This is a genomic window from Hyphobacterium sp. SN044, assembly GCF_021864465.1.
Lineage (GTDB): Bacteria > Pseudomonadota > Alphaproteobacteria > Caulobacterales > Maricaulaceae > Hyphobacterium.
The window spans coordinates 222,388-276,860 of sequence record NZ_JAKKUV010000001.1; the positions used below are offsets into that span (position 1 = coordinate 222,388).

Annotated in this window: 60 protein-coding genes and 1 tRNA gene (2 of these 61 only partly in view); 37 read left to right on the forward strand and 24 right to left on the reverse strand. The window is 64.3% G+C overall.

The annotated features are described in order from the left end of the window. The 7 genes from L5876_RS01140 to L5876_RS01170 all read left to right on the forward strand — a co-directional run. Positions 1-153, forward strand: partial view of a TVP38/TMEM64 family protein gene (locus L5876_RS01140; RefSeq protein ID WP_236954255.1) — the end only. The gene continues 561 nt to the left of window position 1, outside the view; 153 of the gene's 714 nt are visible here — the last part of the coding sequence; the start codon falls outside the window, past its left edge; its stop codon occupies positions 151-153. Between the two features lie 111 nt (positions 154-264). Continuing rightward, the gene (locus L5876_RS01145; protein ID WP_236954256.1) at positions 265-1,305 is read left to right on the forward strand and encodes a rod shape-determining protein; all 1,041 of its coding nucleotides are present in this window, start codon (positions 265-267) and stop codon (positions 1,303-1,305) included. A 32-nt stretch (positions 1,306-1,337) separates the two neighbouring features. Continuing rightward, positions 1,338-2,297, forward strand: a complete 960-nt coding sequence (gene mreC, locus L5876_RS01150; RefSeq protein WP_236954257.1) for a rod shape-determining protein MreC — start codon at positions 1,338-1,340, stop codon at positions 2,295-2,297. Beyond that, positions 2,294-2,806, forward strand: coding sequence for a rod shape-determining protein MreD (gene mreD, locus L5876_RS01155; RefSeq protein WP_236954258.1), 513 nt, complete (start codon positions 2,294-2,296; stop codon positions 2,804-2,806). The genes mreC and mreD overlap by 4 nt, the downstream gene beginning before the upstream one ends. 4 nt (positions 2,807-2,810) lie before the next feature. Next, positions 2,811-4,670: a penicillin-binding protein 2 gene (gene mrdA / locus L5876_RS01160; RefSeq protein ID WP_236954259.1), complete on the forward strand. Its 1,860-nt coding sequence runs from the start codon at positions 2,811-2,813 to the stop codon at positions 4,668-4,670. A 3-nt stretch (positions 4,671-4,673) separates the two neighbouring features. Further along, entirely contained in the window at positions 4,674-5,819 is a 1,146-nt protein-coding gene (gene rodA / locus L5876_RS01165) for a rod shape-determining protein RodA (RefSeq protein WP_236954260.1), read from the forward strand. A 115-nt stretch (positions 5,820-5,934) separates the two neighbouring features. Beyond that, positions 5,935-7,287, forward strand: a complete 1,353-nt coding sequence (locus L5876_RS01170; protein ID WP_236954261.1) for a sodium-dependent transporter — start codon at positions 5,935-5,937, stop codon at positions 7,285-7,287. Here the strand turns inward: L5876_RS01170 and pip are convergent. Then, the gene (gene pip, locus L5876_RS01175; protein WP_236954262.1) at positions 7,284-8,258 is read right to left on the reverse strand and encodes a prolyl aminopeptidase; all 975 of its coding nucleotides are present in this window, start codon (positions 8,256-8,258) and stop codon (positions 7,284-7,286) included. The two genes, L5876_RS01170 and pip, sit on opposite strands and share 4 nt — an antisense overlap. 155 nt (positions 8,259-8,413) lie before the next feature. Between pip and L5876_RS01180 the strand changes: the two genes are divergently transcribed. Next, positions 8,414-8,995 carry a hypothetical protein gene (locus tag L5876_RS01180; RefSeq protein WP_236954263.1) on the forward strand — a complete coding sequence of 194 codons (582 nt, stop codon included), beginning with the start codon at positions 8,414-8,416 and terminating at the stop codon, positions 8,993-8,995. A 7-nt stretch (positions 8,996-9,002) separates the two neighbouring features. Next, positions 9,003-9,608 (forward strand): class I SAM-dependent methyltransferase, encoded by a 606-nt coding sequence (locus L5876_RS01185; protein WP_236954264.1) that lies wholly within the window; start codon positions 9,003-9,005, stop codon positions 9,606-9,608. Here the strand turns inward: L5876_RS01185 and L5876_RS01190 are convergent. Genes L5876_RS01190 through L5876_RS01200 form a run of 3 tightly spaced genes read right to left on the reverse strand, consistent with a single transcriptional unit; the run spans position 9,574 to position 12,649 of the window. Continuing rightward, a complete protein-coding gene (locus L5876_RS01190) occupies positions 9,574-10,659 on the reverse strand; it encodes a hypothetical protein (protein WP_236954265.1) in 1,086 nt (361 codons plus the stop codon). The two genes, L5876_RS01185 and L5876_RS01190, sit on opposite strands and share 35 nt — an antisense overlap. Continuing rightward, a complete protein-coding gene (locus tag L5876_RS01195) occupies positions 10,656-11,375 on the reverse strand; it encodes a class I SAM-dependent methyltransferase (RefSeq protein WP_236954266.1) in 720 nt (239 codons plus the stop codon). Before L5876_RS01195 ends, L5876_RS01190 begins: the two co-directional genes overlap by 4 nt. After that, a complete protein-coding gene (locus tag L5876_RS01200; protein ID WP_236954267.1) occupies positions 11,372-12,649 on the reverse strand; it encodes a glycosyltransferase family 4 protein in 1,278 nt (425 codons plus the stop codon). The genes L5876_RS01195 and L5876_RS01200 overlap by 4 nt, the downstream gene beginning before the upstream one ends. A 140-nt stretch (positions 12,650-12,789) precedes the next feature. On the opposite strand from L5876_RS01200, the gene L5876_RS01205 reads away from it, so the two are divergent. The 5 genes from L5876_RS01205 to L5876_RS01225 are packed head-to-tail and all read left to right on the forward strand — an operon-like array spanning position 12,790 to position 17,499. Next, positions 12,790-13,995: an MFS transporter gene (locus tag L5876_RS01205; RefSeq protein ID WP_236954268.1), complete on the forward strand. Its 1,206-nt coding sequence runs from the start codon at positions 12,790-12,792 to the stop codon at positions 13,993-13,995. Next, positions 13,992-15,131 carry an ABC transporter permease gene (locus L5876_RS01210; RefSeq protein ID WP_236954269.1) on the forward strand — a complete coding sequence of 380 codons (1,140 nt, stop codon included), beginning with the start codon at positions 13,992-13,994 and terminating at the stop codon, positions 15,129-15,131. Before L5876_RS01205 ends, L5876_RS01210 begins: the two co-directional genes overlap by 4 nt. Further along, a complete protein-coding gene (locus tag L5876_RS01215; protein ID WP_236954270.1) occupies positions 15,128-15,907 on the forward strand; it encodes an ABC transporter ATP-binding protein in 780 nt (259 codons plus the stop codon). Before L5876_RS01210 ends, L5876_RS01215 begins: the two co-directional genes overlap by 4 nt. A 3-nt stretch (positions 15,908-15,910) precedes the next feature. Beyond that, positions 15,911-16,867, forward strand: a complete 957-nt coding sequence (locus L5876_RS01220) for an MlaD family protein (RefSeq protein ID WP_236954271.1) — start codon at positions 15,911-15,913, stop codon at positions 16,865-16,867. Then, positions 16,864-17,499, forward strand: a complete 636-nt coding sequence (locus tag L5876_RS01225; protein ID WP_236954272.1) for an ABC-type transport auxiliary lipoprotein family protein — start codon at positions 16,864-16,866, stop codon at positions 17,497-17,499. Before L5876_RS01220 ends, L5876_RS01225 begins: the two co-directional genes overlap by 4 nt. 6 nt (positions 17,500-17,505) lie before the next feature. Here L5876_RS01225 and L5876_RS01230 read toward each other — a convergent pair whose 3' ends face one another. Further along, positions 17,506-18,288 (reverse strand): glutaredoxin family protein, encoded by a 783-nt coding sequence (locus tag L5876_RS01230; protein WP_236954273.1) that lies wholly within the window; start codon positions 18,286-18,288, stop codon positions 17,506-17,508. Between the two features lie 51 nt (positions 18,289-18,339). Here L5876_RS01230 and L5876_RS01235 point away from each other — a divergent pair, with 51 nt between their 5' ends. After that, positions 18,340-18,750: a MerR family transcriptional regulator gene (locus L5876_RS01235; protein ID WP_236954274.1), complete on the forward strand. Its 411-nt coding sequence runs from the start codon at positions 18,340-18,342 to the stop codon at positions 18,748-18,750. A gap of 3 nt (positions 18,751-18,753) precedes the next feature. On the opposite strand, the gene L5876_RS01240 is transcribed toward L5876_RS01235, so the two are convergent. Both L5876_RS01240 and L5876_RS01245 read right to left on the reverse strand, forming a co-directional pair. Continuing rightward, positions 18,754-20,730 (reverse strand): hypothetical protein, encoded by a 1,977-nt coding sequence (locus L5876_RS01240; protein WP_236954275.1) that lies wholly within the window; start codon positions 20,728-20,730, stop codon positions 18,754-18,756. Between the two features lie 104 nt (positions 20,731-20,834). Beyond that, positions 20,835-21,080 (reverse strand): hypothetical protein, encoded by a 246-nt coding sequence (locus L5876_RS01245; RefSeq protein ID WP_236954276.1) that lies wholly within the window; start codon positions 21,078-21,080, stop codon positions 20,835-20,837. Between the two features lie 154 nt (positions 21,081-21,234). On the opposite strand from L5876_RS01245, the gene L5876_RS01250 reads away from it, so the two are divergent. Continuing rightward, the gene (locus L5876_RS01250; protein ID WP_236954277.1) at positions 21,235-22,455 is read left to right on the forward strand and encodes a DUF418 domain-containing protein; all 1,221 of its coding nucleotides are present in this window, start codon (positions 21,235-21,237) and stop codon (positions 22,453-22,455) included. A gap of 33 nt (positions 22,456-22,488) precedes the next feature. Here the strand turns inward: L5876_RS01250 and maiA are convergent, their stop codons facing one another. Both maiA and L5876_RS01260 read right to left on the reverse strand, forming a co-directional pair. Further along, the gene (gene maiA, locus L5876_RS01255; protein WP_236954278.1) at positions 22,489-23,145 is read right to left on the reverse strand and encodes a maleylacetoacetate isomerase; all 657 of its coding nucleotides are present in this window, start codon (positions 23,143-23,145) and stop codon (positions 22,489-22,491) included. Next, positions 23,142-23,831 (reverse strand): fumarylacetoacetate hydrolase family protein, encoded by a 690-nt coding sequence (locus L5876_RS01260; protein ID WP_236954279.1) that lies wholly within the window; start codon positions 23,829-23,831, stop codon positions 23,142-23,144. The genes maiA and L5876_RS01260 overlap by 4 nt, the downstream gene beginning before the upstream one ends. Before the next feature lie 155 nt (positions 23,832-23,986). Here L5876_RS01260 and hppD point away from each other — a divergent pair, with 155 nt between their 5' ends. From hppD to L5876_RS01280, 4 genes are read left to right on the forward strand one after another with little or no spacing between them, the layout of a single operon-like run. Continuing rightward, entirely contained in the window at positions 23,987-25,048 is a 1,062-nt protein-coding gene (gene hppD / locus L5876_RS01265) for a 4-hydroxyphenylpyruvate dioxygenase (protein ID WP_236954280.1), read from the forward strand. A gap of 5 nt (positions 25,049-25,053) precedes the next feature. Continuing rightward, the gene (locus L5876_RS01270; protein WP_236954281.1) at positions 25,054-25,563 is read left to right on the forward strand and encodes a MarR family winged helix-turn-helix transcriptional regulator; all 510 of its coding nucleotides are present in this window, start codon (positions 25,054-25,056) and stop codon (positions 25,561-25,563) included. Further along, on the forward strand, positions 25,560-26,045 hold the full coding sequence (locus L5876_RS01275) for a winged helix DNA-binding protein (protein WP_236954282.1): 486 nt from the start codon (positions 25,560-25,562) through the stop codon (positions 26,043-26,045). Before L5876_RS01270 ends, L5876_RS01275 begins: the two co-directional genes overlap by 4 nt. A 42-nt stretch (positions 26,046-26,087) precedes the next feature. After that, entirely contained in the window at positions 26,088-27,632 is a 1,545-nt protein-coding gene (locus L5876_RS01280; RefSeq protein WP_236954283.1) for a hypothetical protein, read from the forward strand. 43 nt (positions 27,633-27,675) lie between these two features. On the opposite strand, the gene L5876_RS01285 is transcribed toward L5876_RS01280, so the two are convergent. Then, complete coding sequence (locus L5876_RS01285) at positions 27,676-28,131, reverse strand: MaoC family dehydratase (protein ID WP_236954284.1); 456 nt, start codon at positions 28,129-28,131, stop codon at positions 27,676-27,678. 32 nt (positions 28,132-28,163) lie between these two features. Continuing rightward, positions 28,164-29,093: a branched-chain amino acid transaminase gene (locus L5876_RS01290; protein WP_236954285.1), complete on the reverse strand. Its 930-nt coding sequence runs from the start codon at positions 29,091-29,093 to the stop codon at positions 28,164-28,166. A gap of 170 nt (positions 29,094-29,263) precedes the next feature. Between L5876_RS01290 and L5876_RS01295 the strand changes: the two genes are divergently transcribed. Then, positions 29,264-29,626 carry a hypothetical protein gene (locus tag L5876_RS01295; protein ID WP_236954286.1) on the forward strand — a complete coding sequence of 121 codons (363 nt, stop codon included), beginning with the start codon at positions 29,264-29,266 and terminating at the stop codon, positions 29,624-29,626. Here the strand turns inward: L5876_RS01295 and L5876_RS01300 are convergent. The 6 genes from L5876_RS01300 to L5876_RS01325 all read right to left on the reverse strand — a co-directional run bounded on the left by L5876_RS01300 (position 29,623) and on the right by L5876_RS01325 (position 35,377). Next, positions 29,623-30,099, reverse strand: coding sequence for a choice-of-anchor V domain-containing protein (locus L5876_RS01300; protein ID WP_236954287.1), 477 nt, complete (start codon positions 30,097-30,099; stop codon positions 29,623-29,625). The genes L5876_RS01295 and L5876_RS01300 overlap by 4 nt on opposite strands. Positions 30,100-30,101: 2 nt before the next feature. After that, positions 30,102-31,136, reverse strand: coding sequence for a lyase (locus L5876_RS01305; protein ID WP_236954288.1), 1,035 nt, complete (start codon positions 31,134-31,136; stop codon positions 30,102-30,104). Positions 31,137-31,223: 87 nt separating this feature from the next. Next, positions 31,224-31,757 carry an inorganic diphosphatase gene (gene ppa / locus L5876_RS01310; RefSeq protein ID WP_236954289.1) on the reverse strand — a complete coding sequence of 178 codons (534 nt, stop codon included), beginning with the start codon at positions 31,755-31,757 and terminating at the stop codon, positions 31,224-31,226. 588 nt (positions 31,758-32,345) lie between these two features. Beyond that, entirely contained in the window at positions 32,346-33,143 is a 798-nt protein-coding gene (locus L5876_RS01315; RefSeq protein ID WP_236954290.1) for a DUF3800 domain-containing protein, read from the reverse strand. Between the two features lie 863 nt (positions 33,144-34,006). Then, positions 34,007-34,082 (reverse strand) — tRNA-Lys (locus L5876_RS01320). A 95-nt stretch (positions 34,083-34,177) separates the two neighbouring features. Further along, the gene (locus L5876_RS01325; RefSeq protein ID WP_236954291.1) at positions 34,178-35,377 is read right to left on the reverse strand and encodes a cupin domain-containing protein; all 1,200 of its coding nucleotides are present in this window, start codon (positions 35,375-35,377) and stop codon (positions 34,178-34,180) included. A gap of 104 nt (positions 35,378-35,481) precedes the next feature. On the opposite strand from L5876_RS01325, the gene L5876_RS01330 reads away from it, so the two are divergent. Further along, complete coding sequence (locus tag L5876_RS01330) at positions 35,482-35,823, forward strand: Hpt domain-containing protein (RefSeq protein WP_236954292.1); 342 nt, start codon at positions 35,482-35,484, stop codon at positions 35,821-35,823. A 143-nt stretch (positions 35,824-35,966) separates the two neighbouring features. Here L5876_RS01330 and L5876_RS01335 read toward each other — a convergent pair whose 3' ends face one another. Then, positions 35,967-36,269 carry a chorismate mutase gene (locus L5876_RS01335; RefSeq protein WP_236954293.1) on the reverse strand — a complete coding sequence of 101 codons (303 nt, stop codon included), beginning with the start codon at positions 36,267-36,269 and terminating at the stop codon, positions 35,967-35,969. Positions 36,270-36,423: 154 nt separating this feature from the next. On the opposite strand from L5876_RS01335, the gene L5876_RS01340 reads away from it, so the two are divergent. From L5876_RS01340 to L5876_RS01355, 4 genes are all read left to right on the forward strand, one after another. Then, positions 36,424-37,017 carry a glutathione S-transferase family protein gene (locus L5876_RS01340; protein ID WP_236954294.1) on the forward strand — a complete coding sequence of 198 codons (594 nt, stop codon included), beginning with the start codon at positions 36,424-36,426 and terminating at the stop codon, positions 37,015-37,017. Positions 37,018-37,048: 31 nt separating this feature from the next. After that, positions 37,049-37,507 (forward strand): NUDIX domain-containing protein, encoded by a 459-nt coding sequence (locus tag L5876_RS01345; protein WP_236954295.1) that lies wholly within the window; start codon positions 37,049-37,051, stop codon positions 37,505-37,507. Between the two features lie 119 nt (positions 37,508-37,626). After that, positions 37,627-38,295, forward strand: coding sequence for a hypothetical protein (locus L5876_RS01350; protein WP_236954296.1), 669 nt, complete (start codon positions 37,627-37,629; stop codon positions 38,293-38,295). Then, positions 38,292-40,247: a M64 family metallopeptidase gene (locus L5876_RS01355; protein ID WP_236954297.1), complete on the forward strand. Its 1,956-nt coding sequence runs from the start codon at positions 38,292-38,294 to the stop codon at positions 40,245-40,247. Before L5876_RS01350 ends, L5876_RS01355 begins: the two co-directional genes overlap by 4 nt. Positions 40,248-40,265: 18 nt before the next feature. On the opposite strand, the gene L5876_RS01360 is transcribed toward L5876_RS01355, so the two are convergent. The 3 genes from L5876_RS01360 to L5876_RS01370 all read right to left on the reverse strand — a co-directional run bounded on the left by L5876_RS01360 (position 40,266) and on the right by L5876_RS01370 (position 42,395). Beyond that, positions 40,266-41,441, reverse strand: coding sequence for a VWA domain-containing protein (locus tag L5876_RS01360; RefSeq protein ID WP_236954298.1), 1,176 nt, complete (start codon positions 41,439-41,441; stop codon positions 40,266-40,268). Between the two features lie 92 nt (positions 41,442-41,533). Then, positions 41,534-41,995: a hemerythrin domain-containing protein gene (locus tag L5876_RS01365; RefSeq protein ID WP_236954299.1), complete on the reverse strand. Its 462-nt coding sequence runs from the start codon at positions 41,993-41,995 to the stop codon at positions 41,534-41,536. 184 nt (positions 41,996-42,179) lie between these two features. After that, on the reverse strand, positions 42,180-42,395 hold the full coding sequence (locus tag L5876_RS01370) for a YdcH family protein (protein ID WP_236954300.1): 216 nt from the start codon (positions 42,393-42,395) through the stop codon (positions 42,180-42,182). Between the two features lie 140 nt (positions 42,396-42,535). Here L5876_RS01370 and L5876_RS01375 point away from each other — a divergent pair, with 140 nt between their 5' ends. Further along, on the forward strand, positions 42,536-43,453 hold the full coding sequence (locus L5876_RS01375; RefSeq protein ID WP_236954301.1) for a hydrogen peroxide-inducible genes activator: 918 nt from the start codon (positions 42,536-42,538) through the stop codon (positions 43,451-43,453). 3 nt (positions 43,454-43,456) lie between these two features. Here L5876_RS01375 and L5876_RS01380 read toward each other — a convergent pair whose 3' ends face one another. The 3 genes from L5876_RS01380 to L5876_RS01390 all read right to left on the reverse strand — a co-directional run bounded on the left by L5876_RS01380 (position 43,457) and on the right by L5876_RS01390 (position 47,064). After that, the gene (locus tag L5876_RS01380; protein WP_236954302.1) at positions 43,457-43,993 is read right to left on the reverse strand and encodes a hypothetical protein; all 537 of its coding nucleotides are present in this window, start codon (positions 43,991-43,993) and stop codon (positions 43,457-43,459) included. Position 43,994: 1 nt separating this feature from the next. Next, positions 43,995-44,864, reverse strand: a complete 870-nt coding sequence (locus tag L5876_RS01385) for a MoxR family ATPase (protein ID WP_236954303.1) — start codon at positions 44,862-44,864, stop codon at positions 43,995-43,997. Positions 44,865-45,267: 403 nt separating this feature from the next. Then, complete coding sequence (locus L5876_RS01390; RefSeq protein ID WP_236954304.1) at positions 45,268-47,064, reverse strand: tetratricopeptide repeat protein; 1,797 nt, start codon at positions 47,062-47,064, stop codon at positions 45,268-45,270. Between the two features lie 166 nt (positions 47,065-47,230). Here L5876_RS01390 and flbT point away from each other — a divergent pair, with 166 nt between their 5' ends. The 10 genes from flbT to L5876_RS01440 form a co-directional block, all read left to right on the forward strand. After that, positions 47,231-47,653, forward strand: coding sequence for a flagellar biosynthesis repressor FlbT (gene flbT, locus L5876_RS01395; protein ID WP_236954305.1), 423 nt, complete (start codon positions 47,231-47,233; stop codon positions 47,651-47,653). Beyond that, entirely contained in the window at positions 47,616-48,005 is a 390-nt protein-coding gene (gene flaF, locus L5876_RS01400) for a flagellar biosynthesis regulator FlaF (RefSeq protein ID WP_236954306.1), read from the forward strand. Before flbT ends, flaF begins: the two co-directional genes overlap by 38 nt. 22 nt (positions 48,006-48,027) lie before the next feature. After that, positions 48,028-48,300: a hypothetical protein gene (locus L5876_RS01405; protein WP_236954307.1), complete on the forward strand. Its 273-nt coding sequence runs from the start codon at positions 48,028-48,030 to the stop codon at positions 48,298-48,300. A 309-nt stretch (positions 48,301-48,609) separates the two neighbouring features. After that, positions 48,610-49,437: a flagellin gene (locus L5876_RS01410; RefSeq protein ID WP_039709816.1), complete on the forward strand. Its 828-nt coding sequence runs from the start codon at positions 48,610-48,612 to the stop codon at positions 49,435-49,437. A gap of 312 nt (positions 49,438-49,749) precedes the next feature. Then, positions 49,750-50,574 (forward strand): flagellin, encoded by an 825-nt coding sequence (locus tag L5876_RS01415; RefSeq protein WP_039709726.1) that lies wholly within the window; start codon positions 49,750-49,752, stop codon positions 50,572-50,574. A 94-nt stretch (positions 50,575-50,668) separates the two neighbouring features. Continuing rightward, positions 50,669-51,493, forward strand: coding sequence for a flagellin (locus L5876_RS01420; RefSeq protein ID WP_236954308.1), 825 nt, complete (start codon positions 50,669-50,671; stop codon positions 51,491-51,493). A gap of 95 nt (positions 51,494-51,588) precedes the next feature. Beyond that, positions 51,589-51,957: a flagellar protein FlaG gene (locus L5876_RS01425; RefSeq protein ID WP_236954309.1), complete on the forward strand. Its 369-nt coding sequence runs from the start codon at positions 51,589-51,591 to the stop codon at positions 51,955-51,957. A 204-nt stretch (positions 51,958-52,161) separates the two neighbouring features. After that, positions 52,162-52,998 carry a flagellin gene (locus L5876_RS01430; protein ID WP_236954310.1) on the forward strand — a complete coding sequence of 279 codons (837 nt, stop codon included), beginning with the start codon at positions 52,162-52,164 and terminating at the stop codon, positions 52,996-52,998. Between the two features lie 125 nt (positions 52,999-53,123). Then, a complete protein-coding gene (locus L5876_RS01435) occupies positions 53,124-53,846 on the forward strand; it encodes a hypothetical protein (protein ID WP_236954311.1) in 723 nt (240 codons plus the stop codon). Then, positions 53,843-54,473: the 5' portion of a class I SAM-dependent methyltransferase gene (locus L5876_RS01440; RefSeq protein ID WP_236954312.1), read on the forward strand. Its footprint extends 59 nt past the window's final position; the window shows 631 of its 690 coding nt (coding positions 1-631); it begins with the start codon at positions 53,843-53,845; its stop codon lies off the right edge, out of view. Before L5876_RS01435 ends, L5876_RS01440 begins: the two co-directional genes overlap by 4 nt.

A 54,473-nucleotide genomic window follows, 5' to 3' on the forward strand; every position in this document is an offset into this window, starting at 1 on the left:
GGGCTGACCGGTCAGAGCGTCATCGCGCTGGTCACCGGGCAGGGGCTTTTGCTCATCGGCGTGGTCGCCGCGCTGATTGCGGTCTGGGTCGGAATGATGCTCGCCGCACGCCGCCGTCTGCCCACACCACCCGTCGAGGATGAAAACACTTGACGCGTGGCTGCAAAGCCGCGCTTGCAATCGCGGGCGCGCCATCGCACAAGGACTACTCTGTCTAACGCAACGGCGCTCTCCCCATAGGCGCCAGGATTGTGCGCGAAGCCCATGTTCTCCAGCCTGTTCGGTCTTCTCTCAGCTGATATCGCCATCGACCTCGGAACGGCCAACACGCTGGTCTTCGTGAAGGGCCGCGGCATCGTTCTGAACGAGCCCTCCGTTGTCGCCTTCAAGATCGACAAGGGCCGCAAGCAGGTTCAGGCCGTGGGCGCGGAAGCCAAGATGATGCTCGGCAAGACGCCGGGAAATGTCGAAGCCATCCGCCCGATGCGTGACGGCGTGATCGCCGACTTCGACGTCGCGTCGGAAATGATCAAGCACTTCATCCGCAAAGTGCATAATCGCCAGTCCTTCGTGTCGCCGCAGGTCGTGATCTGCGTGCCGTCCGGTGCCACCGCCGTCGAGCGCCGCGCAATTCACGAATCCGCGCAGGAAGCCGGCGCGCGCCGCGTCTATCTGATCGACGAACCGATGGCCGCTGCCGTGGGCGCCGGCCTGCCGATCGACGAGCCGACCGGCTCGATGATCGTCGACATTGGCGGGGGCACCACCGAAGTCGCCGTCATGTCGCTGTCGGGCATCGTCTATTCACGCTCGGTCCGCGTCGGCGGCGACAAGATGGACGAAGCCATTATCAACTATATCCGCCGGTCTGCGAACCTTCTGATCGGCGAAACCAGCGCCGAGCGCATCAAGAAGGAAATCGGCAGCGCCATGCCGCCGACCAAGGGCGAGGGCCTGACGCTGGAGATCAAGGGCCGTGACCTGATGAATGGCGTGCCTCGCGAGATCACGGTCACCGAAGCCATGATCGCCGACGCGCTGTCCGAACCCGTCGAGCAGATCGTCGAGGCGGTCAAGCACGCCCTCGAGGCGACGCCGCCGGAGCTGGCTGCCGACATCGTCGACAAAGGCATCGTCCTGACCGGTGGCGGCGCGCTGCTGCGCAACCTCGATTCCGAACTGCGCGAACGGACCGGCCTGCCGGTGTCGATTGCCGATGAACCGCTGTATTGCGTGGTGCTCGGCTGCGGCAAGGCGGTTGAAAACCTTAAGCTTTGGCGGCCCATATTGTCAGAAGCGGTGTGAGTTGACGCGCCGCGAGGCGGGAGACCTACCCCTTGGCGCTACGACGGCCTGGACGGCGGGAGCAGGATGACGGCGTACGCTTTTCGCGCACGCTGACCCTGACGCTGTTCATCATCGCGGCATTGCTGATCGCCTTCGATCGTCCCGATGCGCGTCCGGGCGCCTTCATTGCCTTCCGCTCCGCCGTCAGCGACACGGCTGCGCCCTTGCTTGATCTGACCGCGCGTCCGCTGCGCGGCATCGGCAATATCGGCCCTTACTGGCAGCGCCAGCATGAGCTTGCCGTGGAAAATGCCGAACTTCAGGAGCAGCTCACGGAGACGCGCTACTGGCGCGACCTGGCCCTGCGGCTGCGCGACGAGCGCGACATCTACCGTGAAGCGCTGAACCTCACGCCGGCCAGCGAACAGGAACGCATCGGGGCCTGGGTGCTCGCCGACCCGACCGGACCCTTCGTGCGGTCCCGGCTTGTCGGCGCGGGTGCCGTCCGCGGCGTGGGTGAGGGTGACCCGGTGCTGAATGTCTACGGTCTCGTGGGCCATGTCGTCGAAGTCGGCCAGCGCTCCTCCCGCGTGCTGCTGCTCACCGACCTGAACAGCCGCGTGCCGGTGATGGCCGACCGCTCCAACGCCCGCGCGGTGCTGACCGGCGACAACACGAATTTCCCGCGGCTCGACTATCTCGGCCGCGACGCGGACCTGCAGGAGGGCGACCGTATCGTCACGTCCGGCGATGACGGCATCCTGCCGCGCGGCCTGCCGGTCGGCACGGCGGCGCTCGATCGCAACGGCCGCTGGCGCGTTCGCCTTTTTTCCGACAATGCGCCGGTCGATTTTGTCTGGGTGCTGCCCTATGACCGCCTCCCGACCCCGGAAGAAGCACCGGCCTCCTTGCCTGAAGCGCCGGACGCGGAGCCGGTTGGCGTGAACGCCGAACCCGCCGCAGCCACCGACGACACCGGCACGATCGCCATCGCGGAGGACGGCGAATGAGGGCCCCGATCGAACGCCGTCCGCCCTACGGGCTTGCGATATGGTGCGCCGTCACGCTGCTGCTGGCGCTGCTGGTCTATGCGACCCCGGCGCGCCTGACGCGCTCGACCGATCTGATGCCGCTTCTGCCACTGATCACGCTCTTCATCTGGTCGACGATCCGGCCCTATTTCATTCCACCGATCGTGATCTTCATCGTCGGCCTGCTGCAGGATCTGCTGACCGGCGGACCGATGGGCATCTGGGCCTTCGCCTACCTGCTCTCGCTCACCATCATGCGGGTACGCAAGGAGGATGCGACGACGCGCGACATGGGCCCGCTCTGGTTCCGTTTCGTTGCCACCATTGCGATTGCCGTTGTCTTCGCCTGGATTGCGGGAAGCCTGGCGAACAGCAGTCCCGCTCCGATCCAGCCGATGGCCATCGAGGCCGCGGCCTCCATTCTCATGTTCCCGCTGATCGCGCTCATCTCCGTGCGCAAGCGGTCGTCGCGGGGGGCGTTCGGCTAGTCCCATGCGTAACGACCGCCAGGAACAGGAGATGAAGTTCACGCGGCGCACGCTCCTCCTGTCGGCGGGCGGCGTGGCGGTGTTTGGTGCGCTCGCTGCGCGTCTCTACACGCTGCAGATTCTTCAGTCCGAACGTTACCGCCTGATGTCGGACGACAACCAGTTCAACTTCCTGCTTGTCCCGCCCTCGCGCGGCCGGATCCTCGACCGGTTCGGCGAGCCGCTCGCGGAAAACCGCGACAGCTACCGGGTCCTGATCGTTCCCGAACAGGCCGGCGATCTCGAAGCTACGCTCGACCGGCTCGGCGAACTCGTGCCGATCAGCGACCGGGAGCGCGAACGCATCCTGACCGCCGCCAGCCGTTCGCCCGGCTTCCGCCCGGTCACGGCGCTGGAAGACCTCGACTGGGGCGCGTTTTCCGCCGTCAACCTGCGCGCGCCGGACCTGGCCGGCGTCATCCCGAACGTCGCGGAAATCCGCCACTACCCGTCGGGGCCGGCCTTTTCGCATGTGATCGGCTATGTGCAGCCGCCGACCGAGGAAGATGCAGGCGACAGCGCGCTTCTGCGCCACCCTGGCTTCCGGATCGGCCGGTCCGGAGTCGAGGCCGCCCGGGAAGGAACGCTGCGCGGACAGGCCGGCTCGCTGAAAGTCGAGGTCAACGCTTTCGGACGCGTGATCCGCGAGCTTCCGGAGCAATCCGTACCCCAAACGCCGGGCGAGGATCTGCGCCTGACGCTCGATGCTGGCGCGCAGAGCTTTGCCTATGAGCGCCTCACCGGCGAAAGCGCCGCCGCGGTTGCCATGGATGTCGAGACCGGCGACCTCCTGGCGCTGGTATCGACGCCGGGCTTCGATCCGAACCTCTTCGTGACCGGCATTTCGCACACCGCTTTCCAGGCGCTGCAGAACAACGAACTCCGTCCGCTCTTCAACAAGGCGCTTCAGGGCACCTATCCGCCGGCCTCGACCTTCAAGGCGATCACCGGTCTGGCGGCGCTCGAGGCCGGGCTGATCAACGAGCGAGAGACGGTGACCTGCACGGGCAAGATCCGGGTCGGCGACCGTGAATTCCACTGCTGGCGGCGCCAGGGGCATGGGCGTGTGAACATGCGCGAGGCGGTGAAAACCTCTTGCGACGTCTATTTCTACGAAGTGGCTCAGCGTCTCGGCATCGAGCGCATCCACGACATGGCGCTGCGTTTCGGTCTCGGTCCGGCACCCGATATCGGTCTGGCCGGCGTGCGCGACGGGATCGTTCCGAACGAGCAATGGAAGCGCGCGCGCTATGGTCAGGGCTGGAGCCTCGGCGAGACGCTGATCACCGGCATCGGTCAGGGCTTCCTGCTCACCTCGCCCCTGCATCTTGCGGTGATGACCGCGCGCCTCGCATCGGGCCGGGCCGTGACCCCGCGCCTTTACCGCGATGAGAACGCGCCGCTCGCGCCGATGATCGGGCTCGATCCCGCCAATCTCGAACTCATCCATGACGGGCTTCGCGCCGTGGTCCATGAGCCCGGCGGCACGTCCTATTACTCGCTCGGCGGTCTGGGCGTCGACGGCGTCGAAATGGCTGGCAAGACCGGCTCCGCACAGGTCTTCCGCATCACCGAGGCCGAACGTGCCGCCGGCGTCCGGTCGCAGGACGATCTGCCCTGGCGCCTGCGCGACCATGGCATGTTCGTCTGCTATGCCCCGGCCGACCGCCCGCGCTACGCCGTGGCGACCGTGGTCGAGCACGGTGGCGGCGGCTCGCGGGCAGCTGCCCGTCCGGCGCGCGATATCCTGCGTTATCTGATCGAGAACGATCCCTCACGCGCCGGCCCCTTCGCTGCGCGCGCCACCGGAACGCGGGAGGGCTGATCCATGGCCGTTTTCCGCGACACCGTACCGCGCACACTCCAGGGCAAGCTATACGAGATCAACTGGGCGCTGGTCCTTCTGCTCTGCCTGCTCGGAGCAGCGGGAATCGGCATGCTCTATTCGGTCGCCGACGGGGCCTGGGACCCGTGGGCGACCCGTCATGCGACGCGATTCGCCGTCGGCCTCGTCATGATGCTGATCGTCGCTTTGATGCCGCCGCGCTTCTGGATGGCAATGTCCTATCCGGCCTATCTGGGGGCGCTGGCCTTGCTTCTGGGTGTCGAATTCTTCGGCCTCACCATCCAGGGTTCGCAGCGCTGGCTGGAACTGGGTCCGATCCGGGTTCAGCCCTCGGAGGTGATGAAGATCGCCGTCGTGATGGCGCTGGCGCGCTTCTATCATGATCTGCCGCGCGAGAAGGTGTCCGGCCCGACCGGGGTTCTGGTCCCGCTCGCCCTGATCGGCATGCCCGCCGTCCTGATCCTGCACCAGCCGGACTTGGGCACGGCGCTGCTCGTCGTAGCAACCGGCACGGTACTTGTTTTCCTGTCGGGGCTGAACTGGAAGATCATCGGCGCGGCCGTGGTGGCCGCTGCCGTCGCGATACCGCTCGCGCTCAGATACGGGCTGCAGGACTATCAGCGCGAACGCATCTTCACCTTCCTCAATCCGGAAAGCGACCCGATGGGAGCGGGATACCAGATCCTGCAGTCGAAGATCGCGCTGGGGTCGGGCGGGCTCACGGGCAAGGGCTTCCTGCAGGGCACCCAGTCGCACCTCAACTACCTCCCGGAGAAACAGACCGACTTCATCTTCACCATGCTCGGCGAGGAATTCGGCTTCGTCGGCGGGATCGCGATCCTGGCGCTCTACCTCATCGTGCTGGCCAATGCGGTGGCGATCGCGACGTCATGCAAATCGACCTTCCTGAAGATGACGGTGATGGGCGTGGCAACCACGTTCGCGCTCTACGTCATCATCAACACGGGAATGGTGATGGGCATGCTGCCGGTGGTCGGCGTGCCGCTGCCGCTCGTCTCCTATGGCGGCACGGTGATGCTGACCGTGCTGTTCGGCTTCGGCCTCATCCTTGGGGCGCACGTGCACCGGAATGCCGACCTGCCCAAGGGCGCGGGCCTGTTCGGCTAGTTTCGCGCTGACACGTTTGTGTCACCCCGCTTGACCAAATTCTGCGGATAGGGAAGGGTCCGGCCCCAACGGAGGGGCGCGAACAAACGCGCCATCATGTCAGGGGAGACAGAGTATGGCTGCGGCTCACGCGCACTGGTCGTCGCGTTTCGGATTCTTGATGGCTGCGATCGGTTCGTCCGTCGGCCTCGGCAATTTCTGGCGCTTTCCATACACAGCCGGTGAAAATGGCGGCGCCGCCTTCATCCTGATCTACCTGGCCTGTATCGTGCTGATCGGCTTTCCGATCCTGATGGCCGAACTGGCCGTGGGCCGCTACGGCCAGAAGTCGGCCATCGGCTCGGTCGCCAAGGTGGCGTCCGACAACGGCTCATCGAAAATCTGGGCGGTCACGGGCCTGGTCGGCCTGATCGGCGGCATCCTCGTGCTTTGCTTCTATTCGGTCGTCGCCGGCTGGGTCGGGGCTTACATTTTCAAGATGTTCTCTGGCGAATTCGCCGGTCAGGCGCCGGAAATCGTGCGCGACGGTTTCGACGCGTTTACCGCGAACAGCTATCAGGTCCTCGGCTGGCATACCGCCTTCATGGTCGCGACCATCCTCATCGTCGCGCAGGGCGTGACCGGCGGCATCGAACGCGTCGCGTCGATCCTGATGCCGATCTTCTTCATCATGCTTCTGGGCATGGTGGGTTACGCCTTCGTCGCGGGCGACGTCGGTGCGGCCGTTGCCTATCTCTTCGCGGTTGATTTCACCGAGGTGCGCGGGCAGACCTTCCTCGAAGCCGTCGGGCAGGCCTTCTTCTCGATCGGCCTCGGCTCGGCAATCATGATCACCTACGGCTCCTACCTCAACAAGGACGCCAATATCGGCCAGTCCGCCGGGATCATTTCGGCTGCCGACTCGGGCGTGGCGCTGATCGCCGGCCTCGCAATCTTCCCGTTCGTCTTCGCGTTCTCGATCGAACCGGAAGCCGGCCCGGGCCTGTTCTTCCAGGCCTTGCCGGCGGCATTTGCTCAGATGCCCGCGGGCAACATCGTGGGCGGGGCGTTCTTCGTCCTCGCCCTGATCGCGGCGCTGACCTCGTCGATCTCGCTGCTTCAGGCCGTCGTGGCGTGGATCGAGGAAAACTCGAGCTTCCACAAGTCGACGATCGCCTGGACGATGGGCGGCTTCATCTGGCTCGTCGGTGCCGGTGTGACCTTCTCCTTCTCCTTCTTCGACCTTCTGGACTTCCTGTCGAGCTCCATCGCCCTGCCGCTGGCGGGCCTCCTGATGGCGGTCTTCATGGGCTGGGTGGTCGACCGGAAGCTGGCTCAGGCGGAGCTGTCACATGCCTCGCCGCTGCTGTTCGGCTTTTTCCGCTTCTCGACGCGCTTCCTCGCGCCGATCGCGCTGGTCATCATCCTCGCACTCGGCCTGTCCGACCGCTTCGGTTGGGGCCTCAGCGAGATGATCTTCGGCGCTTAGGAGAACTGACGGGCAAAGGTGTCGGCGGCGCGAATGATCGCGTCGGCGACACCGGGCTCGCCGGTCGAATGGCCGGCATCCCCGATCACTTCGAACTTCGCCTTCGAACCCCACGCCCGCGCCAGTGACCAGCCGGTCCGCGCGGGCGTGATCACGTCATAGCGACCCTGGATGATGACGCCCGGAATGTGGGCGTAGTGCTCCACATCGCGCAGCAATTCGCCATCCTCGGCGAAAAAGCCCTTGTTGACGAAGTAATGCGTCTCCAGCCGCGCGATCGCGTCATCGCGCAGCGGATCGCGCGGTTCGGGCGGCGAGGCGGGCAAGAGGCTGACCAGCGCGGATTCATATTGCGCCCAGGCGCGCGCGTCGTCGGCGCGGGCCTCCCGTGTCCCGGCCTGCAAGCGGTCATGATAGGCCCGAACGATATCCCCGCGCTCCGACGGCTCCAGCCGGGAGACGAGCGCCTCCCAATCTTCGGGAAAGAGCGCGTTCGTGCCTTCGCGGTAGAACCAGTCGAGTTCCGCCTGGGTGCACAGGAAGACACCCCGCAGGATCAGCCCCAGCACACGGTCGGGATGGGTCCGCACATAGGCGAGCGCCAGCGTCGTGCCCCACGACCCGCCCAGAACCACCCATTTCTCGATCCCGAGCGCCTCGCGGATGCGCTCCATGTCTTCGACGAGGTCGTGCGTGGTGTTCGCGTGAAGCGCTGAATGGGGAACCGAACGCCCGCATCCGCGTTGGTCGAACAGGACGGCCCGGTAGTATTTCGGGTCGGCAAACCGTCGTAGAACGGGGGAGGCACCGCCGCCGGGTCCGCCATGCAGGATGACGATTGGCAGGCCATCGGACCGGCCACACTCCTCGACATACAGGGAATGGCCGTCACCGACCGGCAGGTGCCGGGTTGAATACGGGATCACGGCCGGATAGAGCGGCCGCCTGACACCCCGTCTGGCCTGGTCCATGCATTCCCCCGTACCGCGTCCAATCGCGGCTAGCGCCAGAAGTCTGGAGAGAGTATCGTGTTTTCGCTGAGGGTGGGGCAAGCGCGTTGAACGTGACAGGTGACGTTATTTTTCGAGTAATCGGACTTTGTGCCGCCCTGGCGCTGACCGGGTGCGTGTCTACACCCCAAGCGGCGATGAACGCCGACACGGTGGCACTGACGCAAACCCAGTCCGATCTTCGATCCTCGTCTCGCGAACTCGTTTCCCATTTCGAGGAAGCGGGATGGTCGGCGAATGCCGCCGGGTCCTTCGGCCAGTTGGCCAACATGCTGCTGCACGGGCGCACTGAAAGCGGCGCCCCGGCACCGTCGGAAATCTACCTCGCGCGCATCGCGCCGGACGGGGCTGATGCCGCCACGATCTTCACCGCGCTCGACACCGATCTGGCCACGGCCGCCAGCATGGCCGGGACCGTTGCCATCAATGCCCGCGCTATCGGCGAGGGCGGATCGGCGGACACCGCCGCGCTGGCTGGTGACCTGTCGGCGACCGAGAATGCCATTGCCGCCGTCTCGCGCGCGCTCGACTTCTTCGATGAGGCGGTTACGGGCGTTGACCAGCGGATCGACGCCGACCGGCTCGCGGCGCTGCGTTCCCGTCAGGCCCAGCTCCGTTCCGAGTTCAACCGCCTCGGCGAAAGCGCCGACGCCATCGCCGACCGCCGCCGCGCGGCACGGTCCGGCATTCTCAGCTGACAGCCCGATGATCGACCCGGATACCGTGAAGGGCTTCCTCGACCCCGAGGAAGGCGAAGCCCTGGCTGCGGCCGCGCGCGAAACCGGTCATCTGGGCGCGATCGTCGAAATCGGCAGCTATTGCGGCAAGTCCGCCCTCTATCTCGGGCCGGCGGCCCGGGAGGCCGGAACGATCCTTTTCACGATCGATCATCATCGCGGTTCGGAAGAGCATCAGAAAGGCGAGGGTTATCACGACCCCGACCTCTTCGATGCCGAGGCTAACGCGGTCGACACATTGCCCGAACTGCGCCGCACGCTGCGCCGCGCCGGGCTCGAAGACTGCGTCGTGCCCGTGATCGGCGCGTCTGCCACCGTTGCGAATTGGTGGGGCGCGGCACCCGGCATGGTCTTCATCGATGGCGGGCATTCCATGGCGGCCGCGCAGGCGGACTATGACGGCTGGGCGCACCGGATCGCGCCGGGCGGCCTGCTCGCCATTCACGATGTCTTCCCGGACCCGGCCGATGGCGGCCGTCCGCCCTACGAGATCTGGTGCCAGGCGCGCGACAGCGGCCTTTTTGAGCCGGTGAAGCGCGTCAAAACGCTGGAATTTCTCCGCCGCGCCGTCTGACCGGATCATCGGGGAGCGGCGTGATCAGCAGATCCGACCCCGGTGTCAGACCTTCGATCGCGTCGGCGGCCAGCATGACCGCAGCCGTCGTCCAGGCCGGCTGTTCCTGCGGCCAGATCACTTCCTCGGCGAACTGCCAGCCCATCCAGTAGCCGCCATCCCCGGCGGCCAGCGGCTTGAGGTCGGCGATCAGGCGCCGCGCCCGCTTCGGCCATCCCGCCGCCGCGCAGGCCAGCGCAAGCTCCGCCGTTTCCGCCGCCGTGACCCAGGGTTCATCGGCGACGCAGCGGCAGCCGAGCCCGTCGACAACGAAGCGCGACCAGCCCGCATCGAGCCGCCGTTTCCCGTCTTCCAGCGACGAAACACCGGCGAGGACCGGGTAATACCAGTCCATCGCATAGCGCCGCCGGTCGATGCCTTCGCGGTCGAACCGCCAGTCCTTGTCATGCAGTGCATCACCGAGCCGGGCCCGCGCCGCGCGCCAGTCTCCGGTCTTCCAGCCAGCCAGTTCCCCCAGCCGGATTGCGCATTCGAGGCTCTTGTAGAGACAGGCATTCCCGGCGCGCAGCGAGTCGATGTTCTCGCGCAATTCGCCAGCGTCCGGTGCGCGCCAGACGATGTCGCCCTGGCTGGTCTGGCAGGACAGGATGAAGCCCATCGCCCGCTTCACCATCGGTCCGTAGCGGTCGATCAGGCGTGCATCGTCGAGCGCCAGCAGGCTGCGCAGAACGGTGACGGCGGCATAGCCCGCGAAATTCGTATCGCGCGCGGTCGCCGGCTGGTCGGGGATAAGGTGCTTGTTGTCCGCGTCGAGCGGCACGCCTGCGCCCAGTTCGCCGGTCCATCCGCCATCGCCTTCCTGCCTCGCCGCGAGATGATCGAGCCCGCGCAGCGCGGAGACTTCGTCACCCGCTACGGCGAGCGCCATCACGCATTCGCCGTGATTCCACGGATCCCAGATCCCGGCCCGCAGCCACGGGATCGACCCGTCGGGCTTCTGGAAGCTGCTTATGTGCGCGGCTCCTGCGCGGATGTCGGTGAGGGTGCTCATTGGGCGGGCCGATGGAAGTAGACCACGAGGCTCTTGCCCATGACCGGGTTGAGCGCCGCTTCAAGGCCGCGCGTCAGCCAGGGCCGCTTCATCAGATCCCATTCCAGGAAGCGCCGGTAGGCGGCAACCGCGCGGCTGTGATCCTTGCGGTGCCACACGGCGCATTGCAGCCACCAGTAGGGGCTGTGCAGCGCATGCGCCCAATGCCGCGCGAAGAAACGAAGCCCCGCGCGCCGCGCCGAGCCGCGAAGCGCCTCCTCACGGAAGATGCGGACATGCCCGCCCGGCGTGTTGTGATAGTCGGTCGACAAATCCCAGCAGATCTTTTCCGGCCAGTAGCGCGGCACCGACAGCGCCACTCGCCCTCCCGGCCGCGTGATGCGGACGATCTCGTCCAGCACGGCATCAGGGTCGGGCACATGCTCCAGCACTTCGCTGCACACGACCGCGTCGAAGGCCCCGTCCTTGAACGGCAGTTTCGCGGCATCGCCGGCCGTCAGCGTGGCGCTGCGCAAGGGCGAGTGCGGCGGTGGCGGCAGGTCAAAGAAGCCGTTGGCGGTCGCTTTCACTTCCTCTTCAGACAGGTCGAGGCCGGTGACGTTCAGCGGCGTGTCCGACCAGTAGAAGGCATAGGTGTGCCGTCCGCGCCCGCAGCCGAGGTCCAGCACCCGGTCACCGGGCCGCAGGTCGAGCATGTGCGGGCGGATCGTCATCATGGGGCGAGCACCCGTTCGTAAAGCGCCGTTGCCGCAGCCGCGTGCCGGTCCCAATCGAATTCGCTGCGGGCACGGGCCGCTCCCAGCTCGCTCATCCGGCGTGCGCGGACGGGATTGTCGAGCACCGCAGCAATGGCGGCGGTCAGCGCCCCGGCATCTCCGGCGGGAACGATCGCGCCGGCATCGCCCACCACTTCCGGCAGGGCGCCGCCATCACTGGCCACGACCGGCGCGCCGCAGGCCATCGCTTCAGCGGCGGGGAAGCCGAATCCCTCGAAACGCGCCGGGCAGACAACCAGGCTCGCACGGCGGTAAAGCGCGGCGATCTCTTCGCGTGTGACGCCATGGCGGCTGGACACCCGGCCTGTGAGGCCGGCGTCGGTGAGGATCTGCTTCGCGCGGCCGTCGCGCAGCTGACCGATCAGTTCCAGTTTCAGGTCCGGATTGTCGCGCGCCAGTGTCACGAAGGCGGTGGCCAGCACGTCCAGCCCCTTGATCGGAACGTCCGCGCTTGCTGTCGCGGCAATGACATTGGCGTCGCGGATCACCGATGGATCAGGATGGAAGACCGAGTGGTCGATGCCGTTGAACGCGACCTGGACCGTCATCGGATCGACGCCGTAATGCGCGACATGACTGTCCCGGGCGGCTTCCGAGACGGCGAGCAAGGCGGGCAGGCGGCGCGCCGTCTCGCCCTGCATTTCGACGAAGTCGTACCAGCGCTTCGTCAACCAGCGGTCGATGCGCTTTTGCGCGGATTGGACGGCGAATTCGCGGTCGATGGCAATCGGGTGATGGATCGTCGCCACTACCGGAATGCGCTTCGCGATCTTCAGGAATGGTGTCGCCAGAGTCTGGTTGTCGTGGATCACGTCGAATCGGTCTTCGCGGCCCCTGAGCCAGGCCTCCAGCCGGCAGGCAAAGGCATAGGGTTCGCCGAAGGCCGCCGTATTGTGACACGCCCACTCGGCGAAATCGGGCCAATTGCCCAGAAAGGACGGCTTGAACGCGAGAAGCGCGTTCTTCGCGGAGAACAGGTCGAGCGCCGGCAGTTCGACAAGATCGATCCCGGCGCCGAGTTCCGGATAGGGTGGTCCGGACACGACGGTCACGGCATGCCCCGTGCGCTGCAGCGCGCTCGCCAGCGCGCTCAGATAGACGCCTTGCCCGCCCACATGCGGGTGCGAACGGTAGCCCGAAACAAGGACGCGCAGAGGTCTCTGCGCTGCGGGGGCAGCGGCGAGGACCGGGGCATCGCCAGCAATATCTTTCATCGGGCTCCGGCCGTCTGCTGCACTGCGAAAATCCGAAAAGGCGCGCGAAGCTAGCCTGCACCGCCGGGTTGGCCAAGCGCGCATGGCGGGTTTCGCATCACCGACCTTTCCGCCCGGCGCAAGGCAGGCTATGCGGCGGCATGTCTTCACCCGCGCCCGTCGAAGCCTTTTCGAGATATGCGCTGCATTACAGCGTCTTCTATCTCGTGTTCGGCGCGGTCCTGCCCTATCTGCCCGTTCTGCTGGAGGAGCGCGGCTTGTCGCCCGAGGCGATCGGCGTTGCGATCGCTGGCGGCATGATCGGTCGCAGCATTCTGTCGCCGCTCGGGGCCGGAATTCTCGACCGGTCCGATCGCAAGAAGCGGCTTCTCACGATTTTCGCCTTCGCGGCGCTGGCCGCCTTTGTCCTCCTCTTTCCCGGCTGGCCGGCCGTCCTGATCGTGCTGATCGCCGCGCTCGGTTCGGCGCTCAACGGGGCGCAGATTCCGCTGCTCGACGCCATCACCATCCGTGCCGCGATGCGGAGTGGTTTCGGTTTCGGTCCGGCAAGAGCCTTCGGATCAGGGGCCTTCGTCGTTGCAAATGTCGGGGCCGGCGCATTGGTTTCCCGTTTCGGAGGAGAGGCGGCGCTGATCTGGATCGTCGCCTTTTCGGCACTGGCCATCCTCTCCCTGCAGGTGCTTCCGGCCGCGACGATGCGGTCGCAGCAGCCCTCGGCAGGTCTGAAATGGCATGTCGGCGAATTGCTGACGCCGGGCTTTATCTTCGCGACGCTGGCCGTCGCCCTGGTTCAGGGCGCGCACGGCTTTCAGTACAGCTTTTCCACGCTGGCCTGGCGCGCCGAGGGCATTCCGACCGGCGTCGTCGGCCTCCTGTGGGGCTGGGCGGTGGTCGCCGAGATCATATTCCTCTTCGTCAATGGCCGCGTCTTCCGCAACTGGTCCCCCGCCGCGCTGATCGCATCGGGCGCGGCCATATCGGTGGTCCGCTGGCTGGTCTTTGCCATGTCGCCGCCGGTCTGGGTGCTCTTCCTGTTCCAGACGACGCACGCCTTCACCTTCACCGCGACCTATATCGGCTTCATCCGCTATTGCGCCGAGCGTGTGCCGGACCGCTACGCCGCCAGTGCGCAGGCGATCAATTCCGCCCTGTCGGGCGGGGTGATCCTGGCGGGTGCCACCGTGGTTTCCGGACTGTTGTATGAACGCTACGGTGCCGGGGGATATGCCGCTATGGCGGTGCCCGCGGCCCTTGGCGGCCTTTTTGCCGCCTTGCTGTGGCGGAACCTGAATTCCCAAAGCGCCGTTGAATCAACTAAGACTACGGGGATGGGGGACGCTGAATGAGTGATGTGGCGGCAGGTCTGACGATCGAGGAGGAGGGCGGCCGCGTCATTCTCGTCCCGACCGGCGACTGGATCGTCGACACCATCGCCCGTTTCGCCTCCGAAATCGCGCGGATCGATCACGACATCGATCCGGGCCGGGTTTCGATCGATCTGTCCGGCATCGAACGGATCGATACGGCGGGAGCCTACCTTCTCGCACGCCCCATCCACCGCGCCCGCGACGGGGTCACCGAACAGCATTTCCGCGGCGACCACGCCACGGCACGCCGCCTGATCCAGCTCGTCCTTGAAAAGGCGATCAACAGCGAGCCGGAGGTCGAGGACCGGCGCTTCGGTTTCATCCAGGCCGCTGGACGTATCGGTGCGGGCCTGGAAGCGGCCTGGAAGGAAATGATCGCGACCTTTGCCTTCTTCGGCCACGCGATCACCTCCTTTGCGTCGACCAGTGCGCGGCCCTGGCGCTTCCGCATGACACCGATCTTCGCGGTGATGGAAGTCGCGGGCGTGAACGCCCTGCCGATCATCGCCGTCCTGTCCTTCTTCATCGGCGCGGTCGTCGCCTACATGGGCGCGAACCTGCTCGAAACCTTCGGCGCGTCCGTCTTCACGGTCGAACTCGTCGGCATCGCCGTGCTGCGTGAATTCGGTGTTCTGATCACCGCGATCATGCTGGCCGGGCGGTCGGACTCTGCCTTCACCGCCGCCATCGGCTCGATGAAGATGCAGCAGGAAATCGATGCCATGCGTGTGCTCGGCATCGATCCCTACGAGGCGCTGGTGATCCCGCGCATCGTGGCCTGCGTGATCATGGCGCCACTGCTGACTTTTGCCGCGATGATCGCCGGCATCGTCGGTGGCCTCCTCGTCTGCTGGAGCGCGCTCGATATCTCGCCGCAATTCTTCGTCACCCGGATTCATGACAGCGTCCCGATCCAGAATTTCTGGGTCGGCATGTCGAAGGCCCCGGTCTTCGGCGCGATCATCGCGATCATCGGCTGCAAGCAGGGCCTCGATGTCGGCGGCGATGTGGAATCGCTCGGCCGTCACGTCACCGCATCGGTTGTCCAGTCGATCTTCATGGTCATCATCGTCGATGCCCTGTTCGCCATGATGTATCTGGAGCTCGGCATATGAGTGCGGTCTCGGCCCCGCTCATCGAGGTGCGCGGCCTGAAAACGGCCTTCGGCACGCATGTCGTCCATGACGGGCTGAATCTCGAAGTCCGCCGCGGCGAGATCATCGGTCTGGTCGGCGGTTCCGGCACCGGCAAGTCGGTGCTGATGAACACGATGATCGGCCTGAAACGCCCTGACGCGGGCGAGATTTTCTACAATGGCCGCGCGCTGGGGAAGATGGCCGACAGCGAGCGCGCGCGGCTCGAAAGCCACTGGGGCGTCCTGTTTCAGGGCGGGGCGCTGTTTTCCGCACTGACCGTGCGCGAGAACGTCATGGCCCCGATGCGCGAGCATACCGACCTGCCCCGGTCGCTGATGACGGAACTCGCCGACATGAAGATCGCGCTCACCGGGCTGGGGCCCGAAGCGCCATCCAAGTTTCCGTCCGAACTGTCGGGCGGGATGAGGAAGCGGGCCGGTCTGGCCCGGGCGCTGGCGCTCGATCCGGACGTCCTCTTCCTCGACGAACCGACAGCGGGTCTCGACCCGATCGGCGCGGCGGCATTCGACTCGCTGATCCGCGAGTTGCGCGACGCGCTCGGTCTGACCGTCTTCATCGTCACCCACGACCTCGACACCCTGTTCGCGATCTGCGACCGCGTCGCCGTGCTCGCCGAGAAGCGCTGCGTGGCGGTGGCCCCGATCGACGAACTCTTGCAGAATGACCACCCGTGGATCCGAGAATACTTCGGTGGCCCGCGGGGGCGCGCGGCCCATCAGGCCCGGGAAGGATAAGCCATGGAAACCAAGGCCCATCACGTCCTGGTCGGCTTTTTCGCGATGTTCCTCGTCGCGGCCGGCGGATTCTTCATCCTCTGGCTCTCGAACTATTCAGGCGGGCGCGAATACTCGCAGTACGATGTCGTTTTCGACTGGCCGGTCCGCGGCCTGCGCGAGGCCAGCGAAGTACGGTTCAACGGCATCCAGGTGGGCGAGGTGACCCGGCTTGGCCTCGATCCGCAGAACCCGAACCGCGTGATCGCCCGTATCCAGGTGCTTGCCGAGACCCCGGTACGTGTCGATTCCACCGCCCAGCTCGAGCCGCAGGGCCTGACGGGCTTGGCCTATATCCAGCTGTCGGGCGGTTCGCCCGACGCGGCCCGGCTTTACAGCCCGCCGCGCCAGACTCCGCCGCGAATCTTCGCAGTCCAGACCCAGCTCGACACGCTCTTCCAGTCGTCCGAGGACGTGTTGTCCTCGGCGCAAACGGCCCTGATCCGCATTGCCGACCTGCTCAGCGAGGACAATGTCGATTCTCTGCGTAACACGCTGGAGAATATCGAGCGCCTCTCCGAGACAATTGCCAATGATGACGAGACGCTGGGCGATCTGCGCGGAGCGATCGCAACGCTGGAACAGACCGGCCGCGACGTGTCGGTCGCCGCGCAGGCGATGCAGCAATTCGCCGAGGAAACCGGCGCCTATGTGCAGGGCGACCTGACGACCGCGACGAACCAGACCAATCAGGCCTTCGCCGACATGCAGCTGGCCGCGCAGCAGTTGAATGAGACTCTCGAAGTGCTGCGCCCCTCGCTCGAGGAATTCGCGGATGAAGGTATCGACGAGCTCACCCTGGCGGCCGGCGATCTGCGCCGCCTGATCGCGACGCTCGACCGTATCGCCATCGAACTGGAAGACGATCCCGGCGGCTTTGTCGCCGGCGAGCCGCGCCGCACTGTGGAGGTGCCCCGATGACTGTCCTGAAACGTCTGGCCGCGGCCGGGGTTGCCGTCTTCCTGGCGGGCTGTGTCAGCCTGCTGCCTGAGACCACGCCATCGAGCATCTACCGGCTGTCGACGCCGGAGCCCTCGGGCGGCAGCGCCATGAACCGGCAGGTCGTTCGCGTCGACCTTCCGCTGGCACCGCGCGGCATCGCCAGCGACGAGATCGCGATCTCGCTCCAGCATGGCGAACTCGCCTTCATCGACGGCGCGAAGTGGATATCGACCACGCCGCGCCTGGTGCAGGACCTCGTGATCAGCGCCATCGACGCCTACGAGCCGGACCTCATCGCCTCGCGTCCCGAGGACGGGGTCAATGCGGAGTATGAGCTTCACACCGAAGTGCGGTCCTTCGAGGCCGTCTACCGCGATGGCGCGGATGCTCCGCCAACGGCGATCATCCAGATGCGCGTTCGCATGGTGCGCCTGTCGGACCGCAGCCTGCTCGGCGTTCAGGCGGTCGGGGCGCAGGCCCGCGCGCGGACCAACACGGTCGGCGATATCGTCGCGGCCTTCGATGCCGCAGCGCAGGAAACGGCGGGTGAAATCTCGTCCTGGGCAACGCAGCAGGTCCGCGCTCACCCGCCGGTGGTCGACGAGGATTGATCGTGTCTAACCGTGGAGGGTGATGCCGAACCAGGGCAGTGCCATCCAGACGGCCATCGCGACCATCATCAGATTCTCGGTCAGCGAGATGAAGCCGAGCGGGACCTTGCTCGCCCCTCCGACGCAGGCGCACTTCAGTTCGCGCTTGTCGAGATAGACCGCCTTGAACACGGAAAACGCACCCACGGTACCGATGAACAGGGCAACCGGCACGGAGAGCCATGTCGCCGCTCCGGCAATCATCAGCACGCCCGCCAGTCCTTCGGCAAACGGGTAGACATAGCTGTAGGGGACCCAGCGCTTGGCCAGCAGGTCGTAGTTCAGGAACATCGTCGAGAAGCTTTCGACATCCTGGAGTTTGAGAAGCGCGAGAACCGCCATCGAAAAGGCGATGAACCACTCGGCGCTGCGGATGCTGATCACGTCACCAGTCACGACATAGGCCGCTCCGAGCGCCATCAGAGCCGTCATCGAGAACAGCGCGATGACCGGCCGGTAGCTGGTTTCGTCGGGGCCGGGAACATGCTGACCGAAATGACGGCGTAGCGCGTCATAGCCCCCGATCCGCTCGCCCCCGATAAAGACCTGCGGCGTGGTTTCGATGCTGTGTTGCTCCTTGAACGCGTCGGTCTCAGCGCGTGACTTGAGGTGATGGTCGTCGACCTCGAATCCGCGGCGCTTCAGCAAGGACAGCGCCTTGAGGCCGTAGGGGCAGACATGGCCGGGCATGACCATGCGGTAAAGTCGGGCTGACCGGCCGGAAGCTTCTGATCGGGTTTGCGTGGACATGGGGGTTCAACCTTCTTGCTTTGCCAACCCGTGCTTTCTAGAGTCCGTACCATGGTACAGAGTCAAGCCGAAGAATTTCTGCCAATCGGAACCTTTGCCCGAAAGGGCGGCGTCGGTGTTGAAACGGTTCGCTATTACCAACGTCAGGGACTGCTTCGCGTTCCGAAGTCTGCAGGCGGTATGCGCCGCTACGGACCGGAGGACCTGCGCCGCCTGCGCTTCATCCGTCACGCCCAGTCGGCCGGCTTCACGCTCTCGGAAATTGGCGAATTGCTCGAACTGGATGCCTGCGACGACCGCAAGCGCGCGCGGCAGATGGCCCTGACCCGGATTGACGCCCTCGACCGGAAGCTCGCCGAACTTCAGGCGGCGCGCTCATCGCTGATGCGTCTCGCGGTCGAGTGCAATTCCGGCGGTAGCGGGCCTTGCCCGATCCTGTCCGCCTTTGACGCGTGGCGGTGAAGACTAGTCTTCGCCGCGCCGGCCCGGCTTGCGCGGGGTAGGTGCTTCGTCCTCACCCTCTTCCGGGGCCATCGTCGCCAGAAGATCCTTCCAGCGCCAGCCCGGATCGCTCGCCGCGCGTCCGCGTTCGGGGAAGCCGACATGCTCGCGGCGTTGTCCGCTTTCCTCGCTCGTCTCTGCGTCGGCGGACGGCGCTGCCTCATCGTCTGACGGCGTCTCCTTGGCGTCACGCTTGCGGCGGCTGAGCGGATCGGGGACTTCGTTCGACGGCAGGTCAAGCGCGCGGCGCCCGCCCGCGACCGACCCCATCTTCAGCATGAAGTCGCTGAGGAGTTCGTAATTCTGGCGGATCCGCGCCTGGAAGGCCGCGTCGATCTCCTGCGCTTCCTCGGCGGCGGTCAGTGCGGCGGCATTGAGTCCCTCGAGCCCCTGACGCAGCACGTCCACCGTCTCGCGGGCACGGGCCCGCGCCGTGTCCGGCAGGCTGGACAGGCGGTCGCCGAGCGCCTCGATCTCGCGCTCGATCGCGGCGCTTTCCTTCTTCGCGGCTTCGAGTACGGTCTCCATCCGGCGGCGGACAGCATCGGCGGCTTCGTCGGCGGCGAGGGCGGCACGCGCGGTCAGCTTTTCGGCTTCCGCGATCCGCGCCTGGAAGGTCTCGTCCGACTTGCGTGCAGCATTGAAGGCGGTCTCGTTGACCTGCTCCACGCGCTCGGCGATCAGACGACTCTGCTCCTCGAAGGCCGACGCGGCCTCTTCCGAAGCCGTCCGGGCCTTTTCCGCAGCCACTTCGAGCATCTCCAGCGCGTCGCGATGGGAGCGGCCGGCGGAGTCAGTTTCACGGCGCACGGTGGAGGCCAGTTCGCGCGCATTCGCGAGGGCCTCGTCGACGGTCTTCTTGAAGCTGTCGGCGCCTTCATGGGCGGCGGCGTTCAGCGCATCCGCGCCTTCGCGCGCCGTCTTGGCCATCACGTCGAGTTCCGCGCGGTGGAAATCGAGCGCGGCGGCGATCTTTTCCTGCTCCTTGCGCAGCGCCTCGCTCGCTTCCTTCAGGCGGCCCTGGTGCTTCACATAGGCCGCATCGAGCGTCTCGGTGCGTTCGCGCAGCGAGTCGCGCAATTCGGTCAGACGGTCGCCCTGCGCCGACATCGAGCTGGCGGCACGTTCGGCCTGTTCGGCGACGGCCGTGCCGGCTCCGGCGAGGCGGTCCGCGCCTTCGCGCAGCTTGCGTTCGCTGGCATTCGCCTGATGCTCGGCGAGTTCAGCGGCCGCGGCCACCATCTTCGACTGGTCGGCGATCGCCGCGGCGATCAGCGCCGCCTTGTCGTCGAGCGAATCCGAGACTTCCGAAAGGCGCGTGCGTTCGCCGCGCAGGCCTTCCAGCAGGGCTTCGGCGCGTTCGCGCGCGCTGCCGGCGGATTGTTCCAGCGCATCGGCGTGATGCGAGATGACCTCTTCCATCGCGGCAAGGCGCGCGAGCGCGCTTTCCAGCGCGGTGTTGATCCGCTCGACCTCGCTGGTGATCGCGCCGGCGAGATGACTGACATCGCGGTGCGCGGTCTCCACCGGCGCGGCGAGCCGGCGGACAGCGAGATCGACGCCGCGCGTGCGGTCGGCCATGCGGGCCAGTTCGCTGGCGAGAAAGCCGGTGATCAGGATGAAGAGCGCGGGCGCGACCGCGAAGACCGACAGGCCGACCAGCTGGGCCGGGGAATAGGTCGCGAAGAAGTCGCCGGTAAAATCGATGCCGGCATATCCGACAATGTAGGCCGCGGCCCCGCCGAACCAGACCAGCGCGCCGACAATGCCCAGCCAGGCCATCCAGCCTCGCTTCGGCATGGGGACGGCGGGCGCGCCCTCGGGGGCACCTCCTGGCGCCGCGACGGGCGCGGTGTGGCGCACGGGCGCGCGGCCCGGCGCGGCTTCGTCGAAGTGCTTCAGCGAGTCGGTTGTTTCGCGTTCGGCCGCTCTGTCCGCCATGCGTCGGTCCACACCATCCTGAAATTCACCCCCCGGGGGCGTGCGTGCGCGCCCGGTCTTTCCATCAGGATACGGCGAATCGGAGCGGGGATATACCGCCCGGGTCAGATTTCGATGAGGAAAACCGGCTCGGCTTCCGGCAGCGCATCTTCCTGGCTCAGACAGGTCGCCGGGATGTCCGGCGAATAGGCGGCCTGTTCCCAGAGATAGGCTTCGGCATTCTCGACATATTCCACCGTGCGGGTCTCGGCGGGCACGCCGGCACAGGCATCGACGGTCTCGATGCGCACGCCGAACAGGCCGAGCGCGGCAACAGCAATGATCTCGATCAGGGCAATCAGCCAGCCCATGGCGAATATCCCTCGATTACGTCCGGTTGCATTGATGCGCCGGAGCGGGACAGGGCTCAAGTCAATTCCGGGTGAAGGGCGATGAAATCTTCGTAAGCTGCGCTTCCAAGGAATATGTTTTCGGTTATGCCTTTCGGGGGAACAGGAGGGACATATGGCTCAACCCAAACTCGACCGCCATTTCAGCATCGACGCCATTCGCGGCGTCGCGGTGCTGGGCATCTTCATGATGAACATCCAGGGCTTTGCCATGGTGTTCGCGGCCTACGGATATCCGCCTGCGCACATGGATATGACCGGTGCGAACGCTGCCGTCTGGTTCTTCGGCCACGTCTTCTTCCACATGAAGTTCATCACGATCTTCTCGGCGCTGTTCGGGGCCGGGATCATCCTGATGCTGGGCGAGGACAAGCACGCGAACATCGGCGTGCATTATCGGCGCATGCTGTGGCTGCTTGCGATCGGCCTTGTGCACGCCTGGGTCTTCTGGTGGGGCGATATCCTCGTCCCCTACGCCATTTTCGGCATGCTCGTCGTGTTGGCGCGCCGGATGTCCGCCCGTGGACTGGCAATCTTCGGCGGCATCCTGATCGCGCTGACCGGCCTGATGATGTTCGCGAATTACTATCTCATGCAGTTCATGCCGCCCGAGTCGCTGCAGGAATGGATGACACCGACGCCCGAAATGGTCGAGGAGACCGTCGCGCTCTATCAATCCGGCTTCATGGCCAGGCTGCCCGAGAACATGGTCACCGCCATGATCGGCGAGGCGGCGGGTCTGATCATGTTTGGTGGACGGGTTGCCGGCGTCATGATGCTCGGCATGGCGCTGTTCAAATGGGGCTTTTTGACCCTGCGCTGGAGCTTCATCGCCTATGCCGCTGCCGCGCTCGTCGCGCTGGGCATCGGCATTCCGGCGAGCTGGTATGCGGCAAGCCATGCACTGGAGACCGGTTTCGCGATCGACACCCTTTGGGTCGGCGAAATGATCAATTACGGGTCCTCGCTGCTGGTCGCCTTTGGCTATGCTGCGACGGTCATGGCGCTGTGCAAGCTGGGGCCGCTCCTGCGTCTCGTTCTGCATCCCTTCGCGGCCGCGGGCCGGATGGCCTTCACCAACTATCTCAGCCACACGCTGATCGCGACCTTCATCTTCGTCGGTCCGCCGGGGCTGGGGATGATCGGCGAGGTCGAACGCGTGGGCCAGTTCCAGATCGTCGTCGCGGTCTGGGTGTTCCAGCTGATCTTCTCGACGCTATGGCTGTCGGTCTTCCGTTTCGGTCCGATGGAATGGGTCTGGCGCTCGCTGACCTACTGGAAGTTCCAGCCGCTGCGGAAATCGGCCGGTGGCGCGCCGCCACCGACGCCGGCCTAGACCCAAAAAGGCTAACGCTGCAGGAGGGCGGGCCTAGTGCCCGTCCTCCGGCGCGTCGGGCTGAGCTTCGGGGGCCGCAGCCATGAAGGCCGGGTGCGCGCGAGCTGCTTCGTCGGCCTTCGCCAGAGCCGGAAAAGCTTCCATGTCCACGCCGAAGCGGCGGGCATTGTAGAGCTGTGGCACGAGATAGATGTCCGCCAGCGTCGGCGTTGAACCCCACAGATAGGGGCCGCCCCTGTCATCGGCCTGCGCCATGGATTCAAGCGCCGTCAGGCCGCGCGTGATCCAGTGCCGCGCCCAGGCCTGAACGCCTTCGGCGTCCTTTCCGTACTCATTCTTCACGTGCTGCAGCACCGACAAATTCTGGATCGGGTGAATGTCGCAGCCGACCACGGCCGCATAGGCCCGGACCCGGGCCCGTTCGCGCGGATCGGACGGCAGCAGAGCCGGGTCCGGCCAGGTCTCCTCGATCCATTCGAGGATCGCCGGCGACTGGATCAGCACGCCCTGATCGTCGGCCAGCGCCGGGACGAAGCCCTGGGGATGGATGTCGCGGTGTTCGGGGCGGCGTTGCTCGCCTTCCTTCAGATCGACCGGCTTCTGGTCGTAGGCGACGCCCTTCAGATTGAGCGCAATGCGCAGGCGGTAGCTCGCGCTCGACCGCCAGTATCCGTAAAGCGTCAGGCTCATCGTGTCCGCTCCGTAACCGTGAAGGCCAGTTCCGGCAGATCGGCCGCGCGGGCCTCCACCCGGTCTCCCGGATGAAGCGCGGCGACCCCGGCCGGGGTTCCGGTGAAAACGAGATCGCCCGGCTGCAGCGTGAACAGGGTCGAGAGCTCGGCCAGAAGTTCGGCATAGCCGCGCGTCATGTCCTTCAGGTCTGCCGATTGCCGCGCTTCGCCATTGACCGACAACGTGATCTTGCCTTCTGACGGGGGCATGCCCGGACGGATCGTGCCGATCGGCGCGGAGGCGTCGAACGCCTTGGCCGCTTCCCACGGCCCCCCTGCCTTCTTGGCCGCTGCCTGGATGTCGCGCCGGGTGAGGTCGACCCCGACCGCAGCGCCATAGATCAGGCTCTGCGCTTCGGACACCGGCACATTCGCGCCGCCCGACTTCAGCGCCAGCACCAGCTCCACCTCGTGGTGAAGATCCTGCGTCAGCGCCGGGTAGGGCACGTCATTGCCGCGCAAAACCAGCGCCGTTGCGGGCTTCATGAAGAAAACCGGCTGCAACCGGTCCGGATCGCCGCCCATCTCCTTCACATGGTCTGAATAATTCCGTCCGACGCAGAAGACCCGGCCGGCGGGAAAGCCGTCCTGGATGTTTTCCACGGGCAGAAGACGAAGCGGGGGCGGGGTGAAGATCGGTTCCATGATGCTGGCCTAGCGCGGTGAGGGGGCTGACGTCGAGCGGACAATTTAGTTGCAAATGATACTATTTTCCGGCATGACCGGGCTCAAGCCCGCCCCACGCAGAGCGTGACCCGGTTCGACCGGCGCGGCGGCCATCAGCAAAATGGGAGCGCGACATGCCGCAGACCTTCGAAAACCCGCTTGGCACCGACGGCTTCGAGTTTGTCGAGTTTACCGGACCCGATCCGAAAGCCCTCGAAACCCTGTTCCGCCAGCTCGGATTCGCCTGCGTCGCGAAGCACAAGACGAAGGACATCCTCCGCTTCAAGCAGGGCGATATCAACCTCCTGCTGAACCGCGAAAAGGGCGGCCAGGCCGAAGAATTCGGCAAGCTGCACGGCCCGTCGGCGAACGCCATGGCCTTCCGGGTGAAGGATGCGAAATTCGCCTACGAAGAAGCCCTGAAGAAGGGCGGCGAGCCCTTCGGTGAGGGCATCTGGTCCGATCCGGAACACATCCCGGCGATCAAGGGGATTGGCGGCTCGGTCCTCTATTTCGTCGACAAGTATGGCGAAGAGTCGATCTACGAGAACGACTTCGAACCGACCGGCGAGACCGACGAGGGCGGCGTCGGCCTGCAGATCCTCGACCACCTGACCCACAATGTCGACAAGGGCCAGATGGCGGTCTGGGCGAAGTTCTACGAGGACATCTTCAACTTCCGCGAGATCCGCTATTTCGACATCAAGGGCAAGCACACCGGCCTGTTCTCGAAGGCCATGACCGGCCCGTGCGGCAAGCTGCGCATCCCCTTGAACGAGAGCCAGGACGACACCTCGCAGATCGCGGAATTCCTCAAGGAATACAACGGCGAGGGCATCCAGCACATCGCCCTGACCACGCCGGACATCTACAAGACGGTCGACAAGCTGCGCGAGAACGGCATCGTCTTCCAGGACACGCCGGAGACCTATTACGAGCTGATCGACGCGCGCGTGCCGAACCATGGCGAACCGGTCGACGAGCTGAAGAAGCGCCGCATCCTGGTCGATGGCGATCCGGAGAACGGTCAGGGCCTGCTGTTGCAGATCTTCACCGTCACCGTGATCGGCCCGGTCTTCTTCGAGATCATTCAGCGCAAGGGCAATGAAGGCTTCGGCGAGGGCAATTTCAAAGCCCTGTTCGAATCCATCGAGCTCGACCAGATCCGCCGCGGCGTTCTGGCGGAAACCGAATAGGGCCAATGGCCTCGAAGCGGGGGACACCGCAGGGCGGGGCCGGCGCGCATGACGCGCCGGCCCTCGACCTGGCAGATTACCTGCCCTACCGGTTGTCGGTCGCCTCCAACCGGACCAGCGCGCTCGTCTCGCGCTCCTATCAGGACCGGTTCGACGTCACGCTGTGGGAATGGCGCATTCTCGCCGTGCTCGGCAATGTCGAGCCGAAAACCGCCCAGGAACTGGTCGAAGCCACAGCGATGGACAAGGTGACCGTCTCCCGCGCCGTGCGCGGGCTCGACGAGAAAGGCTTCGTCTCGCGTACGCGGCACAAGACCGACGGCCGCTCCACCCATATCCGCCTGACCGAAAAGGGCCGGGAGATCTACGAAACGGTTGCCCCGGTCGCCCTGACCTTCGAGCAGATCCTGCTTGAGGACATGACGCCGGATGAAATCGAGACGCTGAAATCCCTGCTGATCCGGATTCAGGCCCGCGCCGAATCCCTGCTCGCCGAGGGCGGCAAGCAGCCGTGAAGGACGATCCGGCGTATCTCGCGCTCCACATGACGCGGTTGCGCGACAGGCTTGCCGAGGCCGGTGCCGAATACCTCAAGCAACGCGGCATCGCCTGGCCGGTCTATATGAATTCGACCGTCGCCAGTATTGGCCGCTCCGGCGCCACGACCGGCTCCCGGATCGCCAATGAGACGAGCCTTTCGCCCCAACTGGTCGGGCAATATCTGACGCATCTCGAAAAGCTTGGCGTGGTCGAATTCGGAACCGATCCGGACGATCGCCGTCGGAAAATCGTCCGACTGACCCCGGCCGGCCTGAAGCAGTTCGGGCACCTTCAGTCGCTGGAGCGGGTCAGCCTGCCGGCGTTCGAGGAGATTTACGCCGAGACCGGGCACGACCTCTATAAGGCGATCATGGCCTTCGAGCGCGCCCTTGACCGGGAAGACGCGCTTGCCCGCTATGCGCGTGCCGCCTCACGGGACCGTGATTCAAAAAAGTAAAAAGTTTTAGTATATAGCGACCTTCCCAAACCGGAGGACGCCATGATCACGCTCGCATTCGCTGCCACCCTGCTCTTTCAGTCTCCCGATCCGGCACGGTGCGTCCCGGGTGAATGGCAAATCGAGAATATCGATGTGGACGCAAGCGGGCAGGGTACGGCGACGCCGGCAGAGTTGCAGCGCTACTGTCTCGCGGAGGGCCGTGTTGTCATGGAGGAGTTTCGCGCCTTCTCACCGGCCGGTGACATCATCGCCCGCGGCGCGAGCTTTGTCGTCGCATCCAGCGAGGGTGTCACATCGCAGACCCTCTGGGTCATGACCGGTGACGAGGGCTTCACATATCTGCGCGGCGTTCGGCACGGGACAACGGAGACCCAGTTCGGTGGCGGTTACGACCTCACCGGCGAGTTTCTCGAACGTTCGACGACAATTCCGGTGCCCGGCACCAGCGGAGATGAATTCACAATGGACCGGTCCTATGATGGCGGACGGTCCTGGATCGCTCCCTACAACGTCATACGCCGCTCGCCCGCAGGCGCCCCCACGCCTCCCTTGCCGGCTGAGTTCGCTCCGGTGCTTGGCGAGAACATTGAACGCTTCGCCACCGACGCGGGCTATCTCCCGATTCTCGACGGGCATGCCGGACTGCGCATTGAGGAAACCCGCGGGGAGATCTCCGGGCTTCACTTTGCCGCGGTCTATCCCGCACCGTCGCGATTGCGCGAACTCCGCTGGGACTTGCGAAACGGCTATGTCTCCACGACCGAACACCTGACAACGGACCCTCGAAACGAGTGGGCGGTCTTTACCAGCGAACGCACGGGCAATGGCGACGTCTACGCGATCAATCTGTCTTCGCGAGAGACGATCAGCATCGCGACCGGCCCCCATCCTCAGGGCTCGGTCCGCGCGGATGTCGCGGGTGGTCGTATCGTCATTCAGGAAGTCGACGGCGAAAACGCAGTCCTTATGACAGGCGACCAGCCGATCGCGGCGTCGCCCAATGCTGATGTCGCTCCGGACTGGTCACCGGCCGGCAACTGGATCGTATGGTCCGCGACCCAAGAAGACGGACGCGAAACGCTGGTCCTTTCGCCGACAGACTTCTCGCGCACGATTCCGATCGTGTCGACGGGCCGGAACCGCTACCCCGTCTGGTCGCCGCGCGGGGGGCGGATTGCCTTCGCCCGGCAGACCGACGCCGGTTGGGGGATATTTGTTCTGGATCTGCGCAGCCCACAGCCGGATTTCGAACAGCTCACGAGCGATTTTGTTCAAGCGGGTCACCCGGCATGGTCACCTGACGGCGGCCGCATTGCCTTTGACGCGACGATCGATGGCGACACCGAGATCGTCATTGCGGACAGCGATACAGGTCGTATCCGGCAGGTGATCCGACGTGAGGGGATTGATCTTGCCCCCGCCTGGACGGCGGATGGTGCGTCGGTTGTCTTCAACGGAATGATCGAGGGCGATATCGAACTGTTTCGGGCCGATGTGGAAACGGGTTCGGTCGAACGCTTGACACGTTCGCTGGGTTTCGACGGCGGAGCGGTGGTCGTCTCCGGCTCGCTGATCGGCCGCTAGGTTGATGCCCTGCTCGCCGGGGGCGAGAGCAGGCGATAGACGATCAGGCCTGCGCCAGCATCATCGACAGCCATTCCGCGCGCAGCGCGGGGCGCGATGAATTCTCGATCTCGATCTTCACGTCGAAGGTCAGCAGGAACTGGCCGGGTTTGCGCTCCTCGAACGAGTCCAGCTTAAAGGCGGCGCGGATGCGCGAACCCACCGGCACGGGTGAAGCGAAACGCAGCGAGTTGAGGCCGTAATTCACGCCCACCGTGTTCGACGGGAAGGGCGGCAGCGCCTCGGCCGCGAAATGCGAAAGCAATGACAGGCTCAGGAAGCCGTGCGCGATCGTTCCCGGAAAATGCGTTTCCTTCTTCGTCCGCTCGGCATCGAGATGGATGAAGTTGTGGTCGTTCGTGATGTCCGCAAACGCATTGACCCGGTCCTGTTCGATCAGGAGCCAGTCGGAAGTGAAGGTCTCGCCGACCTTAGCGCGATAATCCGAGATATCCGTCATTTCTAATACCTGCGCCGCTTTGTTGCGCTGCGTCAATCCTTGGGCGCGGGAACCGGGGTCAGCCAGCCCGGCTCCGGTTCGGTTTTTCCGCTGAAAATCCCGAAGAAGGCGTCCTGGATCGCGCGGGTCACGGGACGGTCGCCATTGCCCACGGCCATGCCGTCGACGCTGCGGATCGGCGTGATCTCCGCCGCCGTACCGGTGAAGAAGGCTTCCTCGGCAGAATAGAGCGCTTCGCGCGGCAGGGTCTGCTCGATGACCTTGTAACCGAGCCGGCCCGCCAGCGTGATCGCGGTCGCCCGCGTAATCCCTTTCAGGATCGAGGCCGAGGAGGGCGGCGTATAGATCACCCCGTCCTGAACGAGGAACAGGTTTTCCCCCGCGCCCTCGGACAGCAGGCCGTCCGTGCCGAGCCCGATCCCTTCATGGAATCCGCGATCCTTGGCCTCGTAGGTGATCAGCATCGAGGACAGGTAATTGCCCCCCGCCTTGATGCCCGGCGGCACCGTGCCCGGCGCCAGACGCCGCCAGGATGAAACGCACACATCGACGCCGTTCTTCAGCCCGTCCTCACCGAGATACGCCCCCCAGGGGAAGGCCGCGACCATGGTGTGGATCGGTGTGTCCATCGCCGAAACCCCGATCGGTCCCGCACCGCGGAAGGCGAGGGGGCGGATGTAGCCGGCTTTCAGCCGGTTCGCGCTCGATGTCTCGACACAGGCGTCGAACACCGCTTGCGGTGTGTGTTCGATGCCGATGCGGTAGACCCTGGCCGAGGTGAAGAGCCGTTTCACATGGTCCATCAGCCGGAAGACGGCGGGGCCGTCCGGCGTGTCATAGACGCGAATGCCCTCGAACACGGACGAGCCGTAATGCAGGGCGTGCGACATGACATGGACCGTCGCGTCCTCCCAGCGCTTCAGCGCGCCGTCCATCCAGATCCAGTCGGCCCGCTTGGTCATGCGCCGGTCCCCCTCCGCCTTGTGATTTCATTCAATGCGCACCCGTGGGCGCGGTCAATGCAGTTGATGACTGAACCACTTATCAGGAATGACAGTTGGCGCGGTTGCCGCGCCCCCGCGCAGCGCCTTAGACGCACCCTCCCTGACGAAGCTGCCCCCCAAGTGTTCGTATGGCCGCCAAGATCGAGTTCGACCCCACGCTCGGGGCCGTCATCTCCTGTTCCGAAAATGCCGTGACCCGCGACAGCATGCGCGACGCGATCCGCAAGATCACCGGCGAGCTCGCCGCGAACGATTGCCAGCGACTTCTGGTCGATGTGGCGTCGGCCCGGGTACAGGTGTCGATCGCGGACATGACCTTCATCCTCGACCAGTTGCTGACCGCCACGCAGGGCGATCTGCGTATGGCCCTCGTCATTCCGGAGGGCGCACGCTCGCATGGCGATTTCGCGCACGACTATCTGACGGCGGAACATGTCGAGGTCGAACTGTTCCGATGCCCGGTCGAGGCGCGGCGCTGGATCGCCGCCTAGCCCGGTATCTCCCAGTTCTTCAGGTGGATACGGTCGCCGAATTCGCTTTCGTCGCCATTCGCCGTGTTGACCGCCAGCCAGAAACGGACCGGCGTGCCGGCGGTCTCGGGCGCATGCCAGATCACCTGCCATGCCGACCCGGTCGCCACCGAATGGGCTGCAGCCCCGTTCACGTCCGTGCCCGGGCCGGCAGGCTCGAACATCCCGCAGGTCGCAGCAAGTTCGAACCCGTTCGCCTCCCCACTGTCATTGACGCGAACCGTCAGCTCATAGCGCTGACCGGCCTCATAGCGGGCGGGTAATCCGTCCAGTTCGAGCCGCTCGGACTGCGTCACCGCGTCATACTGGAAATGGCAGGCGGTGCAGTCCTCACCGCCCTCCACGCCGGCATGCCCCCAGGGCGGACCGTCGGGATAGGCGAGGCTGGCGGCAGGAAACCCCGCCGCCAGAAGCATCGCGGCCAGCGCGCGCATGCCTATTCCTGCGGCTCCACGACGGCGCGGCCGATCGTGTTGGTGTCGGCGCCGAACCAGATCACGCCGTCAGGGGCGTAATATTGCATGTGGCGCACCGTGCCGCCGCCGGAGGGAACCGGCGTCTGCGAGAAAAACTCCTCGCTCGCCGGGTCGAAGCCGACGAAATTGTTGGGCTCCACGCCGGTTTCGACGAACCAGATCCGGTCCTGACCGTCGACGGCCATGGCATAGGGGCCGCTTTCTGCACCGGCCGGCGCCGCCCATTCCTCGACTGCGTTGGTCGCCGGGTCGAACACGCCGACGAAGCCGTCGGCATAGTCGACATACCAGACCCGTCCGTCGCTGGTGTGGCCGATACGCCGCGGGCGCGCCGTTTCGCGCGGCAGCACGATCTCGGTCAGTTGCAGCGTTTCGGGGTCCACCATGGCCAGCTTGTTCGTCCCCAGGAGGGCGACCCAGACCATGCCGTCCGGCGTGACGGTCACGCCATAGGGGCGGGCACTTTCGGTCGGAACCTCGACGATATCGACGGCCCACTCGCCGGGGATCAGCCGGCCGATCGTGTTGGCGCCTTGCGCGGAAAACCACAGCGCCGTCCCGTCATTGTTGAAGATCAGCGTGTGCGGGTCGCGCGGATGCCCGTCGGGCATGTCGATGCGCAGCATCTGGCCCGTTTCCGGGTCATAGCGGCCGATATAGGCAGCGCGGTTGCCCGCGATCCAGACCATTCCGTCGGGGCCGACGATCTGGTTATGCGGCCCGTCGCCCTCATTGAGCGCGACCTGTTCGAACGCGCCCGTCGCCGTGTCCAGCGAGGCGAGATAGTCGCCGCGCTGGCCGACGAACCACACGGTCTCGCCATCGGCGGTAAACGGGTCGCGCGGACGCGTATCGGGGTAGGGGACCGTCCATTCTTCGATCAGGATCTGGCCCTCGGCGGGCTCGCTCGAGAAATCCTGCGCGAGCGCGCCCGAAGTCAGACAGGCGGGGGCGAGGAAGGCGGTGAGGGCAAAGGCGGAAACGGCAAGGCGCATGGGGTTACTCCCTTTGGCGTGTCGGTTCTCAAGGAGAACCTAGCGCGGCGGGGCCTTGTTCCCAACTGGAACCGGGAAGATGACGGACTAGCCGCCCGTCTTCGCTGCCTCGATCGCCTTCTGGATCAGTTCGCGGGCCTTGTCCGCGCCTTCCCAGCCCTTCACCTTCACCCACTTGCCGGGTTCGAGATCCTTGTAGTGCTCGAAGAAATGGGTGATCCGCGCCAGCTGCGCCGGCAGGATGTCGGTGTGGTCGGTGATCTGGTCGTAATAGGGCGTCAGCGCCTTGTGCGGCGCGGCCAGGATCTTCTCGTCCAGCCCGCTCTCGTCTTCCATCATCAGTACGCCGATCGGGCGGGCGCGCACGACGCATCCCGGGATCAGCTGGGTCTGGCCCAGGCACAGGACGTCGATCGGGTCGCCATCATCCGACAGCGTGTGCGGGATGAAGCCGTAATTGCACGGATAGCGCATCGGCGTGTGCAGGAAGCGGTCGACGAAGACCGCGCCGGAGGCCTTCTCCATCTCGTACTTCACCGGGTCGCCGCCGAGCGGCACTTCCACGATCATGTAGAAATCGTCGGGCGGGTTGAGACCGGCGGGAATGGCGGAGAGGTTCATCGTATCTGTCCTGCATGCGCGTTTCGGGGAAGCGCGCGCGGCATAGGCGATGCAGGCCGGATTGGCAATCAGCGAGGGCGGTGGGGGGGCGGTCGTCCAGCTAGCGCTCCGGACCTTCAGGTCCGCAAGCGCGAGTAACCAACTCTGGCAATCCAGCGCCGGTTTCGGGCGGTGCGGCTTGGTGAGGGGGCCGTCGGCGCGCCCGAACGAACGGAGTGAGAGAGGATCAAAGAAAATGGTGCGCCCACAAGGATTCGAACCTTGGACCCGCTGATTAAGAGTTTTTACCCCACATGTACTATGCTTCCCAATGTGTCGCATCACTATCGCTTAGCTGCGCAATATTACAATACAGTCTCAATAGTCCCAATTTTGCGCGCATAATGCGCGCACATCCGGCGTCATCAATGCGCGCATTCCCACTTGAACCGAAACCGGATGGGTTCGGCGGCTTTAGAAAATCGTTGACGATTTGTTCCGCGCCCGCTAATGTCTAATCGGCAGGCAAGCGCCGGAAAAACTCCGAGTTACTTTCGGGTAGCAGCGTTCTTGTGAACGTGATTCAGGAGCCGGGGGCCTGCCGATCTATTAGAGGCAACCTTCGTAGAATCGCTGTTGCGTGTCGGTAAGGCGACTTGCGGTCGCTGATGGCACCAGCGTCATCCCGTAATTTAGAGCGCTTTTGTTACGGCGAATTAGCCGAGGCCTTAGCGTCTCCGCACAGCGAGGATGGCAATTTCCATAATTGTCCGGTTCGAACGCTTGAAAAACGGCGCTGGTCGCGCAATCGGCAAGCTGAAGACCCGCCCATTTTGAATGATTTTCCACCGCGATCGTGTCGATATCTAACACTTCCCAATTTATCGATCTCACCGGCCTGATAACCTCACGACCGTCCCGCATCAGTAGCAGGTAATCGCGCATCGCTTGGTAGTTCATTCCCGAGCGACGCGAAAAAACGACTTTAAGCGATGCGTTTTGGTTTCCAGCGAGAGTCGAGCAGTGTGAGGTCACGCGCTCAAGGAGCCACCTTACAAGGTAATTATATAGGTAGCCCTTTTGCGCAAAGACCGTTTCAAACCGAGAGCCAGGAATCGTAGCCTTGTTTGAAAGCGTGAAACAGTATTCCGCAGGAATATCGACCAGCGCTTGGCATGCCGCTAATTTCTGACCGTCTTTTAGTTCGCGATAGTGGATATCTAGCTTCCGGCGCGCGGGAAAGAGTGCACGGATCTGATCTCTGCGCTCAGGTAACGTGAGGTCAACGTCATGATCTACGATGAGCGCCCCGAGTACGAGCCATTGTGATTGGCCGGTCGGCTCGCCAGTTGCCAACCGGGAAAAGCCATCGCAACCCGCTTCGTCGATATATGCGGTGAAATGCATTGTCATGGTCCCCAAGGGGACTTGAATTCTCCAAGATACGCAAGGGCTTGCTACTTCAGGACGGCTTGAGGTCTAAGGTCGAAGTCGCGCTAGAGACAAGCCCAGAATGGCTCTCAAGCTATCGAAGTTTCTTCGATATACTATTTTCGATTATATTATTGAAGCTCGAACATATACAGAATAGGCAATACAAGAGATACTAAAAGAGACGCGCCACTTAAAAACCCAGATGCAATTCCAATAATTGTAGTCGTATAGTCGACTTTAACCCAAAGGGGGTCCTCATACTGATAGTATAAATAAGAATAATCTTTATCATCGCGCCATTTCAAAACGCGACCTCGAATACGCGCTGAAATGCCGATGTACCCAAATCCGATAGATAAAATAATAAGTAACAAACTAATCGAGAAGCCAAGGAACGAATATATTAGTTCATTTGGAATAAGATTGATTTGTTCGGAATATATGCCGATTATTGCGGTCATTCCCCCGGCCAGATATTAAAACGATGGTTGTGCTATAAAGAGCGCCTAGCCTTAGCGCTAAATCGCCATCGCTACGCTGAGTTTGAAAATAGCGGTCCATTTCTGAGCCACGCAACTCATGTGCAAGTTGCTCGCGATCCACGCCATTTCCTTCCGATCTAACGTCCTATAGCCAGCGGCCCGGATTGACCTTTCCGGGGTTGCTCACGATGAATCAGCGCCTCCATCCAACGAGGAAGCGTCGGAACTAAGTATATATTGTATACTTCATAGAGAGCAACACTACATATTGTGTATTGCGCGCATTATGCGTGCAAGCTTCACATGCGAAGCAAGTATGCGCGCTCATAATCAATTGAAAATAAAGGAGAAAATTGGTGCGCCCACAAGGATTCGAACCTTGGACCCGCTGATTAAGAGTCAGCTGCTCTACCAACTGAGCTATAGGCGCGCCGGTCTTCCCTCAGGCCGGTCCGGAGGACTGGCGGGAAGGGCGCGGAAAATACGCGGAAATGGGCGAAGCGCAAGGGGGCTGATGCAAATCCGTCATGCACGTCCGGGCAGGGCGGCGCGCTCGACATAACCCCGGCTTTCCAGCGTCCCGAGCAGCTGGCGCAGATGGTCCGGCGCGGCCTGCGGGAAGCGGGCGATCAATTCCTCTTCCGAGAATTGCCGCTGGCGGAGGAGCCAGTCGACCGCGCGGTGCGCCGCCCCGAGCGCGATATCGCCGCCGGGACCGACAAGCACATAGCCCGCGTCTCGCCGCGACATCTCGCAGGCGATCCCGGCCACCGCATAGAAGTGCGGCGGGCGGGTTTCCGGCAGGCCGTATTCGGCAAGCCCGATCCGCTTCTCGCGCTGCTTGCCGGCGATCTCCTCGGCGATCAGCGGCGAGGCTGCGATCTCGCGGATGCGGTCGGCGAGGCGTTCGAGGTGGGCGCGCATCGCGCCGCCATTGTCGACGTCATGGCTCGGGATGTAGTCGCGGAACAGCGCGTCATGGCGCGCCTCTTCCTTCAGCATGTCGAACAGGACGAAACCGGTCAGCGGGCTGATCGAGAAGGTGACGTGCAGCGTCGCGCCATCCTCGGCCAGCGCATCGTGATACTGGCCGCGCGGCAGGTAGAGCACATCGCCCGGCCTCATCCGGATCTGCCACATCAGCGCGCCGCGCTGGCGCATCAGATAGGCCGCGCCGGCCTCGCCCGGGCCCACATGGCTGACCGGGCGGTCCTCGCGGCCGGTCCAGATATTCCACGTCTTCTCGCCCTCGACCTGCACCACGAAGACGTCGTGAATGTCGTAATGGCTCTGGAAGGCCTGAACGCCCTTGAAGCTGCAATAGACATTGGCCGCGATTGCCGCCTGGGTCCGTTCCTGGATCGCCTTGGCGGCGCGGCGCACGCCGGGGCTGACTTCGTGGATCCGGTTGGCGACGAGGGTCGCACCGACGCCGACGAGCGCCTTCACCCGCGCCGGGTCGGCGCGGTTGATCGTGTGACCTTCCAGCGTCTCGACCGGCGTGCAGAAACTCTCAGGCGGGGCGGGGTGGTTGTTGAACGCGATCCGCAGCGACTGGTCGGTCCAGAACGGCGCCTGCTCCAGCGCGTCGTTGAAGCTGTCCCAGCTCAGAATGCCGGACACGTCCGCCTCCGGCCGCTGAATGTGCAGCGGTTTCTTGCCGTAATACTCGGCGAAGAACTCGGCCTCGCTGAAGGGCGCGATGAGGTCGGCAAACGTCGTCATGCGCGAAGGCTTACCACGCCCCGGGCGGGCGGCAAGCGCGGCCGGATGCCGCCCCGGCGCGCCTCGTAGGAAAACCGTAACGCTCCGCGCGCTATCCTTCCTGGATGGAAACACTTCTGCACACCGGTTCGGCCCCGGTCTTCGACCGCGAACATCTGGCGCAATACACGTCCGGCGATGCCGCGCTGGAGGCGGAGTTGTTCGGGCTTCTGAAGGAGCAGGCCGAGCGCTGCCTCAATGCGATGCAGGCCGCGGCGGACGGCAATGCCTGGGGCGCCGCGGCGCATACCCTGAAAGGGGCGTCGCGCGGCGTGGGCGCATTCGAGCTGGCTGAAGCCTGTCAGCGCGCCGAGGACGCGACGCAGGCCAGCTGGCCCATGGCGGTCGCCGACCTTCGCGCGGCCGCGAACCGCGCCTTCGCGGAGATCGAGCGGGTATTGGGCTGAACGTTTGTTCCTGCAGGCTACGTATTTCCTCCCCCGTTTACGGGGGAGGTGTCAGCGCAGCTGACGGAGGGGGGATAGTGCCCCCCTCGGCCCTTCGGGCCACTCCCCCCGCAAGCGGGGGGAGAAAAAGTGACTAAGAATCCTCACACCCGCGTCCGGTCCCATACCTCGAACTCATACTGGATCGAGCGTTCGACCAGTTCGCGCCACACCGGCTGCGCGATCGAGACGGGCAGGCCGGTCTTCTCCGCCTCCGCCGTCACCTTCGTCAGCACGTCATTGACCCGCCAGTCGTCGCGCACCGTGTCGCGCCCCGGCTTGATCCGCGCGGCGGCTTCCATGTAGCGCGCGCGTTCGGCGATCAGGGCAACCAGCTGGCGGTCGAGTGCATCGACCCCGTCGCGGACCTCGGCCATGGTCTGGCAGTCTTCGGGCGCTACAGGCATGTCGGTTCGATCTCCGGCAATGTGACTCGGGTGGTGTCTTATAGGCGTGCCGGGCGGCTTCGCCCAAGGACGAGCTGCCGCACCCTGCGCCATCTTGGGATTGCCGGTTCAGGGGCCTAGACTGATCCCGACGCGATTCACGGGAGAGACGGGCATGACGGCACCGGTGACGATCTATGGCGACTCCCGCAGCGGCAATTGCTGGAAGGTCCGCTGGGTGGCCGAACGGCTCGGCGTCGCTTTCGACTGGCGCGAGGTCGACGTCACGTCGGGTTTCACGCGGACAGAGGAATTTCTTTCGATTAATCCGGCCGGCCAGGTGCCCTGTCTGGTGCGCGAGGATGGGCGCATCCTCGCCCAGTCCGCTGCGATCATGCTCTTTCTCGCCGAAGGTTCCGACCTGATCCCCGAGGACGCCTTCGACCGCGCCAAAATGATGGAATGGCTGTTCTGGGAGCAATACAGCCACGAACCGGCCATCGCCGTGCGCCGCTTCCAGAAGGCCTTCCTGAACAAGCGCGAGGACGAGATTGACCCCTTCCTGATGAACAAGGGCCGCCGCGCGCTCGGCGTGATGGAACTTCGGCTGGTTGCGCGGGATTACTTCGTCACGGACCAGCTGACGCTCGCCGATATCGCGCTCTATGCCTACACGCATGTCGCGGACGAGGGCGGTTTCGATCTCGACGATTTCCCGGCGGTGCGGTCCTGGCTCCATCGGGTGGAGCGGGATCTCGCAGCGGGTTGAAACCGGCCAGCCGGGACACAGGTGTAGGACCATGCCCGCCCGGACCGTTATCCCCACTTTTGGCGTCCCGAAACCCGGCCTCAAATATGCCAAGCGCCCCTGCGCCTTTGGCATCGCGTCCCGGCCTGACGGCCAGATATTGTGCGTGAAGGTCACCCGCGCGGGTCAGACCTGGACCGACCTGCCGGGCGGCAAGATCGAGACTGGCGAGACCGAGACAGGCGCGCTGATCCGTGAATTCCAGGAAGAAACCGGGCGAACCTGCCGGCCGGTTCGTCTTCTGGTTCGGACGCGGCAATATCTCGTGACGGCGAAGGACAAGCCGCGCCTCAATCATTCGGCCTATTACGAGGTTGAGGAGACCGGCCGGGCAGACCGGGAGATGGAGCCGGACCATGAAGCGGTCTGGCTTTCGCCGGATGACGCCATCGTCGAACTGCGTGATGAGGCGGCGGCGCTGGCCGTCATGCTGTGGATGCGCGCGGACTGACGTTCAAATCCTTCAATAGACGCAATTTTTTCCGGTATCGCCGGGCGCCGCAATCCTTTTGCTTGGCGGCACTCCAGACCTTCCCCTAGGTTGTTTTCCGACGGACAGGGGACGATTCCATGAAAACGGGACTGACGGCGTTGGCGGCTGCGGCACTGGCCGCGTCGGCCGCGTTCGCGGACGGCGTGATCGAGTTGCGCGTGCAGCCGGGCGGTTTCAGCTCGGATTCAGAAGTCCGGGAGCACATCCTCACCTCCCTGCGCGGTGCCGAGGCCGAGATCAGCTTCGTCGATGCGGCCAACGGCATTGCCCGGCTTGAAGGCGGCGAGGCCGCGGCGCGCGCGCTGCGCGCCGACCCCGTATTCGTTTCCGTTCGCTTCGAGGGCGAGGAAGACCGGCACACCCGTCTGTTCTCGGTCCTCCTGTTGGAAGACAGGATGGAAGTCGGCACCGAGCCCGAAGGCGGCGGCGACCGCATGGAGCCGGACCCGTTCGGCTGGCCGGGTGAATTCGTCCAGGTCATCGCGCGCGACGCATCGGGCGCGGTCATCGCCGAAGGTTATGTCCGCGACCATCGCTTCGTCCGCTATGAGGGCTGGAACGACGATGGCACCCACCAGCCCGGCTCGAACTATTCCGACGTCGACGAGACCCGGCCGCTCGACATCTGGCTCGAACTGCCCGCCGAAACCGCGCAGATCGAAGTGATTTCGCCCGCACGCCCGGCCGAAAACCTGCCTGAACGCACGCTCGGCATGGCGACGATCGATGCGGGAGAGGCGCAATGATCCGCGCTCTGCTGGCTGCCGGTGCGGCCCTGATCGGCGCGGCCTCGGCCTCTGCTCAGACCCTCGTCCCGATCCACCTGACGGGTGATCCCGACACGCGGATCAACTACGTGATCATGGCTGACGGTTTCACGGCCGGGGAGATGGACGCCTTCCGCACGGCCGCGGCCGGGTTTCGCGACTTCCTGCTCGGCGGGGCGCCCTATATCCGTTACGCCGATCACTTCAACGTTTACCGCTTGGAAATCGCGTCCAATCAAAGCGGGGTCAGCCGGCCCGGCAATCCCGTCGATACCGCTCTGGGATCGGAGCTTGGCTGTTTCAACATCGACCGGCTTCTGTGTGCCGACAACGCCCGCGCCAATGCCGCGCTTCAGGCCGCTGACCCCACGATCAATTTCCATATCCGGCTGATCGTCGTGAACACGCAGGACTATGGTGGCGGTGGCGGCTTCTACGCGACGACGACGCTGAACCAGTTCGCTCCGTCGGTGTTCCAGCACGAGATCGGGCATTCCTTCGCCAACCTTAACGACGAATATGAGGACGCAAGCATTTGTGCCCGGCAACCGGGCCTCTATGGTCCGCCGGGCGAGATCAACGCGACCGCTCAATCGACGCGCGAGGCTTCGCCCTGGGCGGTCTGGATCGATGCGGCGACGCCGGTCCCGACCACCGGGACGGCGGATGCGCTGCCCGGCATGTATCAGGGCGGGCATTATTGTTCGACCGGGGTCTGGCGGCCGACCCACAATTCGCTGATGCGTTCGCTCAACCGGCCGATGGAGCAGATCAACACCGAGCAATTCGTACGCGTCTTCAACCGGACCGCCCCGGGCATCGACGGCGCCAACCCGGCTACCGGTACGGTTTCGATGACGCGTAATGGCCGGATCCGGTTCAGCGTCATCCCCAAGACGATCGACGACCAGGCCTATGCCGTGACCTGGCGTGTGGACGGCAATGTCGTACAGGCGCCCGGCGGGGCAGGGGACGGTATCGGCTTTGCCGCCAACGGCTCGCGCTACACCTTCCACGGCGTCAACTTCGCACCTGGAACCTATCAAGTTACCGCGACGGTGCGCGACGTGACCGAACTGGTCCGAAACGATCCGGATTCCGACCTGACCCATGAAACCAGCTGGACGGTGACGGTCGAGGATCGCGACACCCCGCCAGCGGTGTTGTCGGGCGCGGTTCTGCCATTCGCGCGCTCCGTCACCACCGGCACTGCCGCGACCGCCTTCGCCACCTTCGTCAATTCCGGCAGCGTCGAGGCGTCGAATTGCACGATCTCCCTGCAGCAGTCGAACGGGGCGGCGTCGCCGGCAACTTTCGGCTACCAGGCAACCAATCCGGCCACGAATGTGCCGGTTGGCGGCATGAACCCGGTCTTCGCCATCCCGGCCGGCGGTCTCGCGACCTTCGTCTTCTCGGTGGATTTCGCGGCAGCGACCAACAGTGCTGAAGTCTTTGCCGTAGCCGATTGCGAGAATGCCGACCCCGCGCCGCGCGGCTCGGGGGTCAATTCGATGATCGTCTCGTCCTCGGCTGCTGCGCAGCCGGATATCGTTTCGATCGCCGCGACGCTGACGACCCCGGGCGTGGCCGACATGCCCTCGAACGGGGCCCGCACGGTCGTTGCCCTGTCCGCGGTCAATATCGGCGCGGCGGGCGATGTCACGCTGCGCGCTGATCTGGGCGCAGGCAATGTCCCGGTCGAGGTCGAGATGTGCGAGACCGATCCCGCGACCAGCACCTGCCTCGGTCCGCGCGCGCCGTTCGTGACGGTCAATTTCGCACAGAACCAGACACGGACCTTCGCGGTCTTCCTGCGGGCGCACGGCCCGGTCCAGTTCGCGCCGGAACGCTACCGGACCTTCTTCGTCTTCGAGGATGCGGGGCGTGTCCGGCGCGGCGGGACCAATGTGGCGGTGCGCACGGTACAGTAGCGAAAGGAGAGCTAGCGTTTAGCGCGCCAGCTCCTTCATCGCCGCGTCGACGCCTTCCAGGGTCAGCGGGAACATGCGGTGCGCGCCGATGATTTCCTGGACCAGCCGCACCGAATAGGTGTGGTCCCACCATTTCTTCGGCTCGGGATTGATCCAGACGAGGTCCGGCCAGGTCTCGACCAGGCGATTGAGCCAGACCGCGCCGGCTTCCTCGTTCCAGCCTTCCACCGAGCCGCCGGGATGGGTGATTTCATACGGCGCCATCGCCGCATCCCCGACGATGATCACTTTCCAGTCGCGCGGGTATTTGTGGATCAGGTCCATCGTTGGCACGGTCTCGGCCCGCCGGCGCAGATTTGACCGCCACACGCCCTCATAGGGGCAGTTGTGGAAGTAGAAATATTCCAGATTCTTGAACGTGCCGCGGGCCGCGGAGAACAGCTCCTCGCAGGTCCGTACATGCGGGTCCATCGATCCGCCGACGTCGAACAGGCACATGACCTTGATCGCATTGCGCCGCTCCGGGCGCATGCGCACGTCGAGCCAGCCCTGCCGCGCCGTGGCGTCGATCGTGCCGGACAGATCGAGTTCTTCCTGCGCGCTGTCGCGGGCGAATTTCCGCAGGCGCCTGAGCGCAACTTTCAGATTGCGCGTGCCCAATTCGCGCTCGCCGTCGAGATCCTTGTAGCGTCGCTTTTCCCAGACCTTTGCCGCCTTCTTGTGGCGCGACTGTCCGCCGATGCGCACGCCGGACGGGTTATAGCCGGAATGGCCATAGGGCGAGGTGCCGCCCGTACCGATCCATTTCGACCCGCCTTCGTGGCGCTTTTCCTGTTCCTCGAGCCGCTTCTTCAGCGTCTCCATCAACTCCTCGAAGGACAGCGCCTCGATGGCGGCGCGCTCCTCCTCGGACAGAAGGCGCTCCATCATGGCCTGCAGCCACTCGTCCGGGATCTCCTTTTCCTCGAACAGCGCGCCAAGCGTCTCCACGCCCTGGAAGACATGGCCGAACACGGCGTCGAACTTGTCGAAATTCTTCTCGTCCTTGATCAGGACAGCTCGGCTGATCGAGTAGAAGTGGTCTATGTCGGGATCGACCGCGCCCTTCTCCAGTGCTTCGAGCAGGGTCAGGTATTCCCGCGTCGTGACGGGGATCTTGGCGGCGCGAAGCTCGGAAAAGAAACGGTGCAGCATGGGACGGAGGATAGCGCTCGCCGCGCAAAAGAAAACGGGCGCTGCCGTCTCCGGCAGCGCCCGCTTCTCGTGCGCGAACATGTGCTGACGGTCTAGCCGTCCACGCGCTCCAGCGCCGGAACCACGACCTTCTTGCGGGCGTCGAACCGCTCGCCCAGCTTTTCGGCCTCTTCCTTGGAAAACTCCTTGCGGCCGAGGTCGAAGAATTCCTCTTCCTCCTCGTCCATGTGGTGCTCGATCAGCTCGCACATGGCGTGGAACTTCTGGCCCCACTCCTTGGTGTCCTTCTTCATCGTGTCGAGCTCTTCCAGCATGGAATTGACCATGTGGTGCTCGTTCTTCGCTTCGAGCGACTCGTCGTCTTCGCCCTTGGATTCCAGCTTCGAATAGAAGGTGGCTTCCTCGATCTTGTGGTGCGCCCACAGGTCGAGCTTGAACGCCTCGAACAATTCCTCGCGCTTCTTTTCGGCGCGGTCGGTCGTGTCCTTGATCTGCTGCATCAGGCCGCGAGCCTTGTCATGGTCCTGTTTGATGCGGGTGAAGATGTCGGTCATTGCGGGGCTCCTCGTGTTTCGGGGATTCCCGGAATGAACGCCGTTCAGGGCAACCGGTTCCGCAAAAGAAACGGGGGCCGCACTGCCCGCCCGGAGGGATCGGAAAGTGCGGCCCCCGCAGACAGCCCTTCAGGGGGATGAGGGGTTCGAGGGACATTGAAGGGCTGTTATTCCGTCAGTTCATTCACACGCCCTGCATCGGGTATCTCAGCGGCGAGCGGCGCAGCTTGCGGCGTACCCGGTTCCGGGCGGCGCGGATCAGTTCTTCCTTCACCGCCAGCTTTTCCTTCTTCAGCATTGTGAGGGCCAGCGTGTCCGGGGCGGGGCGTGCCTGTTCGGTTTCCACCGCCGCGTCGAGCGCGGCATGCCGGCGGCGCAGGGAGAGAAATCGGTTCAGCATTGGATAGGCGTCCTTTCAGTTGGGGAGGGCCTTGTTTTTGTGTTTGGCCTCAATCGACACGACCGATATGGGGCATGGGTTGAATTCCATCAAATCGAATTATATTGGAATTTAGTTCGGATAATTGGATTGAACATCCCATGCCCCAACCGACCCTGAAACAGCTCGAGGCCTTCATCGCGATCGCCGATACCGGCCTGTTCCGCCTGGCGTCCGAGAAGCTCAATCTGAGCCAGCCGGCCCTGTCGGAACAGATTGCCCAACTCGAACACCGGCTCGGCGCGCGCCTGCTCGACCGGGACCGGCGCGGTGCACGTCTGACCCCTATCGGCGCTAGGGTGGCGGAACGCGCGCGCCGCATCCTCGCAGATGTGCGCGGCCTCGACGCCATCGTGCGCTCCGCGGCGGGCAATCTCGGCGGGCTGATCCGGCTCGGCGCCCTGCCGACGCTCGGCCCCTACCTCATGCCGCATGTCGTGCCGGTGCTGCACAAGCGCTATCCCGAACTGCGCCTCTACGTCCGTGAAGGTCCGGGCGAGGCGCTGGAGGAGGGGGTGCGCTCGGGCCAGTACGATGTCGCCCTGTCGGTCCGGCCCTACCGGCCCGAGGGGCTTCATGTCCTGCCGCTGGTCGAGGAGCGGTTGTTTCTCGGCGTGGCGCGCGACGACCCGGCGGCGGGGCAGGGCGCAATCGGCCCGGACGCCCTGGCGGGACGGGATGTGCTGACGCTGGAGCACGGCCACCGCCTGTCAGAGCTTGTGCGGACCTTCGCGCGCGATGCCGGGGCGCGCCTCCTGGAGGACTACCAGGGCACCTCGCTCGACGGTCTTCGCCAGATGGTCGGGATGGGGGTCGGCGTTTCGCTCTTCCCGGCGCTCTATGTGCGCTCGGAAATCCGCAATGACCGCGCCGTCGCGGCCCTGCCGGTGGACAGTGCCGATGCGCGCCGCCAGATCGTGCTGATCTGGCGCGAGGGCAGTCCGCGCGAGGGCGATTACCACGAACTGGCCGGCATCATCCGCGACCGGGCGGAAACGCTGCTGAAGGATCTGGGGTGAGGCTCAGTCTTCGCGTGCCTGCCGGCATTCGGGATTATAGGCCACAAGGTATGGCTCGCCGAAACAGTTCAGAAAGCCGTCCAGCACGTCGCGATTGGTATAGGGACCGGACGGCAGATCGCTACGGGCCGCTTCGAGCGCGCCGCGATTTCCTTCCATGAAGGCAATCGTCCCGTCGACATAGGCGTTCCACATCCCGGCGGTCATCTCGGTTTCCTCGCCGGTTCTATAGGACAGACGGAACTGATCGAGCGCGCGCTCGTCTTCGCCCGCCAGAGCGAACATCTGACCGGCATGCCAGTGCGCGAGATAGGTGCGCTCGAGCATCTCGCCGTGACGGGCGATGTAATCGAGGATCAGATCCGCTGCCGCGACCATGCAGGCCCCGTCACGCCGTTCCGCGATCATCCGCCAGCCATTCTCGCCCTGGTCGAAGGCGTCTTCGTCCAGCTGAAGCAGCGCCTCGGCCTCGTTCCGGCTCTGGAAACAGGCCGGGGCGGGCGGATCACTGGCGATCAGGGCGAGGAAGAGAGCGATCATATCAAACCGCTCCCGGGCCTGCCCCCGGTCCGCCGCCGCGGCGGGCCATGAAGGCCAGCTTCTCGAACAGCATCACGTCCTGCTCATTCTTCAGAAGCGCGCCGTGCAGCGGCGGGATCAGCTTGCGCGGATCGCGTTCGGCCAGCACGGCCGGGTCGATGTCCTCGACGAGGAGGAGCTTCAGCCAGTCGAGCAATTCGCTGGTCGAGGGCTTCTTCTTCACGCCCGGCACGGCGCGGATCTCGTAGAACAGCTTCAGCGCCTCGGCGAGCAGGCGGCTTTTCAGCTTCGGGAAGTGGACCTCGACGATGGCGCGCATCGTCGCCTCGTCCGGGAAGGCGATGTAGTGGAAGAAGCAGCGGCGCAGGAATGCGTCCGGCAATTCCTTCTCGTTGTTCGAGGTGATGATCACGATCGGCCGCTGTTTCGCGCTGATGGTCTCACCGGTCTCGTAGACGTGGAATTCCATCCGGTCGATCTCGTGCAGGAGATCGTTCGGAAACTCGATATCCGCCTTGTCGATCTCGTCGATCAGCAGCACCGGGCGCTCGGTGCTGGTGAACGCCTCCCACAGCTTGCCCTTGCGGATGTAATTCGAGATGTCGTGGACCCGGTCATCACCCAGCTGGCTGTCGCGCAGCCGCGCCACGGCGTCGTACTCGTAAAGGCCCTGATGCGCCTTGGTCGTCGACTTGATATGCCATTCCAGCATCGGCGCACCAAGCGAGGCTGCGACCTGGCGCGCCAGCTCGGTCTTGCCGGTACCCGGCTCGCCCTTCACCAGCAGCGGCCGCTCCAGCGCGATCGCGGCATTGACCGCGGCCTGAAGCTCGTTGTCGGCGACATATTTGTCGGTGCCTTCGAAACGCATCCGCACCCTCCCTTTGCTGCGATGCAGAATAGGGCGGTTCGGAACGGGGTAAAGCGCCCGAGGGCAGGACACTTCTCCCTCCCCCGTGGGGTAGCGAGAAGGTTGGTGACTGGAGGCAGGGTAAAGCCGCCACTACTTCTCATTCTCTGACGTTTCCCGGACGGCGAAGCCGATCCGGGATCCAGATCTGCGCGATCGTTCAGACCCCGGTCTTCGTTTCCCCGCAAATGCGGGACAGGCATTGGGAATCCTAAACCGGTACGCGACAGGAAAGCGCGAACCGTTTTCCTCCCCCGTTTTCGGGGGAGGTGTCAGCGAAGCTGACGGAGGGGGAATCCCCCCCCTCGCCCCGGACTTGATCCGGGGCACTCCCCCCGCAAGCGGAGGGAGAAACACCTAAACGCTAAGCCGCCTTCTTTTCCTTCACCCGTTCGGCGAGGGCGGCGGCGACATCGGCCATGATCGCCGTCCAGTTCGCGAAGCCTTCCGAGGTGAACAGGCGCGAGGTCGGATACCACGGGCTGCGCCCCGTCCCGAGCAGCGTCCAGTTGCGGTGCTGGCCGGCGATGATCCAGCCTTCACCGCCGACGGCGCAGGCGAGATTCAGCGACGCATTCATCGGCCCCATCGTGATGTCGAGCGCCTTGCCCAGCGCCGCGATCCGGTCGAGATCCTGTTTCAGGTCGAGATCCGGCGGGGTGTGGATGGTCACGCCGAACTCGCGCTCGGCGAAGGCGATGTCTTCTGCTGTATCGCCGTATTGCAGGTTCACAAAGACCGCGCCCGGCGTGGTCAGGACAGGCTTCCAGCGTTCGAAGGCCGAGAAGTATTTCGACCGCTTCGCCGTCATCTTCAGCGACTTCCAGAGGAGGCCGACCTTTGGCCCGGGGCCGAGCGTCGCCAGCCAGTCCTGCCAGCGCTTCACCTCGTCCGGGTCGGCAGTGAGGATCGCCTTGCGGTCCGGGAAGGCGTCAGCGGCCGGGCGGAAGCAGCGCAGCGGATTGCCCACCGGCGTCCAGTAATCGAGGCTCGGCAGATCCTTGATCGCTTCGGGCGCCACGCGCCAGTCGCGCCCTTCCAGCCGGGCCGAGGCGTGCGGCCGCACGACAATATCGGGGAAGGAACGCTGGATCAGCGGCACGAGCCGCTTCTCGCACGCCAGGCGCACCTCGCCTTCCGGCCCGACCGCCTCGATCACGTCGGGCAGGGTGTTGAGGAACATGACCTCGTCGCCGAGCCCCTGCTCACCGACCAGAAGCAGACGCTTGCCGCGGATCGCTTCGGGGTCTTTCCCGTCCCAGCGCTTCTCGTCGAAGGTGAAGAGGGTGGCGTCGGGATAATCCGGGTCGAGACGGACCTGGTATTGCTCCCAGCCTTCCGCGATCCGGCCGGCACCCAGCAGGGACAGGGCATAGCCATGGCGCATCGCCATTTCGTCGCTGCGTGAGCCCGGGTTTTTCAGCGCGGTTTCGAACGCCGCAATGCTGTCCTCGGTCTGGCCGCACAGCTCGTGCGCGAACGCGATATTGTTCCACGCCCGTGCGAATTCCGGATCGAGGCGCAACGCCTCGGAATAGAAGGTGATCGCCTGAACCGGATCGCCGGATTCCAGCAGGATCGTGCCCAGCGCATTCCACAGATCGGCATGTTCGGGCTTGCCATAGATGCCGGTGCGGACAACCTCGATCGCATCGTCGAACCGGCCCTGGTCGCGCAGGACGCCGCCGAGATTGACGAGACCGCCCGGATCGTCCGGCGCGCGCTGGCAGTAGATACGCAGGAATTTTTCCGCCGCCGGCAGCATGTCCAGCTTCCACGCCGCCATCGCCATCGACTGGTAGATGTCCGGATTGTCCGGGTTCAGCTTCCAGGCCCGTTCGAAGAAGTCGAGCGCCATCGAGAGCCGGCCCATCTTCTCCATCGCCACGCCCATGATGTGGTTGGCGATGGCCGCGTCGGGGGTCTTCTGCAGGATATCGAGCGCGATCAGCGCACCCTTGGGGGCCTGGTCCTCATTGCACAGCTTGATCGCGTGCTGCATCCGCGCGGTCAGCTTGCGCAGGGCGGTGCGCTGCTTGGCCGGCGCACTCCGGATCGCGTCGGAAATCTTCGGATTGATCGCTCCGGAGGCCGCGTCGTGCGCATCGCGCTTCGCCGCCTCAACGGGCTGTTTCAGAAGGTCGTCGATCGAAAGCGCCATGGGCCCGTTCCGCATTGCCATACCAATGGGGCATGGGGCCGTGCTTCGCTTAACGGCGGCCTAACGGAAATGCCCTGGGAGGGGCGAAACCCTTTGTTCACGCTCCCATGATTAGGGTCTGGCTTCACGGTCCCAAAAAGGGTCCTGTGAAAGGGGAAACTGCTCCATGCCGCTGAAACTCTCGCTCAAGCCCGGCGAACGCTTCGTGTTGAACGGCGCGGTTGTCCAGAATGGCGAGAAGCGGTCAACGCTGGTGCTTCAGAACAAGGCATCTGTTCTTCGCGAGAAGGACATCATGCACGAGAACGAAGTCACCACGCCGGCGCGGCGGATCTATTTCCCCGTCATGATGATGTACCTGTCAGAGAAACAGGACAGTGGCGTCTACGACGAATTCGTCATGCGAATGACCGAATTCATGGGAGCCATAAGCGACACCGAGGCCATGGCCGAATGCGTGTCGGTATCCAGGGATGTGATGGCGGGCGAGTATTACAAGGCTCTGATCCGCTGCCGGAAACTTATCGAGTTCGAAGACAAGAGGCTGGGCAGTGTCGGTACAGGCATATCAGACCGCGGCGACTCGTAGCGAAGACCCGCGCGCAACAGAATACCGTCTTTTCGCGCAGGTGACGCGCGCGTTGATGAACGCCAAGCAGGCCCAGGCCGATGGCGATCTCCGCGCGCTGGCCGATGCGCTCGACTGGAACCGGCGCGTCTGGAGCGCCCTGGCGCTCGATTGCTCCGACCGTGACAACAAGCTGCCCGACGCGCTGCGCGCCGGCATCATCTCGCTTTCGCTTTTCGTGTCGAAACACTCTTCCGCCGTGATGCGGAACGGAGCGGACATCGATACGCTGATCGACATCAACCGCACCATCATGCAGGGGCTTGAACCCTCGCCGGCGGCCCAGCGTCAGCCCTTGGCCGCGACGGGCTGAAGCGTGCTGACTAGGCGCTGCGATGACAGACTTTCATGATGCAGTTCTGCTTGGTATCGAAGTTGTCATCAAGGACGGCATTGTGGCACTTCGACTGTCCGATTCAGGTGGTTTGAGAGAAATCAAGCTCACCGGTTTGATCGATATTTATCTTTCGAATATCAGCCCTTGGGGGGCAAGCAACTCCGTGCTCGATCTGAGTGCCGAGACGGTCGGCGACATTGTCGTTCTGACGGTGAATCTCCAGTCAGGAGACGTCATCCGCATTCATGGCCGCCAAGTTTCTGGAATCTGACGTTCGGGATTTCGATGAGCGACGCTAGACCTCCTGAGGAAAGCGGCGAGAGCCTCATCCAATTTCGACAGCACAGCTGACCTCCCGGCAAATTCTGCACGACTGACCCGATTGGCCCGGCAGCTTTCGCCGGGCCTTTTCATTTCTCGGCGCGCCTTAAAAAAACACTATTTGAAACAACGGGTTCCGGTGGCGCCTCCGCAACGGAAATGGCCCCGGTTTTGCGCCTTCGCGGGCAGGACAAAAGGTCCACACCGCGGCGCCAAAATGCGCCGCGCGTCTTTGCTTCCAGAATGGAGGAACCCAACGATGACGAATTCCGTCAACACCAACGCAGGTGCGATGATCGCCCTGCAGAACCTGAACCGGACCAATATGGAGCTTGAACAGGTCCAGTCGCGCATCAACACCGGCCTCTCCGTGGCCGGCGCGAAGGACAATGGCGGCATCTATGCCATTGCCCAGCGGATGCGCTCGGAAGTGAGCGGCTACAAGGCTGTTCAGGACTCGCTCAACCGCGCGGTGTCGACGGTAGACGTCGCCCTGGCGGCGGGTGAGGCCATTTCCGACCTGCTCATCGAGATGAAGGAAAAGGCGCTGGCGTCGGCCGATAGCTCGCTCGACACCGCGTCGCGTTCCGCGCTGAACGAGGACTTCAAGGCGCTTCGCGATCAGATCAGCACGATCGTGAGCAATGCCGAGTTCAACGGCACGAACCTCATCAACAACTCGGTGGCCAGCATTTCGGCGCTGGCCAATGCCGATGGCTCCAACACGATCACCGTGCTCGACGAGAACCTCTCGCTGGGGGGTGGTGTCGTGACCATTGCTGCGACGGCGTCCTACGCGACGGCGACGCAGGCGGACACGATCGCCAGCCAGCTCGGCACCTCGCTCGACAACGTCAACGCGGCTCTGGCGCGCCTGGGCACGAAGTCGAAGGCTCTCGAGATCCACTCGACCTTCGTGACCAAGCTGTCGGATTCGCTGACGGAAGGTATCGGCAACCTGGTGGATGCAGACCTCGCGCGGGAAAGCGCCCGTCTTCAGTCGCTGCAAGTCAAGCAGCAGCTGGGGATCCAGGCCCTGTCCATCGCGAACCAGTCGCCGCAGTCCATCCTGTCCTTCTTCCGGTAGGGACGAACGGGGCCGCCCGCCACCCAGGGCGGCCCCGCCCCTTTTTTCTTGATTAGAGATTTACAGGGAAATTTCTGCCCGCCCGGCAATTTCTGCCGGGCTTTTTCATGGAAAACCCGGCAATTCCTGCCGCTTCACCGTTAACCGGCGACCCCGGAACGGAAAACGAATCACCCGGCCGAATCACGCGAATCAGGATTAACGCGACCGTCAACCCCTTGTCTGGCCTCATTCTTGCGACTCCCGAGGCCGGGTCAGAAGACCCTGCTGGCAAAACGCCGGTGCATAGGACCAGAAAGGGAGATGGCTAAAATGGCCACGATCAATACCAATGCGGGCGCGATGGTCGCCCTGCAAAACCTCAACAAGACAAATCAGCAACTCGAACAGGTTCAGTCCCGCATCAATACGGGTCTGGCGGTTTCGTCGGCCAAGGACAATGGCGGTATCTTCGCCATCGCCCAGTCGATGCGCGCTGACGTGGCCGGCTACAAGGCCGTCCGCAACTCGATCGATCTTGCCGTCTCGACGACGGACGTGGCCCTGGCCGCGGGTGAGGCGATCTCCGATCTTCTCGTGGAAATGAAGGAAAAGGCCCTGGCGGCTGCGGACTCCTCGCTGGACTCCGCTTCGCGTACGGCCCTGAACGCTGACTTCAGCGCGCTTCGCGACCAGATCAAGACGATCATCTCGAACGCCGAATTCAACGGCACCAACCTGATCGACGGTTCCACCACCGGCATTTCGGCCCTGGCCAATGCTGACGGTTCCAACACGATTTCCGTGGCCGACGAAGACCTGTCGCTGTCCGGTTCGATCATCACGATCGCGACCAACGCGTCCTTCTCGACCGCGACCCAGGCCGACAACATCGTCAGCCAGATCGGTACGTCGCTCGACAACCTGAATGCGTCGCTGGCCCGTCTGGGTACGGCGTCGAAGTCGCTCGAAGTCCACAAGACCTTCGTCGGCAAGCTGTCCGACGCCCTCGAAAAGGGCATCGGCAACCTGGTCGACGCGGATCTCGCGAAGGAAAGCGCACGTCTCCAGTCGCTGCAGGTCAAGCAGCAGCTGGGCATTCAGGCGCTCTCGATCGCCAACTCGGCTCCGAGCTCGATCCTCGGCTACTTCCGCTAATCGCGGCCGCACGAATTCGGCGGAGGCCTAGCGCCTCCGCCGGATATGGCCGGCAAAAAGCCGGCGACATAAACCAGAATGGGAGATGGCTAAAATGGCCACGATCAACACCAATGCGGGCGCGATGGTCGCCCTGCAGAACCTCAACAAGACCAATCAGCAACTCGAACAGACCCAGGCCCGGATCAACACCGGTCTGGCGGTCTCGTCGGCCAAGGACAATGGCGGCATCTTCGCCATCGCCCAGTCGATGCGCGCCGACGTTGCCGGTTATGCTGCGGTTGGCAATTCCATCGATCTGGCGGTTTCGACCGTCGACGTGGCGCTCGCCGCCGGTGAAGCGATTTCCGATCTTCTCGTCGAGATGAAGGAAAAGGCGCTCGCCGGTGCGGACACCTCGCTCGACACCGCGTCCCGTACGGCCCTGAACGAAGACTTCAAGGCCCTGCGCGACCAGGTCGCCACGATCGTTTCGAATGCCGAATTCAACGGCACGAACCTGATCAACAACTCTGTTGCCAGCATCTCTGCGCTGGCGAACGCTGATGGCTCCAACACCATCACCATCCTCGACGAGAACCTCTCGCTCGGCGGCGGTGTGGTCACGGTTGCGGCTACGGCGTCCTTCGGAACGGCCGCGGCGGCCGGCACGCAGGTGACGGCGATCGAAACCTCGCTCGACAACCTGAACGCTTCGCTCGCGCGTCTGGGTACCGGCTCGAAAGCGCTGGAAATCCACAAGACCTTCGTCGGCAAGCTGTCTGACGCCCTCGAAAAGGGCATCGGCAACCTCGTCGATGCGGATCTCGCGAAGGAAAGCGCCCGTCTGCAGTCCCTGCAGGTCAAGCAACAGCTGGGCATCCAGGCTCTCTCGATCGCCAACTCGGCGCCGAGCACGATCCTCGGATACTTCCGCTAAGCGGCAGCGGGCGGCGGGGTTCTTGGTTGGGTTCCTCCCCTGCCGCCCGCCCGTTAGCTCTGGAGGATTGGCGGTTCATTCGCCGATGAACGGAGATGATAGAACTGATCAAACTGGCCACGGCCTCGGCCACGGTCACCGAAAAGCCCGCGACGACAGCGCCGCGCCCCATCCAGGCGAGCGCCGCCGTCGCAACGCGCAACACCGAAACCGACGCCAAGTCGCCCGAAGAGCGCAAGGCGGAGATCGAACGGATGCGCGAGGCGATCGAACGTCTCGCCGAAACCGCGCTCGAAGGCTCGCGACTCTCGATCCAGAAGCACGAGAGCTCCGGCATGTTCGTCTACAACCTGGTCGATAGCGCGACCGGGGAGATTGTGCGCCAGTGGCCGCAAAAAGAGATGGTCGAACTCAAGGAATATCTGCGCACCCGTCAGGCCGGCCTGGTCGACAAGCGCGCCTGATCCCGGGCTTTCCGGGGCGGAATCTGCCGGGCTGACCCGGTCATTTTTGCCTGCCGGTGTTTCGCCGGCGGGTTTTGCCGTTTCTCAACGCATTGAAAAGTCGTCACTAATTGAATTGCCCGCAACGGCACGCCGATTGCGATGCTCCCTCCGAACGCGCCTGTGAGCGCAAGGCACAGAATGACGGCCAGGAGGGGGACCACCATGACCCTGTCGATCCATACCAACACGGCGGCGATGATCGCCCTTCAGAACCTCAACAAGACCAATGATCAGCTGAACGACGTCCAGAACCGGCTGAACACCGGTCTCAAGATTGGCGGGGCGAAGGACAATTCGGCGATTTATGCCGTGGCCCAGAACATGCGCTCCGACGTCAAGGCGCTCGGCGCGGTCCAGACCAGCCTCGACCGGGCGACGACGATCGGCGATGTCGCGCTGGCGGCGGGTGAATCGATCTCCGACCTTCTGGTCGAGATGCGCGAGAAAGCCACCGCGGCGATGGACCCGTCCATCGACACCTTCTCGCGTCAGGCCTACGACGCCGACTTCAAGGCGCTGATCGAACAGGTCCAGGTGATCCTCGCGAACGCCGAGTTCGACGGCGCGAACCTGCTCAATGGCTCCATCACCGGCGGCATCGCCTTCCTCGCGGACGCCGACGCGTCCCGTTCGGTCACGCTGGGCGCGCAAAGCTTCAGCCTCGGCGGTTCGATCATCACCATCCCGGCGGCCTCGAGCCTGGGCACTGTCACGCTGGCCTCGGCGGCCGTGTCGCAAATCAAAACCAGCCTCGACAACGTCAACCAGGCGCTGGCCAATCTCGGTTCGGACCTGAAGAAGATCGAGGCGCACTCGAAATTCGTCGGCAAACTGATGGACTCCCTCACTGAGGGTGTCGGCAATCTGGTCGATGCCGACCTCGCCGTCGAAGGCGCGCGCCTCCAGGCGTTGCAGGTCAAGCAGCAGCTGGGTGTGCAGGCGCTGTCGATCGCCAACTCGCAGCCGCAGATCATCCTGAACCTGCTGCGCGGCGGCTAGACTGAACGCCATCGCAAAGGATTGGGCGGCGCTCCGGTTTCCGGGGCGCCGCTTTCCTTTTAGCGCGCGGTTAAGCCCCGCCTCGCTAGCGTCATGGCATCTGATTCGAACGCGGACGCCGGCCCATGCGCATCTATGAGGAACACTCGCTCGACGCGATGATCGCCGATGCGGACCGCTGGCGGATGGAACTCGATGCGACGCTTCGCAGCGAATCCGCCGTGATCCGCGGCCTCTGGTCCCGCGACCGCCTGCTGGCCCTGCGCGATCATGTCTTCGGCTTCCGGCAGGCGCACGGCCTGTCCGGCAACATGGCCTATAACGAGGGCACGCCGGACCATGTGAAGATCGTCGACAAGCCGCTCGGCGACCATCGCCCGACGCGCTTCGTCCTGTCGCAATTCTTCCCGTGGAACACACAGGCGCACGCCGACATCCCGGCGATCTCGCAGGGGCTGATGCGGTTCCGCAATCTCGCCAGCGGTTTCGCGCCCGACACCGGCATGCGGGCGGGCTGCGACTATGTGTCCTGGCCAAGCGTGATCCAGTACCGCAGGGGCGGGGATTTCCTCGCTGCCCACCGCGATCAATACGCTTTCCAGTGTATTCTCGTCCTGTCGCAGATGGGCGAGGATTTCACCGAGGGTGGCAACTACTACCTCTCCGAGACGGGCCACCACTTCGAGGAACCCAATCTGCGCTTCGGCGATGTGCTGCTTCTGAAGTCCGACCTCGTGCACGGCGTCCATCCCGTCGACCCGCATCTCGCCGATGACGGCGGCATGGGCGGGCGCTGGATGATGTTCTGCCCGCTCGCCAAACGCTCCGAAGTGCTGCGCGCGGCATGAGCGGCAAGTCCGACAGCTGGGGCAAGGGCAATCTCGGTCTCGATCGGGCCGCCTTCATCCGTCACCATCCGAGCGAACTGATGATGCGGGCGCTGTTCGCGGGCCGCTATTCCGGCGTGAAGCTCGACATCGGCCCGGACACGCGCGTGCTCGACATAGGCGCGATGTATCTCAACAACCTCGTTCCCTTCCATGATCGCGGGGCGCAATGCTTCGGCGTCGAGGTCAACGACGCCATGGCGGCAATCTCGCGCGAGGCGGCCGGGATCCAGAACCTCACCGTCGATGTGCGGACCGGCACCAACCGGTCCATCCCGCACGAGGACGGCTTTTTCGACATCGTCCTGGGACTGAACGTCATCCACTATGAGGACGACACCGGGGGGCTTCAGGCGGCCTTCGCCGAATATGCCCGCGTGGTGAAGCCGGGCGGACTGGCCTTCATCGTGTCGGCCGGGCCGGGGCATTATCTTCGCGAGCCATCGGAACGCCTCGGACCCAATCGCTACCTGATCAGGGACGGCGATTTCCGCACCGGACAGGTCATGGCGTATTTCGACAGTCTCGACGATCTCTCGGTGCTGGCGCTCGGCGCATTCGACAGCGTCATTCCCGGCCGCTCGGTCG

Excerpts from the sequence above, each read along its gene's own strand:
- L5876_RS01250 (WP_236954277.1), top strand. The coding sequence starts at position 21,235 with ATGGCTCAACCCAAACTCGACCGCCATTTCAGCATCGACGCCATTCGC.
- L5876_RS01285 (WP_236954284.1), bottom strand. The coding sequence starts at position 28,131 with ATGACGGATATCTCGGATTATCGCGCTAAGGTCGGCGAGACCTTCACT.
- L5876_RS01200 (WP_236954267.1), bottom strand. The coding sequence starts at position 12,649 with ATGAAAGATATTGCTGGCGATGCCCCGGTCCTCGCCGCTGCCCCCGCA.
- flbT (WP_236954305.1), top strand. The coding sequence starts at position 47,231 with ATGCCGCTGAAACTCTCGCTCAAGCCCGGCGAACGCTTCGTGTTGAAC.
- L5876_RS01375 (WP_236954301.1), top strand. The coding sequence starts at position 42,536 with ATGCCCCAACCGACCCTGAAACAGCTCGAGGCCTTCATCGCGATCGCC.
- L5876_RS01280 (WP_236954283.1), top strand. The coding sequence starts at position 26,088 with ATGATCACGCTCGCATTCGCTGCCACCCTGCTCTTTCAGTCTCCCGAT.
- L5876_RS01225 (WP_236954272.1), top strand. The coding sequence starts at position 16,864 with ATGACTGTCCTGAAACGTCTGGCCGCGGCCGGGGTTGCCGTCTTCCTG.
- L5876_RS01220 (WP_236954271.1), top strand. The coding sequence starts at position 15,911 with ATGGAAACCAAGGCCCATCACGTCCTGGTCGGCTTTTTCGCGATGTTC.
- mrdA (WP_236954259.1), top strand. The coding sequence starts at position 2,811 with ATGCGTAACGACCGCCAGGAACAGGAGATGAAGTTCACGCGGCGCACG.
- L5876_RS01300 (WP_236954287.1), bottom strand. The coding sequence starts at position 30,099 with ATGCGCGCGCTGGCCGCGATGCTTCTGGCGGCGGGGTTTCCTGCCGCC.
- L5876_RS01235 (WP_236954274.1), top strand. The coding sequence starts at position 18,340 with ATGGTACAGAGTCAAGCCGAAGAATTTCTGCCAATCGGAACCTTTGCC.
- L5876_RS01170 (WP_236954261.1), top strand. The coding sequence starts at position 5,935 with ATGGCTGCGGCTCACGCGCACTGGTCGTCGCGTTTCGGATTCTTGATG.
- L5876_RS01370 (WP_236954300.1), bottom strand. The coding sequence starts at position 42,395 with ATGCTGAACCGATTTCTCTCCCTGCGCCGCCGGCATGCCGCGCTCGAC.
- L5876_RS01245 (WP_236954276.1), bottom strand. The coding sequence starts at position 21,080 with ATGGGCTGGCTGATTGCCCTGATCGAGATCATTGCTGTTGCCGCGCTC.
- L5876_RS01365 (WP_236954299.1), bottom strand. The coding sequence starts at position 41,995 with ATGACCGACATCTTCACCCGCATCAAACAGGACCATGACAAGGCTCGC.
- L5876_RS01195 (WP_236954266.1), bottom strand. The coding sequence starts at position 11,375 with ATGATGACGATCCGCCCGCACATGCTCGACCTGCGGCCCGGTGACCGG.
- mreD (WP_236954258.1), top strand. The coding sequence starts at position 2,294 with ATGAGGGCCCCGATCGAACGCCGTCCGCCCTACGGGCTTGCGATATGG.
- L5876_RS01410 (WP_039709816.1), top strand. The coding sequence starts at position 48,610 with ATGACGAATTCCGTCAACACCAACGCAGGTGCGATGATCGCCCTGCAG.
- maiA (WP_236954278.1), bottom strand. The coding sequence starts at position 23,145 with ATGAGCCTGACGCTTTACGGATACTGGCGGTCGAGCGCGAGCTACCGC.
- L5876_RS01185 (WP_236954264.1), top strand. The coding sequence starts at position 9,003 with ATGATCGACCCGGATACCGTGAAGGGCTTCCTCGACCCCGAGGAAGGC.
- L5876_RS01305 (WP_236954288.1), bottom strand. The coding sequence starts at position 31,136 with ATGCGCCTTGCCGTTTCCGCCTTTGCCCTCACCGCCTTCCTCGCCCCC.
- L5876_RS01215 (WP_236954270.1), top strand. The coding sequence starts at position 15,128 with ATGAGTGCGGTCTCGGCCCCGCTCATCGAGGTGCGCGGCCTGAAAACG.
- hppD (WP_236954280.1), top strand. The coding sequence starts at position 23,987 with ATGCCGCAGACCTTCGAAAACCCGCTTGGCACCGACGGCTTCGAGTTT.
- L5876_RS01260 (WP_236954279.1), bottom strand. The coding sequence starts at position 23,831 with ATGGAACCGATCTTCACCCCGCCCCCGCTTCGTCTTCTGCCCGTGGAA.
- ppa (WP_236954289.1), bottom strand. The coding sequence starts at position 31,757 with ATGAACCTCTCCGCCATTCCCGCCGGTCTCAACCCGCCCGACGATTTC.
- L5876_RS01205 (WP_236954268.1), top strand. The coding sequence starts at position 12,790 with ATGTCTTCACCCGCGCCCGTCGAAGCCTTTTCGAGATATGCGCTGCAT.
- L5876_RS01325 (WP_236954291.1), bottom strand. The coding sequence starts at position 35,377 with ATGACGACGTTTGCCGACCTCATCGCGCCCTTCAGCGAGGCCGAGTTC.
- L5876_RS01345 (WP_236954295.1), top strand. The coding sequence starts at position 37,049 with ATGCCCGCCCGGACCGTTATCCCCACTTTTGGCGTCCCGAAACCCGGC.
- L5876_RS01425 (WP_236954309.1), top strand. The coding sequence starts at position 51,589 with ATGATAGAACTGATCAAACTGGCCACGGCCTCGGCCACGGTCACCGAA.
- L5876_RS01430 (WP_236954310.1), top strand. The coding sequence starts at position 52,162 with ATGACCCTGTCGATCCATACCAACACGGCGGCGATGATCGCCCTTCAG.
- L5876_RS01405 (WP_236954307.1), top strand. The coding sequence starts at position 48,028 with ATGACAGACTTTCATGATGCAGTTCTGCTTGGTATCGAAGTTGTCATC.
- L5876_RS01295 (WP_236954286.1), top strand. The coding sequence starts at position 29,264 with ATGGCCGCCAAGATCGAGTTCGACCCCACGCTCGGGGCCGTCATCTCC.
- L5876_RS01415 (WP_039709726.1), top strand. The coding sequence starts at position 49,750 with ATGGCCACGATCAATACCAATGCGGGCGCGATGGTCGCCCTGCAAAAC.
- L5876_RS01350 (WP_236954296.1), top strand. The coding sequence starts at position 37,627 with ATGAAAACGGGACTGACGGCGTTGGCGGCTGCGGCACTGGCCGCGTCG.
- rodA (WP_236954260.1), top strand. The coding sequence starts at position 4,674 with ATGGCCGTTTTCCGCGACACCGTACCGCGCACACTCCAGGGCAAGCTA.
- L5876_RS01240 (WP_236954275.1), bottom strand. The coding sequence starts at position 20,730 with ATGGCGGACAGAGCGGCCGAACGCGAAACAACCGACTCGCTGAAGCAC.
- L5876_RS01315 (WP_236954290.1), bottom strand. The coding sequence starts at position 33,143 with ATGCATTTCACCGCATATATCGACGAAGCGGGTTGCGATGGCTTTTCC.
- L5876_RS01330 (WP_236954292.1), top strand. The coding sequence starts at position 35,482 with ATGGAAACACTTCTGCACACCGGTTCGGCCCCGGTCTTCGACCGCGAA.
- L5876_RS01360 (WP_236954298.1), bottom strand. The coding sequence starts at position 41,441 with ATGCTGCACCGTTTCTTTTCCGAGCTTCGCGCCGCCAAGATCCCCGTC.
- L5876_RS01420 (WP_236954308.1), top strand. The coding sequence starts at position 50,669 with ATGGCCACGATCAACACCAATGCGGGCGCGATGGTCGCCCTGCAGAAC.
- L5876_RS01335 (WP_236954293.1), bottom strand. The coding sequence starts at position 36,269 with ATGCCTGTAGCGCCCGAAGACTGCCAGACCATGGCCGAGGTCCGCGAC.
- L5876_RS01190 (WP_236954265.1), bottom strand. The coding sequence starts at position 10,659 with ATGAGCACCCTCACCGACATCCGCGCAGGAGCCGCGCACATAAGCAGC.
- L5876_RS01145 (WP_236954256.1), top strand. The coding sequence starts at position 265 with ATGTTCTCCAGCCTGTTCGGTCTTCTCTCAGCTGATATCGCCATCGAC.
- L5876_RS01270 (WP_236954281.1), top strand. The coding sequence starts at position 25,054 with ATGGCCTCGAAGCGGGGGACACCGCAGGGCGGGGCCGGCGCGCATGAC.
- L5876_RS01340 (WP_236954294.1), top strand. The coding sequence starts at position 36,424 with ATGACGGCACCGGTGACGATCTATGGCGACTCCCGCAGCGGCAATTGC.
- L5876_RS01435 (WP_236954311.1), top strand. The coding sequence starts at position 53,124 with ATGCGCATCTATGAGGAACACTCGCTCGACGCGATGATCGCCGATGCG.
- L5876_RS01230 (WP_236954273.1), bottom strand. The coding sequence starts at position 18,288 with ATGTCCACGCAAACCCGATCAGAAGCTTCCGGCCGGTCAGCCCGACTT.
- L5876_RS01380 (WP_236954302.1), bottom strand. The coding sequence starts at position 43,993 with ATGATCGCTCTCTTCCTCGCCCTGATCGCCAGTGATCCGCCCGCCCCG.
- L5876_RS01290 (WP_236954285.1), bottom strand. The coding sequence starts at position 29,093 with ATGACCAAGCGGGCCGACTGGATCTGGATGGACGGCGCGCTGAAGCGC.
- L5876_RS01355 (WP_236954297.1), top strand. The coding sequence starts at position 38,292 with ATGATCCGCGCTCTGCTGGCTGCCGGTGCGGCCCTGATCGGCGCGGCC.
- L5876_RS01385 (WP_236954303.1), bottom strand. The coding sequence starts at position 44,864 with ATGCGTTTCGAAGGCACCGACAAATATGTCGCCGACAACGAGCTTCAG.
- pip (WP_236954262.1), bottom strand. The coding sequence starts at position 8,258 with ATGGACCAGGCCAGACGGGGTGTCAGGCGGCCGCTCTATCCGGCCGTG.
- L5876_RS01210 (WP_236954269.1), top strand. The coding sequence starts at position 13,992 with ATGAGTGATGTGGCGGCAGGTCTGACGATCGAGGAGGAGGGCGGCCGC.
- L5876_RS01390 (WP_236954304.1), bottom strand. The coding sequence starts at position 47,064 with ATGGCGCTTTCGATCGACGACCTTCTGAAACAGCCCGTTGAGGCGGCG.